This window comes from Pedobacter folensis, assembly GCF_056490665.1.
On the sequence record NZ_JBWJIF010000001.1, the window covers coordinates 1 to 57,671 of the forward strand.

Consider the following 57,671-nt stretch of genomic DNA (forward strand, 5'->3'; position numbering starts at 1 on the left):
CTACAACGGTAACCCGGCTACCTTAAATGAGGTGAAATTAAGTCAGGTTTCCACCACGAATCCAAATGTTACTCTAGATGTGACAACCGGAAAAGTTAATGTTGCACCAAATACGCCGGCAGGAACTTATACTTTGGTTTACCAGATCGAAGATAAACTGAACCCAGGTCAGACGAAAACGGCTACAGTAACCATCACAGTTGCTGCACCTGCTTTGGCTGCCACAAACGATAGCGGAAATGCAAATGGCTTCACTGGCGGAACTGCAGTTGAAAATGTATTGCTTAACGATACCTACAACGGTAATCCGGCTACCTTAAATGAGGTGAAATTAAGTCAGGTTTCGACCACCAATCCGAATGTTACTTTAGATGTGACAACCGGAAAGGTGAATGTTGCACCAAACACGCCGGCAGGAACTTATACTTTGGTTTACCAGATCGAAGATAAACTGAACCCAGGCCAGACGAAAACAGCTACGGTAACCATCACGGTTGGTACCAGTACCATTCTGGCCAAAGACGATACCGGAACAGCAAATGGTTTTACAGGTGGCACAGCTGTTGAAAATATCCTGGTTAACGATAAGTATAATGATGTTTCACCTGCAACAACCGCTACGGTTACCATCAATCAGATTTCAACTTCAAATCCAAAAATTAACATCGTTGCGGCAAGCGGAAAAGTAAATGTTGCAGCAGGAACGCTTCCTGGAGTTTATACCTTGACTTATCAGATTACCGATAAACTGGATGTGGCAAAAACTTCAACAGCAATCGTTACGGTAAACATCCCGAACTGGATAACTGATCTTCAGGTAAGCAAAACCGCCAATGTAACTGGTGTTGAAACCAATGGCGATATCAGTTATACGATCATCATCAAAAACAACGGACCAGCAACGGTATTAAGTGGTGAATCCATTGCATTGATAGAAAATCTTCCGGCAGGTTTAGAAAATATAACCTATAACACAACGGGAGGAACATACAGTTCGTCAGGCAATGCCTTTACCCTAACTGCAGATTTACTGGTAGGTGAACAGGTAAGTTTAACGGTTAACGGACATGTTGCAGCAGGATTTACCGGTGTAAATTTAGTCAATAGTGTTTCCCTAAATCCAACAGGTAAAACAACAGATCCTGAAAATGTAAACAACCAATCAACCGTTACCACACCGATCATGAAAGGCAAAGTAACATTGGTTAAAACAGCTGTGCTAAGTGCAGATGGTAACAGCATTACTTACACGTTCAACATCACCAATATGGGCGAGGTAGCCTTAAATCATGTGGTGTTAACTGATCAGAAATTAGCTTTAAATCAAACATTTCCAACAGCATTAGCCGTAGGAGCGAGTTTTACCTACAATCAGGTTTATATTCTTTCACAAAGTGATAAAGATGCCGGATCAGTAAGTAACAGCGCTTCGGTAAGTGCCAAAACACCAGCAGGAAATACGGTTACAGATATTTCCGGAACTGCAGCTGGAAACGATATTCCTACGGAAACACCAGTTTTGAATACATCTTCACTAACTTTTACGAAAGTAGCCAGTGCTGTAGGAACGAAAATTGGCGAATCGATCGATTATAACTTTACCATTACCAATACCGGAAGTGTTACGCTAAGTAATTTAAGCGTGAGCGATGCTGCGGTTGATGCAGGATCGATCAAACCAGCAAGCATTTCAACTTTGGCACCTGGCGCAAGTGTTAATGTTACGGCAAAACACACCTTAACACAAAACGACATTAATCAGGGATCGTTTACTAACCAGGCATCCATAAAATTAACCGATAATAAAGGAAATACAATTAATCAGTTATCCGACGATCCATCTACGCCGGCACCAAATGATGCTACAGTAACCAAATTAACGCCGTCGCCAGCTTTCACCTTAACCAAAGCTGCCACAAACGTTGCAACCAAGGCTGGTGATGTAATCAATTACAGCATTATATTCAAAAATACAGGAAATGTAACCTTAACCGATATTACATTAGTTGACGCCAATGCCGATGCGGGTAGTTTAATACCGGCGAATATCACTTCGGTATTGCCAGGCGCTACCGTTAATATTACAGCTAAACATACCGTAAAACAAAGTGATGTAAACGCTGCTGGTTTCAGTAATCAGGTAAGTGCAAACGTAAAAGACCCGAAAGGAAATACGATTGTAAAAGTATCCGACGATCCATCAACGCCTGCAGCAGATGATGCCACCTTTACCGCAATTGTGGCCAATCCATCGGTTAGGTTTACTAAAATATTTGCCAATAGTGCGGGTGTGGTTAAAGTAATTGAGTACAACATTCAGGTAACCAATACCGGAAATGTTACCTTAACCAATATTGTGGTAACTGATGAGGGCGCCGATCCGGGAAGTATTACGCCTGCTACCATCAGTAAATTAGAACCTGCAGAAACTGCATTGATTTTAGCACGACACACCTTAACGCAACCAGAAATTGATCATGGCAAGTTTGTAAATCAGGCGGGTTTGGTTGCCAACTATTCGGGCGCTAATAAACTGAGTAAACTTTCAGATGATCCGAGAACCCTGGCACCTGATGATCCTACGGTATTCCCGATCAAAGAAACACCAGGCCTTACTTTGGTTAAAACAGGTGTTTTAAGTGCTGATGGAAATTCGGTTACCTATACTTTTACGGCAAAAAATACCGGGAATGTGACGTTAAACAATTTCAGTTTGCTTGATCCAAAAATTTCATCAACGCTTACGTTCACACCTGCAAGTATCGCACCTGATCAAACGGCAGTGGCCACAGCCATTTATGCCATTACGCAGGCAGAGAAAAATGCAAGTTCGGTAAGAAACACAGCTACACTAACGGCCACCACACCAGCAGGAACTTCAGTTTCGGATATTTCGGGAACCGAGGAAGACAATGATTATCCTACTATTTTAGAATTGCCAAAAATCGTAAGTTCAAAAACCGTTACCGATGCCAATAATAACGGAAAGGCCGAGGCAAATGAGGTTTTAACTTATCGCATTATCGTTAAAAACAACGGAAATACAGCCAGAACAGGTGTGAAGATTACCGATGCCATTCCGGCTAATACGACTTATGTAAGCGCCAGTGCAGATAATGGCGGATCGTTAACCGGCAATATATTAAACTGGAATAATTTGACTATTCCTGCCAACGGACAGGTGCAGGTAAGCTTTAAGGTAACGGTTAATGCTATCATTCCTTCGGGTGTGTTAAGCGTGAACAACACGGCTACCGTAACCGATCCTGGAAATGCCTCAACACCATTAAGCCCAACGGTATCCATCCCTACAGAAGGAATGCTGGAAGGTAGTAAATCGGTTGCTGACAATAAAGGCAATAAAGATGGCAAAGCACAGGCCAATGAAATTTTGACTTATTCGCTTCAGGTAAGAAATACAGGCGGATCGGCATTAAATGGCGTAACCATAACGGATGAACTTCCTGCAGGCTTAACCTATATTCCGAACTCGGTTTCAGGTTACGGTACGGTTATGGGCAACACTTTGAAATGGACGATTAATATGCAGGCCAATTCGAGTACTGTATTAACTTTTGATGCGAAAGTTGCACCAGATGTAAATAGCTACAATACCATAAAAAATCTGGCCATCATGACGAGTCCAGCAGGAACAAGCATTAAACCGGAAGCACTTGTAGCTGTAGATAAATCGGCTGATTTAATGGTGACAAAGGAATTGCTAACCAAAGGCGATATCAAAACAGGTGCGGATGTAACCTATAAAATTACGGTAACCAATAAAGGGCCAAACAGGGCAACAGGCGTTACGGTTACCGATAAGCTTGCCACCATTATCGATGCGCCTAAAGAAATTACGGTTACCATTGGTACAACAACTTATACCACCACCAGCAGAGATTTAGTATGGTTAGTTGGCAGTTTAGATTTAAATCAGAGTGCCACATTAACCTTTAAAGCAAGAACCTTAGCTGCGGGTGTATTAAATAATTCGGCAACAGTAAAAGCAGATCAGCCAGATCCGGTATTGAACAATAACATGGTTCAGGCAGATGCAGCCATTATCACAGGCGATGATTTATTGATCCCGAACCTGTTTACACCTAATGGCGATGGTATAAATGATACTTTCGAGATTAACGGCCTGGCCCAATTTGCTGAAAACGAAATCACCATTGTTAACCGCTGGGGTAACGAAGTATTCCGCGCTAAAGCTTACCAGAATAACTGGACGGGCGAAGGCTTGAATGAGGGAACTTATTATTACCTGCTACGTGTTAAAAAAGCGGGCAATAATGAGTGGAAAGTATTTAAAGGTTATATCACCCTGATCAGGGCATTTAAAAACTAATTGGGGAGGAAGATACGATGAAGAAACTAATAGGATTAATAGCAGGTTTGCTTTTGTGGCTTTCGCAGCCGGTATCTGCGCAGCAGGATGCCCAGTATAGCCAGTATATGTTCAACGGGATTTATATCAATCCCGCCTACGCCGGATATAAAGAGGTGCTGAATGTGCATAGCTTTTACCGTAGCCAGTGGACAGGGATTACCGGAGCACCAAGAAGCATGTCGCTGGCCGTAGATGCCATTGCAAACAGCGGTAACGTTGGTTTGGCCCTTCAGGTGGCAAGCGATAAACTGGGTGCACAGACCAACCTGAGTATTTACGGCAACTACGCCTACCGCATCAGAATGAATGATGATGGTAGCTCGAGATTGGCGCTGGGCTTGGGTGTGGGCATGGTACAGCTGGGTATAGACGGCTCCATGCTGAACCCAAACAATCCGGAGCCTAACCAGCCAGTAGGCGTGCAGAGTACCATTGTGCCCGATGCAAGGGCAGGGGTTTACTTTGCCAACGACAGGTTTTATGCAGGTTTCTCAGCCGATAACCTGATTGCCACTTACATCGATATCGACCGTTATGCTTTTATCCCACAGCCAAAACCGCATTATTACCTGACCGCGGGCGCATTGTTTCCGCTTTCAGAAGATTTTCAGGTTAAACCTTCCTTCCTCTTAAAAGATGATCGGGGGGGACCAACGAGTTTAGATGTGAATGCATTTTTGATGATCAAAGATTTTATCTGGGTAGGCGGTTCGTACCGGACGGGAGTAAAGCTGTATGATAAAAACTATTTGCAACGTGATCTTACACCCAGGAACTCTGCCGTAGCAGCGATACAAATTTTTCCGTCAGAAAAACTCAGGATCGGTTATGGTTACGATTTTTCAATCGGCCCATTACAAGGCTATAGCGGCAGAACACACGAGATTTCATTGTCCTATTCGTTCATTAAGCAAAACATCAGATTGGCAACCCCACGGGTGTTTTAAACAAAACTGTAAACTTGTGTATAATAATATTTACACATTTAAACGAAAAATTAACTACAATTGCGTACAAAAAAATAACTTTTTATTAACTTGCAGAATATTCTTAAAATAATGAAAACAAAAAATGCCGTAAGTACTTTTACTGTGCTCATCGCTGATGATCATGAGATCATCCGTCGTGGATTAAAAGGTTTAATATCAGACTTTTGGCCTGGTGTTGAAATCATTCATGCATCTACCTTAGAGCAGGCGCTTGTCGAAACAGAAAAATCGCCAAGTTTAATCATCATCGATGTAAACTTGCCGGGAGGTAATAACCTGAAGGTAATCGATCAGATTAAACTGGTTCAGCCAAACGCAAAAATTTTGGTATTTTCATCTTTGAATGAGAATATTTATGCCGTTCCATATTTAAAATCTGGCGCATCTGGTTACTTAACTAAAAATGCAGAAGAATCGGAAATTGTAACCGCCATTACTACAATTTTAGCTGGCAGTCGCTATTCGAGCAGAAATGTGAAGGAAAATATGTTCAACAGTATATTGGGTAACGATGCGGATAATCCTTTTACCAAACTTTCGGGCAGGGAATTAGAAGTAGCAGAATTACTAACAAAGGGGATAGGTGTATTAGAAATTTCTAATCAGCTGAATCTTCAAATGGGTACAGTAAGTACTTATAAACTGAGACTTTTCCAAAAGCTGAAAATAAAAAGCATTATAGAACTGGCTGAAAAGATGAGTATCTATGAAAGATAAAAAGAGTATTTACTCTTTTTATCTTTTCTAAGCCTTTTTGTTTTTATCTACAGTACCTGGCCCGCCCGTTCCTGATTCGTTAGGTGTGGAGCCTGCCTGTCCAAATTTATCTGAAGAACCCTTTCCGTTTTGATCGAAGGAGGCCTTTTCCTTTGCGCTTCCTTTACTTTTACTCCCTTTTTCCGCTGCGTGTTGATTGTCTTTAGTTTTCATAAGATACCTAATTGATTACCATCTCAACATTTTAAAACAATCAAAGTTTTATTTAATTCTTTTGTGTTAACGTTTAGATTCCAGAGAAAATGATTTTGGCTAATCGAAATGAATAGCGCATTCAAGAGTTGTTACCTGACCTAAGTATAAGCCTTAAACGAATATAGCTAAAAGTTGTATTTATTTAGTTGATCAGGATCAATATATGTGGCACACAGGCTCTGGTAAAAACATGCAAATTTATGCTTTAAGCAGTCGTTTTTTTTGATAAAAATCAAATTGATGTTTTTGTGTATAATTAATTATACGTATTTTAGGTTTGCGGTAAAAATATTGATACTTAATAATATATCTTTGTATACTTTGATGAACAGAATGAACGGCTTAAATTAATTGCTCATAAAATTTTCAATTTTTAAAACCACAGGTTTTAAGATTACGTAAATATTTCTTGAAATAAAAACAGCTTTTTTAGAACGATATCATTCTTAATGATACAGGTACCTATCATCCCAGCGTATGAATAAAAATTTACACTCTCTATCCCGCTATTCGCATATATTTTTTGGTGAGAAAATTAATTTAACAAAACAATTTGGTAGCTCTTTTGCTCGCTGGGTGGTTTTTTTATTCGCTATTGTTATTTTCAACTTTGGAGCGGCGTTTGGGCAGACTTATAAAACCCATTACATTGCACCAGCACCCTGGCAATATTGGAGTCAGGCAAACGAGTTAATTGTGACCACCAATACAGCTGGAACTACGGTTAACGTAAAAAAGAGCGATGGAACATTGGTTACCACGCTTACACCAACACCAGCAGCACCGGCAGTTTATCGTTTTGTGGGGAATCCTAATACAATCTCGGCTAACGCTATAAATACGATACTTAATGATCGCGGGATCATTGTAGAGGGTAATAATCCAATTACGGTTAACATCCGCAATGTGGCTTCTGATGCCTATACGGATGCAAATATAAAGGGAAATTCGGCATTATTCAGTTTTGGCGATGCCGCTATAGGAACTTCTTTTAGGGTAGGTTATTACAGGGATGGATTGAGTAATGTGGTGTACAGTGTAATGGCGCTTGAAAACAACACCACTATTAAGTTAAATGGAACGGCAATAACAACTTTAAATACGGGCCAAAGTTATATTTTTCAAACCGCAATTGGCGGTTTGGTCGAAAGTTCGGCACCAGTTGTGATGAATTCGGGGTCTAATTTAGATTCTCCTGCAGGTTGTGGCGATGGGGTGTTTAATCCTGTTCCTCCTGTTACTTCCCTAGGTAGTGAATACCTGATTATCAGAAGTGCGGGTAACTCTACTGCTGAGCAAACCACCATTGTGGCTACGCAGGCCAATACAACACTTACAATTACCAATTACAATACTAATGGTTCGCTGGCTTCAACCAATTCTTATACATTGGTGGCTGCAGGTAGTTTCGTTACCATACCAAATGGGGTAGTAGGTAGTCAATATAGTTCATCGAGGGTATTATCTACAAAAAATGTTGTGGCCTATTCAGGTACTGCAACCAGTTGTGAAGTAGATATGCTTACCCTGGCACCGGTGGCTACCTGTGGTGGAAGTTTGGTCGCCAAAACATATAAATTCAGGAACAGTTCCGGGGGAGATTTAACCTATTTTGGTTACATCACCACGAAAAGTGCAACCGATAAAGTTTTGTTAACCACTACGGGGAGCAGTACAACCAACTATACCAATACCGATATAGAAACGATTGCTGGTGTGGGGGTAAGGAGACAGTTGGGAAGTACAGGGAACTATATTATCGATTTTACGAATGCCAATATCAATTCACCCGCTACACTAACCTTTACCAGCGGTACGCGGATGAATATTGCCATGGTGCAAACGGGTGGTGGTTATTCCATGTCTAATTTTATTACACCATTACCAGAACAAGCCTTAAAACCGATATTATCGCAAACGGCCTGCAGCAGTGCTACCTTAAGCGCAGATCCAACTGGTGTTGCCCCTTTTCAGTGGTATTTTAATGGTGTGGCTATACCAGGAGCGACTGGTATGACCTATGCGCCAACTGAATCGGGAACTTATACCATTACTTCTAAATTAGATTGCGGTATCAGTGCGCAATCATTGCCTATTACCGTAGCCTTATGTAATGTAGACCGTGCGATCACCAAAACGGTAGATAATGCGACCCCTGCTGTAAACGGATCGGTAAAATTCACATTAACAGCTAGTAATATTGGTGTAGGTACGGCTTTGGGCGTTTCGGTTACTGATCTGTTAAAATCTGGTTATACCTACGTAAGCCATACGGCATCTACCGGAACATCTTATGTAAATACTACAGGCGTTTGGAACATCGGTTCGCTGGGGCCTAATGCATCAGCTACGCTGGTTATTACAGCCAAGGTAAATGCTTCCGGCGATTATAGCAACTCGGCAACCATTACAGGTACTCAATCAGACCCAAATACAGCCAATGATGCCGTTACGATAAGTACTACGCCCATTACGGCAATATCATTAACTTCACCATCATCGCCTCCATCAGATGCGCAAACAGTATGTATTGGTACCGCCATTACTAACATTACTTATTCAATTGGAGGAACGGCAACAGGAGCCAATGTTGTAGGTCTGCCAGCGGGTATTACCCAAAATTATAATTCAAGCACAAAAATACTAACCATATCCGGCACACCAACTACGGCCACAAGCGGCGCTCAAAGTTATACGGTAACCACAACTGGAGGAAGCCCGAATGTATCGGCTTCGGGAACCATACGGGTAAACGGTATAGTGGGTACTCCGGTATTTGCTGCCGGAAGCACATCTACCAGGTGCCAGGGAGCGGGTACGCAAACCTATACGGCCACGGCTGCGAACACCACCGGAATAACCTACAGCATCAACACAACCGGTTCGGAAGCTGTTATTAATGCTACTACCGGCGAGGTTACTTTTTCACCGCTATTTAATGGAACTGCAATTGTTACCGCTTCTGCAGCAGGGTGTACACCTAAAACGGCTACCCATACCATTACCGTTACCTCTACAGGAACAATCACGGGTGCATCGCCTGTTTGTAGTGGCAGCAACGGCACTTTAACCTTGGCTAATACAACTGCTACACCGGTTAGATGGGAGTTTTCTACTGATAATGGTACCACCTGGAGTACTTATCTGCCTAATACAACTTCTACAACTTTAAACTATACCAACCTTAATGTAACCACATCTTTTAGGGCCATAGTAAGTGGAGGAGGTTGTACTAATGCACCGTCAACACCAGTAACCATAAGTGTAACCACAAGGCCCAGCATTTCAAATCAAAATTATAACCTGTGTGTATCGGGTTCTTTCAATTTTGCACCAGTTGAAGCACCAGCAGGTACAACTTATACCTGGTCTGCTCCTGTTATTAGCGGTGGCACGGTAACAGGTGCAACTACCGGAACAAATGCTTCCTCGGTTGCACAAACCTTAACCAATACCGGCACAACCACAGCTAACGTTGTTTATACGGTTACACCAACTAATGCGGGTTGTAGTGGTAGTACATTTACCATTACCACAGTAATTGGACCGAATATTTCAGCATCAGCTGGTAACCCGGCAACGCTTTGTAGCAACGGAACTTTCTCTGTTAGTCCAACATCGAGCAACGCAAATGTAAAATATACCTGGACAGCCAGTTTAATCAGCGGTAGCAACGTTACCGGATTTAGCGATGCGACTACAGCTGTTAGCGCGCCAATTAGCCAAACTTTGGTGAATAACTCAGCTGCCAGTGCAACTGTAAGGTATACGGTAACTCCGGTTTTAGACAACTGCAGCGGCAACACCTTTACATTTGATGTTACCGTACAGAGTGCGGTTACCCCTGGCACTATTGCCGCGAACCAAACCATTTGTGCCAATACCACACCAGCACCCATCAGCTCTACAGCTAACGGTACAGGAGCAGGCACCATAACTTACACCTGGGAAAATTCTACCAATGGCACTACCTGGAATGTAATTTCAGGCGCAACATCGGCTACGTATGCGCCGGGAGCTTTAACCCAAACTACCCAATACCGCAGAACAACAGTATCTACCCTAAACGGAACGGTATGCCAATCGGCAACCACAAGTCCGGTTGTAATTACTGTAGGTACGGCAAGTACAATTACCACACAGCCAGTTAACCAAAATGTTAGGGCTTTATCTAATGTTACTTTAAATGTAGCCACTACTGGTGGCAGTGGTACCAGCCAATATCAATGGCAGCTTAGTACCAACAACGGAACTAGTTTTACCAATATTAGCAATGGTGGTCTATACAGTGGAGCAACCACCAATACCCTCACCATTACCGGAGTTAACAGTACCATGGAAGGTTACAAATACCGGGTGCTGGTGACGCAAACCGATAATGCTTGTGCAAGTGTTATTTCTAATGTAGTCAATCTTACGATAGATTCGGATCGCGATGGTGTACCGGATAGCATTGATCAGGATGATGATAATGATGGCATTCCGGATACTGTTGAAGGAATCAGTGATTTTGATAACGACGGAATTCCCAATTACCTGGATGTAGATTCTGATAACGATGGTATTGTAGATGCAATTGAATCGAACGGAAACCCAAATAACGATCCGGATAATGATGGTCGCTTTGGTATTGGTGCTTTTGTGGATACAGATGGCGACGGATTGGCCAATGCCGTTGATCCCAATAACGGGGGAACACCTTTGGTTATTCAGGATAAAGACAAAGATGGCAAGCCAAACTACCTGGATCTCGATGCCGATGGCGATGGAATACCAGATACTTATGAAGCGGCTTTTTATATTATAGATAGCGAAAACGATGGTATTATTGGTACGGGACCAATCGTTGATGCCGATAAAGATGGTCTTTCAGATTTGAACGACCCGGATTTTGTAACGATTAGTACATTGTTTAACCAGGACAGGGATTTTGATGGCCTTTCAAACTACCTGGATATCGATGCCGACAATGATGGCATTATTGATATTGTTGAAGGTTTACCAACCACTTTATATGTAGCGCCTAAAGGCCTGGATACGGATGGCGATGGGATAGATGATGCCTATGATGTAAATAATGGCGGAGCTATTTCTGGTTATTCTAATGCCGATGGAGGTAGTGCGCCAGATTATGTTGATACGGATGCTGAAAACGATGGATTTAGAGACTGGCTTGAAAATACAGTAACCAGTCCATTAGAAGTCGACGTTAAAAATAATCAGACAGGTGCATCCACTCCGGATGGAATTATGGATTTGCTGCCTGATGCTGATGGTGATGGATTAGCTGATATTTATGATAACGATAATGGCAATACCAGTCCGATAGGTTATGCAACCAACGGCGGGCAAACGCCGCTTTCGATGCCAGATGTTCAGGTGCCTGGAGGAGAAAGAGATTGGAGAAGCTCATCAGATTATGATAAAGATGGCGTGCCGGATGGGATTGATCTGGATGACGATAACGATGGTATTTTAGATACCGTAGATGGCATGACAGACACTGGAGGAAGGGATGGTTTACCAAATTACCATGACCTGGACTCTGATGGTGACGGTGTGCCGGATGTAATAGAAGCGGGTGGTTCTGATCCTGATAACAATGGTTTACCAGGCATTGGTTTAATCGGACCTGCTAATGTAGATGCCAATGGTGTTCCATTAGCTGCTAACGGAGGTTATACGCCGCCAGATAAAGATGGTGATGGTGTGCCTAATTTCCTTGATCTTGATTCGGATAATGACGGTATTAACGATGTAATAGAAAATGGCGGACCAGATGTAGATGGCGATGGAAAAGTGGGTACAGGTTTAACCAACGATTTTGATAATGATGGTATTGTTGATATTGCCGATGACTACAATAACATTACGGGTACTTTAACTGGCGATCCTTCAGGTACTCCAGTAACAGTTAAAGATAATGATGGAGACGGTATTCCAAATTACCTCGATCTTGATTCGGATGGTGATGGTATTAAAGATTCGGTTGAAGGCGTAACCGATACGGATGGCGATGGCATTCCGAATTTCTTAGACCTTGATTCAGATGGAGATGGTATTCCCGATAATATCGAAGCACAAAGCACTGCTGGTTATCTTCCGCCTTCTGGTGTTGATGCCAATAACGATGGCTTAGATGATGCTTATGGAGCAGGTATTGTACCTGTAAATACAGATGGTGCAGATCAGGCAGATTACCTCGACTTAGATTCGGATAATGATGGCGATAGTGATACCGTTGAAGCATATGATACCGATAATAATGGTATTGCTAATGTAGTGGCATTGGGTACCGATGCAGATAAAGATGGCCTGGATGATGCTTTTGATAATAATGATGCGGCCAATAATCCAACAAATGGCCAGAACCCTAATTCATTCCCTAATTTAGATACTCCGGCAACTGCAGAACGCGATTGGAGAGAAGATTACAATATTGCGCCAATTGCAACAGTGACGGCTTCAATTTCAGTTGTTGAGGATACACCGAAGACCATAAGCGGAATCAGCTTTTCAGATGCCGATGCAGGCAACCTGAACGTTGTCGTTACATTGAGCGTTCCATCAGGCCAGGGTACGATAAGCGCCACCAGCGAAGCGGGCATAGCCATTGCCGGAACAGGTACCAATGCAATCACAATTACCGGAAGCATAAGCGCTATCAATACTTTTATTGCAGCCAATAAAGTAACCTATGCACCTTTAGCAAACGCAAATGGCAATGTTACCTTAACTGTAAATATTAACGATCAGGGCAATACAGGAGGGCCGGCTTTAACCGATACCAAAACGGTAACATTAAGTATTCAGCCGGTTAACGATATTCCTTCAGTAGCCAATGTGGCTAAAAATGGAACAGAAGATACCAATGTGGTTTTCACAGGTGCTGATTTTACTAATCAGTTTACCGATGTAGATGGTACATTGGCCAAAATACAGGTATTGAGTTTACCTCCGGCCGCACAGGGAGTCCTTAAATTAAATGGTGTTGATGTAACAATCGGACAAGAAATTACAACCGCAAATTTAGCTAATCTTGTTTTCGTGCCTGCACCTAACTTTAATGGTAATGTATCGTTTAGTTACAATGGCAGCGATGGACTTGCTTATGCAAATGCGCCGGCAAATGTGAACATTACTATTGCTGCGGTTAATGATAATCCGGTAATCGCTGCAGTATCCAAAGCAGGTGCGGAAGATGTAACATTAAACTTTACAGCAAGCGATTTTACAGGCAACTTCACTGATGCAGATGGCGATGCACTAAATAAAATTCAGGTGGTAACCTTACCTCCAGCCAGCCAGGGGGTATTAAAACTGAACGGAACTAATATTGTTGCCGGACAAGAAATAGCGGCGGCAGATTTGGCCAACATAACGTTTGTTCCTGCGCCAAACTTTAACGGTACAGTTACCTTTAAATGGAACGGTAGCGATGGCACAGCATACGCAACTGTACAAAATGATGTCAACATTATTATTGCACCAGTTAACGATTTGCCAACCATAGGCAATATTAACTTAACGACCGTAGAAGATGTTAACCTGCCATTTACCTTGGGGAATTTTACCAGCAATTTTAATGATGTAGAAGGTGATGCCTTATCAAAAATTCAGTTGTCAAACCTTCCTCCAATTGCACAAGGTACCATATTGCTCAATGGCTCGGCAGTATCGGCAGGTCAGGAGATACTGGCTTCTGAAATTCCCAATTTAGTTTTTGTTCCAGGCTTAAACTTTAATGGAAATGTTAGCTTTAACTGGGCCGGAAACGACGGCACATCATACTCCGCAATTGCAGCGGTTAATATATTGGTAACTCCAGTAAATGATGCACCGGTTGTTGATGATTTTGGTAAATCAGGAGATGAAGATACCGTTATTCCTTTTATAATAACCGATTTTACCACCCGTTTCACCGATGTGGAGAATAGTGCATTAAGCAAAATTCAGGTTGTAAGTCTTCCAGCCAACGGTACACTTAAATTAAATGGTTTAAATATTACTGCAGGGCAGGAAATTAATAATGCTGACTTAGATAAAATCACGTTCGTACCTAATGCCAATTTTAATGGCTCAACAAGCTTTAGCTGGAACGGATCTGATGGAACAGTTTACGCCAATGTGGCTAAAAATGTTAACATAACGATCAATCCAATAAACGATGCACCTTCATTTACAAAAGGCGCAGACCAGCTAATCAATGCGAATGCAGGAGCACAAACCATCAACAATTGGGCTACAGCTGTTGTGGCTGGTCCGGCCGATGAGCTTGCAAGCCAAATGCTAAACTTTGTAGTCACCAATAACAGCAACACTTCGTTTACGGTACAGCCTGCTATAGATGCTTCAGGAAACTTAACTTATACACCTTCAGGAAACTTTGCGGGCAAGGTTACTGTAACGGTGGTGTTAAATGATAACGGAGGTACCGCAAATGGTGGTGTAGACCAAAGCGCAGCACAAACTTTTATCATTTCAATTAAACCTGTAGGGCTAACCGATAACGCAAATACCTTAGTAAACACACCGGTTACTACCGATGTTAAAGCCAATGATGGTGCAACTGCCACCAACACTACGGTATTAGCAGGAAATGGTGCACATGGTACAACTTCAATAGATGCAAGCGGAAAAGTAACCTATACACCAAATGCAGGTTATACCGGAACGGATAGTTATACTTATACCTTAACAACAGCCGATGGGGTAGTGAGCGATCCGGTTACGGTTAATGTGAGCATTTATCCAACTGTGGTATTGTCAGGACCTGCATCCGTTAACGAAAATGCAGGTGCGGTTAATTATACCGTTACCCTAACCGGAACAGCAGGAACAACCCTGGCATCGCCGGTAACGGTGCAAACCGGAATCACGCCGAATACCACAAATGCTGCGGATTATGACTTTAGCAGCTCTACCGTTACTTTCCCAGCAGGATCGGTTGTTGGCGCAGCAAGTGGTACCATCACTTTCCCTGTTACGATAATTGATGATAATATACTGGAAAATACAGAAGATTACAGTGTTTCTATCGGATCGCTTACTGGTCCGGCATCTTTAGGCAATGCTAGTGTAAGCACCTCAATTGTGGATAACGATAATGCATCTGTTGCCATTAACAATATTTCTGTTGCAGAAGATATAACGGGTGGTTTAGCTACCTTCACAGTAACCTTAACAGGAGCCGTACAAAACAGTTTCACCGTTAATTTTGCTACTGCCGATGGTACTGCGGTTCAACCGGGCGATTATACCGCAACTACCGGAACCGTTACATTCCCGGCAGGGTCGGTAAATGGCGCTACCCAAACTTTTACCGTTCCGGTAATTAACGATAACATTACCGAAACCAGTGAAACCTTTACAGCTACACTTTCGGGAATAACCGGGCCGGCTACTATTGCTACAGCAACCGGAACAGCTACCATTACTGATAACGATGCCGCTACGGTAAGTATTTCGGCAACACCCGTTAGTTATGACGAAGCTGCCGGAACCGCTACATTTACGGTAACCTTAAACAATGCCATCCAAAATGCATTTACGGTTGATTATGCGACTGTAGATGGTACAGCCACAGCTGGGACAGATTATACCGCTAAAAACGGAACCATTACATTTGCGGCCGGATCAGCTGCAGGCGCAACCCAAACCTTTACTGTTGCCATTACGAACGATAATCTGGTTGAGCTAGGTGAAACTTTCGCTGCAACATTAAGCAATGTAACAGGCGGTTTGGTCACTATTGCTACCGGAACAGCTAATGCAACCATTACTGATAATGATAGTTCGGTTGCAAGCATTACTGCCGGAACTACAGGGAATGAGAATGGCCCTGTAAACGGAACCTTTACGGTAAACTTAAGTAATCCATCTTCTACAGATACGGAGATTACCTATACTTTGGGTGGGACAGCAACAGAAGGTGCAGATTACGATAACATTGTAACCAAAAAGATTATTATTCCTGCAGGCCAGACCAGCGGCACAATTACCATACCTGTTAAAACAGATTTGGCAGCAGAAGGAACAGAAACAGTTATTGCCACTCTTCTGGCTTCAAATAGTGCGCTGGTAAGTATCACCACTACACCAGCAGATAAAACGGCAAGCATTAACATCCTGGATAACAACACGGCAACGGTTAGTATTTCGACTAGTCCAACCAGTATCGATGAGGCTGCCGGAACGGCTACATTTACGGTAACGCTTAACAGTGCCGTTCAGGGCGCATTTGATGTTACCTATGCCACCACAAATGGAACAGCCATTGCCGGACTTGATTATACCGCTACCAGCGGAACCTTAAACTTCCCGGCAAATTCTGCTGCGGGTGCTACCTTAACATTTACCGTTCCAATAAATAACGATAATCTGGTTGAACCAGGCGAAACCTTCAATGGAACCTTAACCGGTGTAACAGGTGGACTGGTAACCATCGGTACTGCAATTGCGCCGGTAACCATTACAGATAACGATACTTCCGTTGCGACTATTGCAGCAGGTGTAAACGGTAACGAAACCGGGCCAATAAAAGGAACCTTTGTGGTCACCTTAAGCAATCCGGCATCAACCGATACACAATTAACCTATACTTTAGGCGGAACAGCAACCGAAGGAAGCGATTACTCAACAGTGGTCACCAAAACCATTACCATTCCTGCTGGTCAAACTACAGGAACCATTACGCTTGATGTTCAGCCTGATGCGGTTACCGAAAGTACAGAAACGATAACGGCTACTTTAGCCACTTCGAACAATGCCGTAACCGTAAATACGACACCGGCCAGTATCAATATTATTGATGCCAATACGGCGAGTATCAGTATTTCTACTACGCCTACCATCAATGAAACTGCGGGAACGGCAACTTTTACTGTTACCCTGAACAATGCGGTTCAAAACCCGTTCAGTGTAAATTACAGCACAGCTGACGGTACTGCATTGGCAGGATTAGATTATACCGCTACCAGCGGAACATTAAACTTCCCGGCAAATGCTGCTGCAGGAAGTACATTAACTTTTACGGTTCCGATAAACAACGATGTTATTGCTGAAGCATCCGAAACCTTTACCGCTACCTTAAGCGGAGTTACAGGAGGAGTGGTAATTATCAGCAATGCTACCGCCACGGCAACCATCGTTGATAACGATGCGGCAACGGTATCCATCACTGCAGGAACATCAGGAAACGAAAACGGACCTGTAAACGGAACCTTTACGGTAAGCTTAACTAATCCATCTTCAACGGATACCGAAATTACCTATACTTTAGGTGGTACTGCAACAGAGGGAAGTGATTACTCAACAATAACCAAAACCATTATTATCCCGGCAGGGCAAACTACCGGAACGATCACAATTCCGGTTCAAACCGATTTACTGGTTGAAGGAACAGAAACGGTGGTGGCCACCCTGGTATCTACAACCAGTGCATTGGTAAACGTTTCACCAATTCCTGCTGATAAAACGGCAACAATTAATATTACCAATAATACAACTGCAAGCATAACCGTAGCGGCAACCAATGATGGTGCTGAACCAGGTACGCCAGGTTTGTTCACCTTCACCTTAAGTAATGCTGCCACCACCGATACACAGGTTACTTTTGCAGTAAGCGGAACAGCAAGTAGTGGAACAGATTATACTTCGCTGGGTACAACAGTAATCATCCCGGCTGGACAAACCAGCAAAACCGTACAGGTATTGGTGCAGGACGATGCTTTTGTGGAGCCAGGAGAAACCGTTATTTTAACCATGACGGCCGCAACCAGCAATCCGGCCATTACGGCAAGTACCATTCCTGCAACGGTAAATATTGCAGATAACGATCAGGCAACGGTAGCAATCAACAATGTATCGTTAGTGGAAAATGCCGGTAATGCCACCTTTACGGTAACCTTAACCGGTAATGTTCAGGATGCATTTACTGTAAATTATTCAACGGCCAACGGAACGGCAATTGCGGGCTCCGATTATACGGCAACAACGGGTAGTGTAACTTTCCCTGCGGGTTCTGTTTCAGGTGCGACGCAAACTTTCAATATTCCGGTGATTAATGATGCCATTACCGAAAGTGCCGAAAACTTCACCGTAACCTTAAATAGTATTAGTGCCGGATCGGCAGTAATGATTCCTGCGGCAGGAGCAACAGGAACAGCCAGTATTACCGACGATGATGCAGCAAGTGTAGCCATTAACAGTGTTTCTGCTTTAGAAAACGTTGGCAGCATGGCCTTCACGGTAACATTGACCGGAAATATACAGGATGCACTTTCAGTTAATTATACCACTGCTGACAATTCAGCAATTGCAGGGTCTGATTATACCGCTCAAACAGGTGTAGTTACTTTCCCTGCGGGTTCTGTTTCAGGTGCTACGCAAACTATTCTTATTCCGGTAACAAACGATAACATCACTGAAAGTATTGAAACCTTCAAAGTAACCTTAAGTGGTGCCACTGCTCCGCTTAGCATTACGCAGGCCGAAGGAATTGGAACCATTAATGACAATGATGTGGCGACAGTGAGTATCTCTGCCACGCCAGCCAGTATCGATGAAGCAGCAGGAACAGCGACCTATACCGTAACTTTAAGTAATGCCGTTCAGGCAGGTTTTAGTGTCGATTATGGTACTTCGAACGGTACGGCTATTTCGGGTAGCGATTATACTGCTGCAACCGGTACCTTAAACTTCCCTGCGGGATCGTTGGCAGGTGCTACTTTAACCTTTACTGTTCCGATTACGAACGATAATATAGTTGAGCCGAACGAAACCATTAATGCTACCATTAGTAATGTGACAGGTGGTTTGGTAACCATTGCAACCAGTACGGCTACAGTTACCATTACCGATAATGATACTTCGGTAGCCACCATTAGCGCAGCTACCAATGGAAATGAAAACGGACCGGTAAACGGAACCTATACCGTAACCTTAAGTAATCCATCGGCAACCGATACCCAGCTGACCTATAGCTTAAGCGGATCAGCCAGCGAAGGAGCAGATTACAGTAATATGGTGACCAAAACCATCACTATTCCTGCAGGTCAAACTACGGGTACGATCACCATTCCGGTATTAACCGATGCCTTGGTGGAGGGTACCGAAACTGTAGTGGCCACATTAACTGCCAGTAATAATACCGCTGTTACGGTAAGCAATACCCCGGCAAGCATTAATATTGCTGATAATACAACGGCTACAGTAACCGTTGCGGCGAGTGCTGATGGTGCCGAGCCAGGCACACCTGGTCAGTTTACCTTTACCTTAAGTAATGTGTCTGCAACGGATACGCAGATTACCTATTCGGTGAGTGGAACAGCGAGTAGCGGGGCCGATTATACTTCGATTGGTACTACGGTAACCATTCCGGCCGGACAAACAACGGCAACCGTATCAGTTCCTGTATTGGATGATAATATTGCAGAAGGTAGCGAAACGGTAATCTTAACCATGACTGCTGCCACAAGTAATGCTGCTATTACAGCAAGTATAACACCAGCTACTGTTAATATTACTGATAATGATAGCTCAGTTGCAACCATTACAGCAGGCATCGCAGGAAATGAAAACGGACCAGTGAACGGTACCTTTACGGTAACCTTAAGCAATCCATCTTCAACCGATACACAGCTCACCTATACTTTAAACGGAACAGCAACCGAAGGCAGTGATTATACTGCAATCGTAACGAAAACCATTACCATTCCTGCGGGTTCAACTACCGGAACGATTACCATTCCGGTGTTAAGCGATGCAATAGTGGAAGGAACGGAAACTGTGGTTGCGGCATTAGCTACATCCGGAAATCCGTTGGTAACCATAAATAATACAGCTGCAAGCATTAATATTAACGACAATAATGCCGCTACATTAAGTATTTCTGCTACACCAGCCAGTATAAACGAAGCTGATGGAACAGCAATATTCACAGTTACTTTAAGTGCAGCTGTTCAGAACGCATTTACAGTTGATTATGCAACCAACAATGGCACTGCAATAGCCGGAGTAGGCTTAGACTATACTGCCACAAGCGGAACATTAACTTTCCCTGCCGGATCTCCTGCCGGGGCAACTTTAACCTTTAGCGTTCCGGTTAATAACGATAACCTTCTTGAACCAAATGAAACGTTCAACGCGACAATCAGTAATGTAACAGGTGGTTTGGTAAGCATTGCAACCAATACTGCTACGGTAACCATGACCGATAATGATACTTCGATAGCAACCATTACTGCAGGTTTAAACGGAGATGAAACTGGTCCGGTAAACGGAACATTCACTGTAACCTTAAGTAATCCAGCTTCAACTGATACACAGCTGACCTATAATTTAGGTGGATCAGCAACTGAAGGAAGCGATTATTCGGCCATTGTAACCAAAACCATTACCATTCCAGCAGGTCAGACTACAGGAACGATCACCATCCCGGTGTTAGCAGATGCTGTGAGCGAAAGTATTGAAACCGTTATCGGAACTTTAGCCAGCTCAAGCAATCCATCGGTAAACATCAGCGCAACAGCTGCATCAATCAATATCCTTGATGCCAATACTGCGAGTGTAAGTATTTCGACTACACCTACGGTAAATGAAGCCGATGGAACAGTAACCTTTACTGTAACTTTAAACAATGCGGTTCAAAATGCATTTACTGTAGATTATACAACAACCAACGGGACTGCAATTGCTGGGGCAGATTATACCACGCAGACCGGAACTTTAAGCTTCCCGGCAAATGCTGCGGCTGGAGATAAGTTAACTTTTATCGTTCCGATCAATAACGATAATATTGCCGAGTCAGCTGAAACTTTTAGCGCAACATTAAGCAATATTACAGGTGGTGTGGTATTAATCAGCAATGCCACCGCAACAGCAACTATTGTTGATAATGATGTTTCAGAAGCCACGATTACTGCGGGAATACCTGGCGATGAGAATGGACCTGTAAACGGAACCTTTACGGTAACCTTAAGCAATCCATCATCGGCAGATACACAGCTTACCTATACTATAGCTGGAACTGCAACTGAGGGAAGTGATTTCAGCACCATAACCAAAACCATTATTATCCCTGCGGGAGAAACCACAGGAACCATTACGATTCCGGTATTAACCGATGCCATAGTAGAAGGAACAGAAACCGTAACAGCTACGTTAACCACCTCTGGAAATCCATTGGTAACGATCAGCAATAGCCCTGCAACTATAAATATAGCCGACAACACTACAGCCACAGTAACGGTATCGGCAACCAATGATGGAGCAGAGCCAACTACACCAGGTTTATTTACGTTTACCTTAAGTAATGTCTCAACTACAGATACACAGATTACCTATAGTGTGGGTGGAAGCGCAATAAGCGGATTAGATTATACTGCAATAGGATCTACAGTTACTATCCCTGCCGGACAAACCACGGCAACGGTAAGTGTACCGGTATTGAACGATAACATTGCAGAAGGTACGGAAACCGTTATTTTGACGATGGCACCTGCGACCAGCAACGCTTCAGTTACGGCCAGCACAACTCCTGCAACCGTTAATATTACGGATAATGATACTTCAGTAGCCACCATTACTGCAGGTACACCAGGTAATGAAAATGGACCTTCAGATGGTACATTTACGGTTACGTTAAGTAATCCATCTGCGCAGCCAACTACTTTAACTTACATTTTAAGTGGAACAGCTACTGAAGGCAGCGATTACAGTACCGTTGTAACGAAAACCATTACCATCCCGGCCGGACAAACTACGGGTGCCATTACCATTCCGGTATTAAGCGATAATATTGTCGAGGATACAGAAACCGTAATTGCAACTTTAACCAACTCGGGCAATCCGCTGGTAACTGTAAGCAATACGCCTGCAAGCATTAACATTAGCGATAATACCACAGCAACCGTAACCGTAGCTGCGACAACGAATGGGGCAGAACCTGCAACACCAGGTTTATTTACCTTTACCTTAAGCAATGTAGCGACCACTGATACACAGATTAGCTATACGGTAACCGGAACGGCTACAAGCACTAGCGATTATACCGGTATCGGAACTACGGTAACCATCCCTGCCGGACAAACCACCGCAACGGTAAGTGTACCGGTATTGGATGATAATATTGCAGAAGGTATAGAAACCGTTATTTTAACCATGACCGCTGCAACCAATAATGCTTCGGTTACGGCAAGTACAATACCGGCTACTGTTAACATTACAGATAATGATACGGCCATAGCCAGCATTGCTGCAGGAACAGATGGTGCTGAAAACGGCCCTGTAAATGGAACATTTGTGGTTACCTTAAGCAACCCTTCTTCGCAGCCAACCACCATTACCTATACTATTGGCGGAACAGCAACAGAGGGTAGCGATTACAGTCCGATTGTAACTCAGAGCATCACGATCCCAGCCGGACAAACTACAGGTACCATTACCATTCCGGTATTAAGCGATAATATTGTAGAAGGACCAGAAACCGTGGTGGTTACCTTAACCAATTCGGGTAATCCATTGGTAACCGTAAGCAATACACCTGCAAGCATCAGTATTGCTGATCAAACTACCGCTACCGTAACAGTAACCGCTACTGCAAATGGGGCAGAGCCAGCTACTGCAGGCCAGTTTACATTCACCTTAAGCAACGTTTCTACAACGGATACGCAGATTACCTATTCGGTAGGTGGAACCGCTACAAGTGGAAGCGATTATACAGCTATCGGTACAACGGTAACTATTCCGGCCGGACAAACTACTGCTACGGTGAGCGTACCGGTATTGAACGACGACCTGGTAGAAGGAAACGAAACGGTGCTATTAACCATGTCTGCTACGACAAATAATAGTGCTATTACAGCAAGTACCACACCAGCAACGGTTAACATTACAGATAACGATACCGCAATTGCCACCATTACCGCCGGAACAAGTGGTAATGAGAACGGCCCGGTAAACGGCACATTTACGGTAACTTTAAATCATCCATCAGCAACTGATACACAGCTTAGTTATACCGTAGGAGGAACTGCAACAGAAGGTGGTGATTATAGCCCAATTGTGAAAACCATCACCATTCCTGCTGGTCAAACTACCGGAACCATTACTATTCCGGTATTGACAGATGCGGTTGTAGAAGGCGCAGAAACAGTTGTTGTAACTTTGGGTACTTCAAACAACCCATTGGTTAGCGTAAATAATAACCCTGCCACTATTAATATTCTGGATAACAACACGGCTAGTGTAAGCATTTCTACCACACCAACGATAAATGAGGCAGCTGGAACGGCAACATTCACCGTTACTTTAAGTACAGCAGTACAAAACTCATTCAGTGTTGATTATAAAACGGTAGATGGAACTGCTACAGCCGGTTTAGATTATACCGCAACAACAGGTACATTGATGTTCCCTGCAAATTCGCCGGCAGGTGCAACATTAACGTTCACCGTTCCGGTTAATGATGATAATCTGGTTGAGCCATCAGAAACTCTGAGCGCTGTACTAAGCAATATTCAAGGTGGATTGGTAACCATCGGGACATCAACAGCATCGGTTACCATTACCGATAACGATACCGCTGTGGCCAGCATTGCTCCAGGTACCAATGGTAGCGAAACGGGTCCGGTTAGCGGAACATTTATCGTAACCATAAGTAATCCATCGGCTACCGATACGCAGATTACCTATACTTTGGGCGGATCTGCAACAGAGGGCATCGATTACACGACCATCGTAACCAAAACGATTACGATCCCTGCAGGTCAGACTAGCGGAACAATCAGTATTCCTGTAATTGTTGATGCCGTGGCAGAAAGCACCGAAACGGTTATTGCGACTTTGGGTACTTCGAACAACCCTGCCATTACGGTAAATACTGTGCCTTCGAGTATCAATATTCTCGATGCCAATACAGCCAACGTAAGTATCTCGATCAACGCGGCCAGCATTGGCGAAGCAGTTGGTACAGTAACTTTATCGGTTACCTTAAATATTGCGGTTCAAAATAGCTTTACTGTTGATTATAAAACAGCGAATGGCACGGCCTTATCGGGATTAGATTATACTGCAACCAGTGGAACCATAACCTTCCCGCCAAATTCGCCGGCAGGTACAGTATTCGATGTCGTTATTCCGATAATTGATGATCACCTGATCGAAAATTCAGAAGCATTTACTGTTGGATTAAGTAATGTGGTAGGGGCAGACGTTGCCATTGGCGCAAGTCCGGCGACTGTAAATATTGCTGATAATGATAGTGCTGTAGCCACCATCACTGCTGGTACCAATGCCAACGAAAATGGTTTGGTAAACGGGCTGTTTAACGTTACGCTAAGCAATCCGTCAGCCACACCAACAACCTTAACTTTCAGCTTAACCGGATCAGCAACAGAAAGTGCCGATTATGGTGCCATTACGAAAACAATCATCATTCCTGCAGGTGAAACCACCGGAAGCATTTCTATTCCGGTAATGAAAGATGTATTGGCGGAAGGTACTGAAACGGTAATTGCAACCTTAACAGCTTCGAGCAATCCGGTAATTACAGTGAATAACACACCTGCAACAATAAATATCATTGATGAAGATGTGGCCAAAGTAAGCATATCTGCTACACCAGTAATTAACGAAAATGCAGGTACGGCAACCTTCACCGTAACCTTAAATACGGCCGTGCAGAATAGCTTTAGCGTAAATTATGCTACAGCCAACGGTACTGCGATATCAGGTGCCGATTATACGGCTACCAGCGGAACTTTAACTTTCCCTGCAAATTCAGTAGCGGGTGCAACCTTAACGTTTACGGTTCCGGTTAATGATGATAATCTGGTTGAACCATCAGAAAACTTAAGTGCCACACTCAGCAATGTTACAGGTGGCGTAGTTACCCTCGGTACATCATCAGCAACTGTAACCATTACGGATAATGATACTTCGGTCGCAAGCATCATTGCAGGTACAAACGGAAACGAGAACGGACCTGTAAACGGATCATATACCGTAACCTTAAGTAACCCATCATCTACCGATACACAGATTACTTTCACTGTTGGCGGAACTGCTACAGAAGGCAATGATTATACTGCGATTACCAGAACAATTACCATCCCAGCAGGTCAAACTGCAGGAACAATAACGGTTCCTGTGGTCACTGATTTAGTTGTAGAAGGAAATGAAACCGTGATCATTACCTTAACGAGTACCAATAATCCTTTGGTAAGCGTAAGCAATACACCTGCAACCATTAATATTCTGGATAACAACTCGGTAGCGGCTAGTATATCGCTGTTCCAAAGTAATGTAGATGAAGCGTCGGGCACTGCAACCTTTACCGTAACCTTAAGCGGGGCAGTACAGAATGCATTTAGCGTTGATTATAATACTTCGAACGGAACGGCCATCGCTGGTTTAGATTATGTGGCAACCAGCGGAACATTAACGTTCCCTGCAGGTTCGGCAGCAGGTTCGAGCTTAACCTTTACCGTACCGGTTATTGATGATAATCTGGTAGAACCAAGTGAAACTTTCAATGGAATAATCAGTAACGTAACGGGTGGATTGGTTACTATTGCAGACGGTTCGGCTACAGTAACCATTACCGATAATGATTCGTCAGTAGCAAGCATTACGCCAGGTACTACAGGAAATGAGAACGGACCAGTAAACGGAACATTTACCATTACCTTAAGCAAACCGGCATCTACTGATACACAGATTACTTATACTTTAAGTGGAACGGCAACTGAAGGAAGTGATTACGCTACGGTAACCAAAACCATCACCATTCCTGCTGGTCAAACTACTGGAACGATTATCATTCCGGTGTTGGCTGATGCAATTGTTGAAGGAACTGAAACGGTTCTGGCAACACTAACGGCCTCTGGAAATCCATTGGTAACCGTAAGCAACACCTCAGCAACGATTAACATCTTAGATAATACAGATGCGGTAGTAACGGTAGCTGCAACAGCAGATGGTGCCGAGCCTGCTACGCCGGGTCAGTTTACCTTTACGCTAAGCCGTGTATCAGCAACGGATACCAAAATTACCTATTCGCTAAGTGGAACGGCAATCAGCGGAACCGATTATACTGCTATTGGTAATACGGTGACCATTCCTGCCGGACAAACGACGGCGACTGTATCGGTACCAGTATTAAATGATAATATTGTGGAAGGAACCGAAACGGTGGTATTAACCATGAATGCTACCACCAACAACGGTTCGATCCTTGCAAGCACAACGCCTGCAACCGTGAATATTACCGATAGTGGTTCTTCAATTGCTTCTATAACAGCCGGTACAAATGGTAACGAAAATGGTCCGGTTAACGGAACATTCACCGTTACCTTGAATAATCCTTCAGCTACCGATACCCAGATTACCTATACCTTAACAGGAACGGCTACCGAAGGCAGTGATTATGCTACAATTGTAACCAAAACCATTACCATCCCTGCAGGTCAAACCAGCGGAACGATTACCATTCCGGTATTAAGCGATGCATTGGCAGAAGGTACGGAGAACGTGATTGCTACATTACTAACTTCTGGTAACCCTTTAATTACTGTAAGTAATGTTCCAGCAAGCATTAATATTATTGATAACAATGCTGCAACAGTGAGCATCTCAACTGATCCATCTATCAATGAATCAGCAGGTACAGCTACATTTACAGTAACACTAAATGCTGCTGTTCAAAATGCGTTTACGGTAGGCTACACCACAAGCGATGGAAATGCAACTGCCGGTTTCGATTATACAACAACCAGCGGAACCTTAACTTTCCCTGCGGGTGCTGCGGCGGGCACAAGCCTGACATTTACCGTTCCAGTTAACGACGACAATATTGTTGAACCGAACGAAACGTTTAGCGGTACAATTAATAATGTATCAGGCGGAGTGGTAAACATTGGTACAAATACAGCAACCGCTACCATTATCGATAACGATACTGCAGTGGCTACCATAACGGCAGGTATTGACGGTAACGAAAATGGCCCTGCAAATGGAACGTTTATAGTAACATTGAGCAAACCATCAGCTACCGATATTCAGCTTACCTATACTTTAGGTGGTACAGCAACCGAGGCTAGTGATTATACTGCGATTACCAAAACGATTACCATTCCTGCTGGTCAAACCACCGGAACCATTAATATTCCGGTATTAACCGATGCCGTTGTAGAAGGTACTGAAAATGTTATTGCTACTTTAACGGCTTCAGGAAATCCACAGGTAACCGTTAGCAATGTTGCGGCAACCATTAACATTGCCGATAACAATAATGCAACGGTAAGTATTTCTACAAGTCCAACAGTTAACGAAGCAGCAAGTACAGCTACCTTTACCGTAACCTTAAATGCAGCTGTTCAAAATTCATTTACAGTTGATTATGCTACTGGTAATGGAACGGCACAGGCAGGATTAGACTACACCAGCACAAACGGAACATTAACCTTCCCTGCAGGTGCTGCGGCAGGTGCTACCTTAACGTTTACCGTTCTGGTTAACGATGATGATATTGTTGAAACGAACGAAACATTTAGCGCAAGCATTAGCAATATAACTGGTGGATTGGTAACTATTGCGACAAATACGGCAAGCACAACCATTATCGATAACGATGCTTCTGTCGCGACAATTACAGCCGGAATAAACGGTAACGAAACTGGTCCTGTAAACGGAACCTTTACCATAACGTTAAGCAAAGCATCTGCTACAGATACACAGCTTACTTATACCTTAGGTGGTACAGCAACAGAAGGTGGTGACTATAGTCCGGTTGTAACTAAAACTGTAACGATTCCTGCTGGTCAGACGACTGCAACCATTACGATTCCGGTATTGGGCGATGCGCTTGTGGAAGGAGCAGAAACCGTAATTGCTACCTTAACCGGTTCGGGTAACCCGGCGGTAACGGTAAACAATGTTCCGGCAACAATTAATATTCTCGACGGATCAAATACAACAGTTACTGTAAGCGCAACTGCCGATGGAGCTGAACCTTCAACACCTGGTCAGTTTACCTTTACTTTAAGTAATGTATCAACAACCGATACTCAGATTACTTATACCGTAACGGGTACGGCAACAAGTGGTGCAGATTATACTTCTATTGGTACAACAGTAACCATACCTGCCGGACAAAAAACAGTAACCGTTGCTGTTCCGGTTCTTGATGATAATCTTAACGAAGGAAACGAAACGGTCATCTTAACGATGAATGCAATAACCAATAATGCATTAATCACCGCTAGTACCATACCTGCTACCGTTAACATTAGAGATAACCGTGCACCTGTTGCAACCGCACCAGTCATCACGACTCCTGAAGACAGCCCGGTTAACGGAACAATTACCGCTACTGATGCTGATGGCGATCCACTTACTTTCACGGTAAGCACGCCTCCTGCACACGGAACGGTAGTGGTAAATGCGGATGGTACCTACACTTATACGCCAGCCACAAACTATAACGGTACGGATACATTCACGGTAACCGTTAGTGATGGCAAAGGTGGTACCACTACAGTAACGGTATCGGTAACCGTAAATCCGGTTAATGATGTACCTGTTGCAACTGCACCGGCCATCATCACCAATAAGAATACGCCATTTAACGGTACCATTACAGCTAGTGATGTAGATGGCGATCCGTTAAGCTTCACCGTCACTACGCCTCCGGCACACGGTACTGTCGTGGTAAATCCAGATGGAACATATACTTACACACCAGCCAATAATTACAGTGGTACCGATGTATTTACCGTAACGATAAGCGATGGCAAAGGTGGAACCATTACCGTAACAATCAACGTAACGGTTAACCCAACCAATGTTGCACCAGTTGCAACTGCACCAACGGTTATCACCAACGAAGATGCTTCAGTTAATGGAACGATTACCGCTACAGATGCCGATGGCGATCCACTTACTTTCACGGTAAGCACGCCTCCGGCACATGGAACGGTAGTGGTAAATCCTGATGGTACATACACTTATACGCCAGCCACAAACTATAACGGTACGGATACATTCACGGTAACCGTTAGTGATGGCAAAGGTGGTACCACTACAGTAACGGTATCGGTAACCGTAAATCCGGTTAATGATGCACCTGTTGCAACTGCACCGGCCATCATCACCAATAAAAATACGCCATTTAACGGTACCATTACAGCTAGTGATGTAGATGGCGATCCGTTAAGCTTCACCGTCACTACGCCTCCGGCACACGGTACTGTCGTGGTAAATCCAGATGGAACATATACTTACACACCAGCCAATAATTACAGTGGTACCGATGTATTTACCGTAACGATAAGCGATGGCAAAGGTGGAACCATTACCGTAACAATCAACGTAACGGTTAACCCAACCAATGTTGCACCAGTTGCAACTGCACCAACGGTTATCACCAACGAAGATGCTTCAGTTAATGGAACGATAACCGCTACTGATGCCGATGGCGATCCACTTACTTTCACGGTAAGCACGCCTCCTGCGCATGGAACAGTAGTGGTAAATCCTGATGGTACATATACTTATACACCTGCCACAAACTATAACGGTACGGATTCGTTCACGGTAACCGTTAGTGATGGCAAAGGCGGTACCACTACGGTAACGGTATCGGTAACTGTAAATCCGGTTAATGATGCACCTGTTGCAACTGCAGCAACCATTACTACACCGCAAAATACAGCAAGCAACGGAACAATAACCGCAAGCGACGTAGATGGCGATCCACTTACTTTCACGGTAAGCACGCCTCCTGCACATGGTACAGTAGTGGTAAATACCGATGGTACTTATACTTATACACCAACTCCGGGTTATGTCGGTAATGATACTTTCACCATAACGGTAAGTGATGGCAAAGGTGGTACCACAACCGTAACTGTTCCGGTAACAGTAACGTTGGTACCAGCTCCGGCAATGAGTTTAACCAAAGCAGCTACCAATACGGTGAGCAAAGTTGGCGATGTAATTAATTACAACATTGTGGTAACCAACACGGGTAATGTAACCTTAACCAATGTGGCGGTTTCAGATGCTGGTGCCGATGCGGGATCAATTATTCCGCTTAGTATTGCCAGCCTGGCGCCAGGTGTAAGTGTTACGGTAACTGCAAGGCACACCCTTACCTTAACCGAGGTGAATGCAGGTTCATTTAGCAATCAGGCTTCAGCAACTGCACAAACGCCTGGTGGTGGTACTATAAACAAACCACGGTCTGATGATCCGGGTACGCTGGCTGCAGATGATGCTACAGTTACCGTAATTGCTCCGGCTTCTACCATTACCCTGGTTAAAACAGGAACGTTAAGTGCCGATGGAAATAGTATCACTTATAATTTCAGTGTTAAAAACACCGGAAATGTAACCTTACACATTATTACGCTGGTCGATGCTAAACTTGGACTGAACAGGGTAATCCCAGGTACGCTTGCTCCGGGTGCTACTGTAACCGACAGTTATGTTTATCAGTTAACACAAGCAGATAAAGATGCCGCAAGCGTAACCAATAGTGCAACCATCACTGGTCAAACACCGGCAAATGTTTCGGTTACCGATATCTCGGGTACAGCCGAAAATAACAATACGCCAACTGTAACACAGATTCCGGTTATGGGCGCTATCGCTTTGGTTAAAACAGCGGCATTTAGTGGTAATCAGGTAACCTATACCTTTACCATCAAGAACACCGGAACCAATACTTTAAATACCATAACCTTAACCGATGCAAAACTTGGCTTAAGCAATAAGGTAATTGCAGTATCTGGTGGTTTAGCCCCTGGAACCGCTATAACCAATGTGGAAGTATACACTTTAACACAGGCGGATAAAGACCTGGGAACAGTAACCAATACGGCTACGGTAAATGCCAAAACGCTTGGTGGTGTGAATGTATCCGATGCTTCGGGAACTTCCGAAAATAACAATACCGCAACCGTTATCACATTCCCTAAATCGCCGAAAGCGGTTGATGATGTGGGCGGTACGGTAGCAAATAAATCGGTTACCATTAATGTATTGGCAAATGACGATCCTGGAAATTCTACACTTGATAAATTAACGGTAGAAATTGTAGGTCAGCCTCAGCATGGTAAAGTAACGGTGAACGCTGATGGTACCATTACCTATACCCCTGATCCAGGTTACACCGGTGATGATACTTTTACCTACAGAGTGAAAGATGCCTTTGGCTATTACACCAATGTGGCAGCAGTGACTTTAACGGCTAACTTCGCCGGCCTTACCATACCTAACCTGTTTACGCCAAATGGTGATGGTATAAATGATACCTTCGAAATCCTGGGCATCAACCAGTATCAGGTTAATGAACTGCAGATTGTTAACCGTTGGGGTAATGAGGTATTCCGTGCCAAAGGCTATCAGAATAACTGGACAGGAGAGGGCTTGAATGAAGGCACTTATTACTACTTACTGCGTGTTAAAAAAGCAGGAAGCGATCAGTACGAAGTGTTTAAAGGTTATATTACATTAATCAGAGCGTTTAAAAAATAAGATATGAGGCTTTGTATAGTCTGGTTTTAAAATCAGACTATACTTTAAGATATTAAGAAGATGAAGAAATTAATATGGTTAATAGCAGGTTTGTTTTTGTTGCTTTCGCGGCCGGTATCTGCGCAGCAGGATGCCCAGTATAGCCAGTACATGTTCAACGGGATTTATATCAATCCTGCCTACGCCGGATATAAAGAGGTGCTGAATGTGCATAGCTTTTACCGTAGCCAGTGGACGGGTATTACCGGAGCACCAAGAAGCATGTCGCTGGCCGTAGATGCCATTGCAAACAGCGGTAACGTTGGTTTGGCGCTTCAGGTGGCAAGCGATAAACTGGGTGCACAGACCAACCTGAGCATTTATGGCAACTATGCCTACCGCATCAGGATGAATGATGATGGTAGTTCGAGATTAGCGCTGGGCTTGGGTGTGGGCATGGTACAGTTGGGTATAGACGGATCACTGCTGAACCCGAACAATCCGGAACCAAATCAGCCAGTAGGCATGCAGAGTACAATAGTGCCCGATGCAAGGGCAGGGGTTTACTTTGCCAACGATAGGTTTTATGCAGGTTTCTCAGCCGATAACCTGATTGCCACTTACATCGATATCGACCGATATGCTTTTATCCCACAGCCAAAACCACATTATTACCTGACCGCGGGCGCATTGTTTCCACTTTCAGAAGATTTTCAGGTTAAGCCATCGTTCCTGTTAAAAGACGACCGCGGAGGACCAACAAGTTTAGATGTGAATGCATTTTTGATGATCAAAGATTTTATTTGGGTAGGCGGTTCGTACCGGACGGGCGTAAAGCTGTATGATAAAAGCTATTTGCAGCGTGATCTTACGCCCAGGAATTCTGCCGTAGCAGCGATACAGATTTTTCCATCAGAAAAACTCCGGATCGGTTATGGTTACGATTTCTCAATCGGCCCGTTACAAGGTTACAGCAGCGGAACACATGAGATTTCCATCGCTTATTCTTTTATCAGACAAAACATCAGATTGGCAACCCCAAGGGTATTTTAAACTAACTATATTCAGTATTTTTGACCAACTATCCCAACAACATAATGAAGAAAATTTTAATAGGTACCTGCCTTTCTGCATATTGTTTATTCGCATTCAGTTTTTCGGCAAATGCACAGTATGCATTAAAGGATGCCGATAAACAGTATGAGCTGTTTAACTTCAGCAAGGCAATAGATTTATACGAACAAGCCTATAAAAAGAAACAAACCTTACATGCTGCAGAGCGTTTAGCAAATGCTTATGCACTTGTTTATAACTACAAGCAGGCCGAAAGCTGGTATGCTATTGCAGCTAAAATGCCAGGCAGTAGTCCGGAGAATATTTTGGGTTATGCCAAAGCTTTACAGGGCAATTCGAAATACAGTGAAGCAAAAGCCCAATACCTGAATTACATTGATAAAAAGAAAGGTGTATCAGAAAAGCAGCAGGCTGTTTGGCTTGCCTCTTGCGATTCGGCTTTGAAATGGATCAGAAACCCGAAGAAAATCGAACTGATCAATCAACAAGCTTTAAATAGTATACAGTCTGATTGGGGTGCTGTTAATTACCAGGGTGGAGTTGTATTCACTTCCGACAGATCAAACAGCAAGTTAAACACGCCCGAAAGCAAACCGTTTTTAAGATTCGACGGCTCAAAAGAACCCGATAAAAAAGTATATGGCTGGACGGGTAACGGATACCTGAAATTATACATCAAACCGTCGGCAAACGATAGTCTTCAGTTGTTTCCTATAAAAACAGGTACCAGGTATCACGTCGGTTCGGCAAGCTTTACAGCGGATGGAAAAACCATGTATTTTACGCTCACCCGCATTACCGATGAACTGGAACGCTTAAAAAAACAACCAACAACCGTTAACGTAGAAATTTTTAGCAGTACAAAAGGTGCAGATGGTATTTGGGGCGAACCCGTTTCATTTGCTTATAATAATGTAAACAGTTATTCTGTTGGCGATCCTTTTATCACTACGGATGGAGATAGCCTTTATTTCGTATCGAACATGCCAGGGGGACAGGGCGGTACTGATATTTATGTTTGCCTAAAAACAGATGCTGGTGCATGGGGCAAGCCCATTAACCTGAAAGAAGTAAATACCGAAGGCAACGAACGCAGTCCGGTTTTTGATGAAAAGGATAACTTTTATTTTTCCAGCGATGGTAGAGTTGGAATGGGCGGATTAGACGTTTACCAGGCTTTAAGAGAAAAGGGTAATATTGGCCAGATCGAAAATATGGGTTATCCTTTCAATTCTCCCCAGGATGATTTTGGCTTTAGTTTAAACGAAAAAGGTGGTATCGTTTACCTTTCTTCCAATCGTGAAGGTGGTTTAGGTAGCGATGATATTTATGCTATTGATCAGAAAATGATCCTGGCTTTTAAATTAGAAGGCAGGGTATTTGATAAAAACAGCAACCAGCCAATTGCAGGTGCATTGGTAACCTTGGCAAAAGTAAACGGTGCTGTATTAAAAACTGAAACGGATGAGAATGGCGGGTATCGATTTAATTTAGCCAAAGAATCTGAATACAATGTTACGGGAGAGAAAACAAACTACAGGTCTGATGTAGAAAACCTGGCAACGATTGGCTTAACAACTTCAAGCGTACTGACGCAAAACCTGTATTTAGAAGCTGTTGTAATTAACAAAGCAATTAAGCTGGAAAATATCTATTACGATTTCGATAAATGGAACATCCGCCCGGATGCTGCAGTAGAGCTGGATAAACTGGTTAAAATTATGACTGATAACCCAACCATCTGGATCGAATTAGGTTCACATACCGATAGCAGGGGCAAGGATGCTTACAACCTAAGCCTATCACAAAAAAGGGCTGAATCGGCTGTAGCATATATCATTTCGAGGGGCATCGATAAAAACCGCATTACCGCACAGGGATACGGCGAAACACAGTTGTTAAACAAATGCAGCAACGGAGTAGAATGTAGCGAAGAAGCACACCAGTTAAACAGAAGAACAGAATTCAAAATCGTAAAACAATAAGCACAATTAAGATTTACAATATATTTTAATTTTTTAGTAGATGCCTCTGATGAAAATCGGGGGCATTTTTTATTCCCAGTGTTGGCGACCAACAAGCCTTTCTTCATCATATAAGAAATATAAGCGCATATAAGCTTATATTTTCTTCCATGCCTTATATGGTTAATTGGCCTAAAATTTTATCCATTAATTGATACATATCGACTTGTCTAACTATAATAGAAGATCCTATAAATAATAAAGTCATTAACCAGATATCAGATCAGTTCCGTGTCTCCGTGGCAGAAAAAAGCTTAATTATAACCGTTATTTTTTGGCTAAAATTGTTAGTATTTTGTTTAAAACTAATTCAGTTTAATTTTTTATAAAACTAAAAATATTAGTATTTTTGATCTCAATCATCCCTATAATACGAGAATGGATAAAGAAAGGCAGATTATTCATATGGATCAGGATGCATTTTTTGTGTCGGTAGAAATCAGAAAAAATCCTAAGTTGTCGGGCAAACCCGTAATTATCGGTGGCGGTGGCGACAGGGGTGTGGTCGCTTCCTGCAGCTACGAGGCACGCCAGTACGGCATCCATTCTGCAATGCCCGGCAGGACGGCAAAATTGCTGTGCCCTCAGGCTATATTTTTAAAAGGCGATATGGAAGAATATTCCAAAGCTTCACACGAGATTACCGAGGTTATTGCCGATAAAGTTCCCCTTTTCGAAAAAGCCAGTATCGACGAACATTATATCGATATGACGGGTATGGACCGCTTTTTTGGCTGTATGAAATTTGCATCAGAACTGAGGCAGACCATTATCAGGGAAATGGGTTTGCCAATTTCCTTTGGTTTATCGATCAATAAAACCGTCGCCAAAATAGCCACGAACGAATCTAAGCCAAGTGGTGAGATGCAGGTTACCTTCCCCCAGTTGCGGCCCTTTCTCGATCCTTTGGCTATCCACAAAATTCCGGGTATTGGTCATGCTACCTATAAAAAACTGAGCGAAATGGGTGTTCGCGAAATCCTTACGCTTACGCAGATCCCGCAACAGCTCATGTTCAAAATACTGGGGCAGCATGGCCTGAGTTTATGGCAAAAAGCAAATGGGATCGATCTTTCGCCCGTGGTGCCTTACCGCGAAAGAAAATCAATCGGTACACAGGCCACTTTCGAAAGTGATACCATGGATATGGCCAAACTAAAAGCCATTATCACAGGGATGGTTACCGGCTTAACCTTCCAGCTGCGTAACCAGAAAAAACTAACCGCTTGTATTACCGTAACTGTACGTTATACCAATTTCGAAACCGTTACCCAGCAGGAACGCATTCCTTATACCTCGCTCGATTCATTTCTGATCAGTAAGGCACACAGCCTCTTCGAGAAAGTATATGCCAAACGGATGCTGCTTCGGCTGGTAGGCGTAAAACTTTCGCATTTGGTAAGCGGTTATGAGCAAATTGGCTTATATAATGTCGCAGAGGAAGAGTATAGTCTTTACCAGGCCATGGATAAAGTACGCAATCATTATGGTGCCGAAGCGGTGGTAAAAGCCTGTATTGTTACACAACCGCCCCGCGATGAAACAGGAAAAGTAATCAAGTACAATCCCCGCAAAAAGAAAATACTGATCAAAAATCAGGATAAAGAAACAGAAGAACAACCAGAAGTAAAGAAACGCTCAAAAATCAGAAGTTTTATGAGTGAAAAAGGAACAATAGGGACTAAATCTTATGATTAGCGATGTTTTTAAATGTGCATTCTTCTTATAGCCTGAAATATGGTACACTGAACATCGAGCAGTTGATTGCCACTGCCCGGAATTTGGGTATCCATCAAATGGTACTCACCGATATCAATAATTCAACCGGTGCGGTAGAGTTTATCCGCGAGTGTTATAAACAGGGCATTGCCAAAGAGGCCGACGAGATCCATAAAGGCAATATTCCCTATCAGATCAAACCGGTAGCAGGGATCGAGTTTCGGGTCGATCATAAATTGTTGTATGTAGGCATTGCTAAGAATAAAGAGGGAATGCGCGAGCTGAATGAGTTTTTAAGCCACCATAACATCAACCATATTCCCTTGCCGCAAATTCCGCCTGAAATGGAAAATGTGTATATCATTTATCCCTTTCAAAAATCGTTTAACACTGTACTAAAAGCTAATGAATTTATAGGCATCCGTGCCAAACAGCTCAACCTTTTATATAAACATCCACTTTTAAAACAAAAGGAAAAACTGCTGGTTTGGCATCCTGTTACCATAAGTGATAAGATCACCTACCGTTTGCACCAATACCTTAGGGCAATTGAACTCAATACACTTTTAAGTAAGGTACCCGATGAACAGAAATGTGATCCAGATGAATTCCTGATTCCGGAAGTGGAATTAACCCAGCAATTTGAACAGTACCCTTTCATTGTTCAGAATACCCAGCGTTTGTTGAACAGTTGCGATTTAAGTGTTTATTTTGAGGATGGCCCTGCACCTGTTTCTAAAAACAAGTTCTTTTATACCGGGGATTTTGAAGGAGATAAAAAAATGCTTCGGGAGCTGGCCGAAGGAGGACTCAGGTACCGTTATGGCGAAAATAATACAGAAGCCATTAAGCGTTTGGAAAAAGAACTGCGCATCATCGAACTTAAAAATTTCTGTGCCTATTTCCTCATCACCTATGATATTGTACGGTATGCGATGACCGAATGCGGTTTCTACCATGTTGGCCGTGGCTCGGGTGCCAACAGTATTGTAGCCTATTGTTTGCGCATTACCGATGTAGATCCGATTGATCTCGACCTGTATTTCGAACGTTTCCTGCACGAAAAACGGACCAGCCCGCCAGATTTTGATATCGATTTCTCCTGGGATGAAAGGGAGGTGATACAACGGTATATCTTTGAACGCTATCCTAAATGGCACGTTGCTTTTTTGGGTACCATGAGTACTTTTAAAGACCGGGCAATTATTAGGGAAATCGGTAAGGTTTTGGGTTTGCCCAAAGGGGAAATAGATAGTTTTACCGATCCCACCAAAGAACGCGAAAACTTACTCAATGCCACTTACCAAAAGTTATTGGCGGTGTATCAATACATGAAGGGGATGCCCAACCAGCGCTCTATCCATGCCGGGGGGATATTAATTTCCGAAGAGCCGATTACCTATTATACCGCATTGGATATGCCGCCAAAAGGTTTTCCAACCGTGCAATGGGATATGTACGAAGCCGAAGCCATTGGTTACGAAAAATTCGATATTTTAAGTCAGCGGGGTATCGGGCACATCCGCGAAGCTGTGCAGCTCATTAAGAAAAATAAAGGTAAGGAGATCGATATCCACGATTTTAAGACTTTTAAACAAGATCAGAAATTGAATGGCATTCTTAAAGAGGGGCAGCCCATCGGTTGTTTTTATATCGAATCGCCAGCCATGCGGCAATTGCTCAAAAAACTGAAATGTGATAATTACCTTACCCTGGTGGCTGCCAGTTCTATTATCCGTCCGGGGGTGGCCAGCTCAGGCATGATGAAAGCCTATATCGAACGCTATCATGCACCCGAAAAAGTAGTTTACCTCTGCGAAGTGATGAAACAGCGGCTTAGCGAAACTTATGGGGTAATGGTTTACCAGGAAGATGTAATCAAAGTATGCCATTATTTTGCAGGCCTTGATCTGGCCGATGCCGATGTCCTCCGTAAAGCCATGAGTGGAAAATACCGTTCGAAACTGGCTTTTGATGAATTGGTAAATAAATTTTTTGCCTCAGCCAGAAAGGAAGGCCATTCAGAAGAACTCATTACCGAAGTTTGGCGACAGATATCCTCTTTTGCCGGCTACAGCTTTTCTAAAGCCCATTCTGCTTCTTTTGCGGTAGAAAGTTATCAGAGTTTATACCTCAAAACCTATTACCCCATGGAATTTATGGTCGCCGTACTGAATAACTATGGTGGCTTTTACAGTCGATGGGTTTATGTGCATGAGTTACAAAAAACCGGGGCACGCGTGCATTTGCCTTGTGTGAACCACAGTGATGACGTAGTGAATATAAAAGGCGAAGATGCTTACCTGGGTTTTATTGCTGTTCAGGGTTTAGAAGAAAAAAACATCAAAATTATTCCTGCAGAACGTCATGCAAATGGTTTGTATATCGATCTCGAAGATTTTGTAAAACGGACCTGTATCTCATTAGAACAGGCTATTATTTTAATTCGGCTGGGTGCTTTACGATTTACCGGAAAAGATCGGAAAACCCTGCTTTGGGATGTACACAACTACCTTGGCTTTAAGCAGAAGAAAGTGAACCATGCCGAACTTTTTAAGCTGAGTTATAAAACTTACCAGCTGCCGGAACTGGCTGATTCGGAACTGGAAAATGCTTATACAGAGTTAGAGTTATTGGGTTATCCGCTTAATTACGATATGTTCGATTTTTTGAAAACGCCTTACCGTGGCGATACCATGGCCGCTGATATGCATAAACATTTGGGTAAAACGGTAAGGATGGTAGGGAACTATGTCTGCGAAAAAACGGTACACACTATTAAAAATACCAAAATGTGGTTCGGTACTTTTTTAGATGTCAACGGCGATTTTTTCGATACCACCCATTTTCCCAATACCACACCCATGTATCCTTTTAAAGGAAAGGGCTGTTACCTGATTTTGGGCAAGGTGGTTGAAGATTTTGGTTTTCAAAGTATAGAGGTTTTAAAATTTGCCAAATTGGATATTCAAATGAACCCGGTAGCAATTGATTAAAATAAATTGATATGGATTTAAAATTGAAAAAAGACAGGTATTCAATAGTTGTTCACCCTCACCAAGAAGCTATTAATGATGTTAAAGTTTTGAAAGATATACTCTGGTTTAAAATTGGCTGGTATAACAGTAGAAATTCTGAGGCGCACATCACGATTATGATGTTTTGGGCAGACCAATATGAGTTGGAATGTTGCAAAAAGCGCATTGAGAAAATTTGTCGCTCACAAAGGCCGAAAGAAGTAATTTTTGATTCTTTAAGTGTATCAAAATTTAGCCATGCTGTTGTTTTACTTCCCAATGATTCATCCAAACCATACTTAAATGATCTTTTGAAAATCTTTCGAAAGGGACTTAAAACTAATTATGCTGTAAATGGGGCTAACGCGCATATATCAATAGGACGTGAACTGAGCTCGGCTCAAATTGATCAGGCAGCGCATTTGTATGGCAACATCAACTTAGAATTTAACTGTGATACAATTGCCATTCGTAAATTTGATAAAGTTAAACAACAATTTGTGGTAATTAATGAGTTTAAATTGTTGGGTAGCCCTTTAAATCATCATCAATATTCTTTGTTATAACTAGTTTATTTTGGTCATGAGCCGATTAATCTTGTTAATCTGCTCATGATTTGGCTTGTTTTTGAGCCGATTAATGCTTTTTTATAAGATCGTCATTCCCAACTTGATTGGGAATCTAAAGTTTATTGCATTAAGATTAGCTTCGCTGAGCACTGCGTGGTTCCCGCCTGCGCGGGAATGACGATCAATTATAGTTTGCGCTTGTTTCTAACGAGTATATCAGTAGCCTAGCGATTTAATCGTTTACTTGTTAAAACATAATTTTTATATTTAAACCATGATCCACTTTAAAGCAGAGATAGAACGTTTCGAAACCATGGGCGAAAAAACCGGCTGGAGTTATGTGTTTATTCCGTCAGCTTTGGCTAATGAAATTAAGCCCGATTGTAAAAGGAGTTTCAGGGTAAAAGGAAAGATAGATCAGCTGGAGATTAATGGAATGGCAACCATCCCAATGGGAGAGGGCGATTTTATTATTGCCCTGAAAGGCGAAGTCCGTAAACAATTAAGAAAAGAAGCTGGAGCAAGCGTCGAACTTTATTTAGAAGAAGATAAAGATTTTAAGATTGAAATGCCTGAGGATCTGGAAATCTGCTTGTCAGAAGAGGAACATTTAATCCGAAACTTTCTAAAACAGCCTAAATCGCATCAAAACTATTACATCAACTGGATCAACCAGGCTAAAACCGAGCCCACACGCACCAAACGGATCGTAATGACGGTTAAAGCAATGGATAAAGGACAGGATTTTGGCGCAATGATCAGAGAATCGCAAGGTAAGGCTTAGTTTAAGTCTGTAGTCCTCAGTCCTTAGTCATGAGTCTGGGAGATTGGTTAATAGCAAAATAGCCAGTCATACAGGCCGATGAGATTTGTTAATCAGCAATATGGAATCAAATTATAACGATGGACTATTAACTATATGCCATGGACTAAAGACTCTAGACTCCCGACTTCGGACTCCCAACTTCGGACTTCGGACTCCCAATTTCAGCCTTCCGACTATAATTTCTAAACCAGCTCCACACCTTCATTTGTATTACACCTAAAAAAGCTTCCCTGAAAATTCGGGTGCTCATTTTTGATGTGCCTTCGGTACGGTCGGTGAAGATGATTGGAACTTCGACCACTTTGAAGCCAAATTTAATGGCAGTAAATTTCATTTCGATCTGAAAGGCATAACCAACAAATTTGATTTTATTTAATGGAATGGTTTCCAGCACAATTTTGCGGTAACATTTAAAGCCGGCAGTCGCATCCTGAATGTTGATCCGGGTAATCATGCGCACATACATTGAAGCAAAATACGACATTAAAACCCTGCCCATTGGCCAGTTTACCACATTTACGCCCTTAACATACCTGGAACCAATGGCTACATCTGCGCCATTTACACAAGCTTCGCGTAAGCGCGATAAGTCATCAGGATTGTGCGAGAAATCGGCATCCATTTCGAAAATGTAGGCATAATCGTGTTGTAAGGCCCAGTTAAAGCCGTAAATATAAGCCGTACCCAAACCTTGTTTACCCGCACGTTCTTCAATAAATAAATGCCCTTCGTATTCGTCTTGTAGTGATTTTACAATTTCAGCAGTTCCATCCGGAGAACCATCATCAATAATTAAAACATGAAAAGGCTGTGTTAAAGAAAAAACCTTTCTAATGATTTTTTCGATGTTTTCCTTCTCGTTGTAGGTGGGAATGATGACTAAACTATCTGACACGTTTGTTGTGGTTTTTAATAATGTAAGCTTCTTGTGTTTATATGATGTGCTACAATTGCTTTTAAACTGCGAAAGTAAATATTTAATGTGAAACCTTTATGAATTTTCATTAATAACCCGCGATTCAGCTCTTATTTTATTCGTAATTTTTAGGGTATGGTCAGTATGAGCGTAGTCTAAGACTTTAGCCCAGGATTTCCCGCTGATTTTGCAGATCAGCGCAGAATAGCTTTCAAGATACAGGACCACTGTTCCTAAACCCGATCGGCGTGTAAAGCCCGCAGACCCGAAGTATGAGGGCGAGGACTTGGAACAAAGAGCGGGGCGGCAGGCTTCCAAGAACCACTGCCCGTTCCTTTTCAAATCTTGTTGAATACGCTCGCTTTTTTTATATCTTTTTTACCCTTACCTCACCTCCTGCATTAACTTTTTAACCAGCTGCGAAAAGAGAATCAGTGCCAAACCTGCAATTAGTGAATATAAAGCCAATGTTTTATAACCTTCGGTATAGGCCATTAATTTAGCCGATAACGATGCATCATCAATACTCGACATTTCTGCACCGAGTTTTCCGGCAGCCAATTGGCCAAAGGCACTTGATAAAAACCAAAGCCCCATCATCATTCCGAACATTTTCTTTGGCGAAAGTTTAGTAATGATCGACATGCCTATTGGTCCCAAACAAAGTTCGCCTAACGTTAATAATAAATAGGCTAAGGTAAATACATTTAACGAGCTAATGCCCTGTACATTGGCGAAGAACCTGGTGGCGTAAAAAACATAAAAACTTAAGGCCAATAAAAGGAAGCCGATCCCGAATTTTACCACGGTATTGGGTTCAATTTTGCGTTTGTATAAGCCCAGCCATAAAATACCCACAATCGGACTAAAAACAATCACAAAAAACGAGTTAGCGCTGTTGTTCACCACATTCGGATCGATATTGAAAAAGAGGATTTTATGGTCCAGATTGTCCTTCGCAAATAACGATAGTGAACCACCACTCTGCTCGGATATGGCCATGAAAATGAAATAACAGAAGATAAAAACGAAAGCTGCCAATAGTTTATATTGTGCTTTTTGATCTTTTATCTTAAACGTTTCATACAGGAAATAAACCAAAGCAATAATGCCTATGGTGTACATGAAATAATCGGTAAAGGCTGTGTTTCTTACCATGATATAAATCAGTGGGATACACAAAATAGAACCTACATAAACAGCTATTTCCAAAAATTGCTGTTTAGATTTTTTAAGGTGCAGTAAAGGCGAATTCCCAATCGGGCCTAAATGTTTTTTGGTGAAAATGAATGTACCTAAACCAAACATCATTACCAGCGCTGCAGAGAGGAAACACAAATGCCAGTTGTAATATTTACCGAGATAAATACACATGGCACCACCCAACAAGCCGCCAACATTGATACCGGCATAAAAAAGTCCATAACCGGCATCTCTGCGATTATCTTTCTCATGGTATAATTCGCCCACCATTGATGAAACATTGGGTTTGAAAAAACCTGTTCCAATAATAGATAAGGTAATTCCTACATAAAATAAATCATGAGGGGAGAAGGCCAGGATTAAGTTCCCGATAATCATTAAAGCCCCGCCCCAAAAGAGCGATTTTCTGAACCCTAAAATTTTATCGGCAAAAATACCACCTATAAAAGTAAAGGCATAAACAAAGGCTTGTATCGCACCATACTGCAGGTTCGATTTTTGATCGCTCAAACCCAGTTGTTCGACCATAAAGAAGGCCAGTACCCCACGCATGCCGTAAAAACAGAAACGTTCCCACATTTCTACCAACGATAAATGCCAGAGTTGTTTCGGGTATTTACCTTCAAAATTCTGAATATCTTCTATTGAAACTGTTTTTTCCATTAAATAGGTTTAAAAATTAAAAGCCCGACGGAGATCGGGCTTTAGGTTAAAGGATGTTATAAGTTTAGTCAAGAATATCCTGATGCATCATTTTTTGTAATTTCTTGGTAATTGCAAATAAAATCAAAGATGCAATTCCGGCCATCACCACAAACATCATGAAAAACTCGTATAACGAATTAATCTGGATGCCTACGATCGACTGATATTCGAAAGGAATTTTTAAGTCTTTTAATTTGGCCAGTTCTGCCGCGGTTGGCGTCACCGTTTTAGATAAAATGGGCTGTAAGTTAATGCCAGCTCCGGCAGCTTGTTTAATTTCGGCTACACCCGGAGGGTATAAACCACTTAAAATACCAGCAAACTTATTGGCTGCTGCGTTGGCTAAAAACCAAACAGCCATTAATAGTGAACCGAATTTTAAGGGTGCCAGTTTGTTTACCAAAGATAAACCGATTGGAGATAAACAAAGTTCTCCGCAGGTATGTAAAGCATACATACCAATTAACCACATCATGCTCACTTTAATGGATGAAGACACGTCTTTTACCCCAAAAGCAATCCACAGGTAACCAAGGGCCAGTAACAATAAACCAATAGCCATTTTAGTTGGCGATGAAGGTTCTTTTTTACCTAGCTTAATCCATAACCAGGCAAATAAAGGAGCAAAGGCTACTACAAATATCGAGTTTAAGGAGGCAAAGATACTTGCCGGTACTTTTAAGAAACCTAAATCCCGCTGGGTTTGCTCTTCTGCAAAGAAAGTTAAAGAGGCACCTGCCTGTTCGAAGGCACTCCAGAAAAATATAACGAAAAAGGCAACGATGAAAATTACACCAATCCGCTGTTTTTCAATTTTACTTAATGATTTATCAGAGAAAATAACAAAGGCAATAAATAATACCGATGCGATTAATAAGTAAGTTAAAAAGCTGAATACTTTTGCATCGATGTAAAATAATCCGATCATTAAAGCCGAAAATGCAGCTAAGCCAAAACCAATTACGGCAGGGTTTAATGTACTTTTTGGTGCACCAGCCGGGATTGTTCCCAATTCTTTTCCATCAGGTGCAATTACATATTTCTTCTGATACATGATTTGCACCAAAACACCTAATAACATCGCTATACCGCCAGCTAAGAATGCCCATTTAAAATCCAAAGGATTTCCGGTATCGCCTAAAAAGCCACACACAATAGGACCTAAAGCACCACCCACGTTTATACCCATGTAAAAAATAGTATAAGCAGCGTCACTTCTTTTATCGCCTTTCGGATACAACTGTCCAACCAATGAGGAAATATTTGGTTTGAAAAAACCGTTTCCGGCAATCATAAAGCCAAGTCCGGTAAAAAACAAAAAGGTGGATAGTTGTTCATTACTTTGGTATAACATGGCACAGAAAAACAGGATAAATTCTCCCAGCGCCATCATTAATCCGCCTGTTATAATCGATTTTTTATTTCCCCAGAAACGATCGGCTACATAGCCGCCGATTAGTGGTGTTAAATAAACCAATCCGGTGTAACTACCATAAAGGTTAGAAGCGAATGCTTTATCAAATAATAAGGCCTTTGTCATAAATAAAACAAGGATTGCCCTCATTCCATAGTAGTTGAAACGCTCCCACATTTCTGTGGCAAATAACACGTATAACCCCTTTGGATGACCTTTAGATTGATTTGGTGTTGATGTCATATTCAGTATTTAAGTTTGTTTGTTTTTTTGTTAATGCAGTAAAAAATTATTTGATGCCGTATTCTTTCATAATATTGTTTAGCCATTTTAATAAAGCAAAACCGATTATGGCCGAACCCATCAATAAGGAGAAGTTTACCCAAAAGAAATTGGATTTATCTTCATAAGTATCCCATAAGGTTGCCAGTACGCCCGAAAGTTTATTGCCTATTGAGGTAGATACGAACCATCCGCCCATCATTAAAGAAGTTATCCTTACCGGACTTAATTTTGATACCAGCGATAAGCCCATCGGACTTAGAAATAATTCGCCAATGGTAATTACGCCATAAGTTCCCATTAGCCAAAGAACAGATACTTTTTCTGCTCCGTTTTTCCCAATATACACTGCGGTAACCATCACCAATACCGATATAGCCGAGATGAATATCCCGAATATAATTTTAGTCGCGGTACTCGGCTCTTTACCGCGGCGCCTTAACCATGTAAAAAAGGATACAATTAACGGGGTTAACAGAATTACCCATGCCGGATTGATCGACTGGCTTAAGTTTGTTGCCCATAATTCTACTGTGCCACCTTCCTGAGGCAATTCGGCGGCTGGTACATTTTTGAAATAGGTTGGGTAGTTGTATTCTTTCTGCACCACACCATCAACTTTCTGGAGGCGGAATGCATTGTCGTATAAGGCTACACTATCTTTTTTATAGGTGATATTTTGTGATAAGCTAAACTTAGAAAAAGTGTTTTTTGCGGTGGTATTGGTTAGGCTTCTATCGGTATACCGATCGGCCCAGGTGGTTAGCGCTGTGCCGTTTTGTTTAAAAACCGCCCAGAACAAAATTACAACTACAAATATGGTAAGTAATGCGGCAATAGGCCTTTTTTCTTCTTTACTGGCTTTAAAAAATAAGGTGCTGTAAAAGTAAATCACAGGGAAACAGGCAAATATAAAGGCATCTGTACTGGTAGATCCTACCAGCGGGTGGCCGATTAATTTAGTTGGCACTATCCAGCCAATCACACCAGCAACTACCGAAGGTAAAAGTATCAGTAAGCAGATTTTTAGAAATGACATGTCGCCATCCACAATACCCTTTTTAACATCGAAAGCCCGGTAATGTTTAAGGCCGATAATAAATACGGCTACACCAATAAACATACCTACGCCTGCTGCAAAGAAGGCATATTCCCAACCCAGCATAATATATAAGGCAGCGCCAAAAAAGTTGCAGATAAAGGCCCCAACATTAATACCCATGTAAAAAATATTGTAACCATCGTCTTTTTTTGCCACGTACTCTGGCGTAGAGTAAATATTGCCCAATAGGGTAGAAATATTGGGTTTAAAAAAGCCATTACCAAAAATAACCAGGGTCATGGCCAAATAAAGCATCGGTAAACTATGAACCCCCATTAAGCAGTATCCCACACCCATCATGATGCCGCCTATAATGATAGACTTGGCGTAACCCAGGTACCGGTCGGCAATTAAGCCGCCTAAAAAAGGGGTTAAAAATACTAAAGCTATAAATGTTCCGTATAAATCGGCAGATTCTGCCTCCGTCATGGCAAAACCTGTTTTTACATCTTTTAAATAAAGCGTAAAAATGCCTATCATTAAATAATAACCAAAACGTTCCCACATTTCAGATAAAAAAAGAAATTTTAAGCCTTTGGGATGTTTAGTTTGGTTTGTTGTGGGCATTTATTGAAGATTTTTAAAGCGCAATATAGCGAGTGGAGGCCATTCTCACAAATTTTTGCACCTGGAGTAAGGTAAATGATTTGTTAAGGTTTGTTAAGAATTAAAACTTTCTGATGGGTTTAACATTTTTTTTGGGGTCGGCATAGAGCTCGTCACTCGAATTCGGATCGTTGTTAAGTGTGATATCTTCCTGCAGCTTTAGCCTTCCACCTATGATTTTAAAACCATAAAAAGTGCCGTCTGATCCGTAATATTCAAATTTTCCCTTTATTTCAGGATCGAATGAAGCAAGGTGGTCGAACACAATCATTCCTGCTTTCAGATCGGTTTTTAAGGTCATGGCGTTTGATTTGGCATATTCGAATATGATCCTGTTTTTTCCTTTTAACTCTTTTCCATCGAAAACCGGAGCACCGAATGTAAGATTGTCCTTTTCGAAAGAAAGGATATCGATTACCTTTTTAGTGGTGGCCTGCGTATTTCCTTTCCAGCCTAAAAGCACATAATAAGGCAGGCGGTTCCCACTGGTTACCGGAACAATTTCATAATATCTGGCACCAAACCATTTCTGATTATTGGTAATGCTATTGGGATCGGCTAAATTTTCGGTCTGATCGATTAAGGGATAAAGTTTCAATGGCCCGCTTTTGGTGTTCATCTGGATGGCCCCATAATAGCGGTATGAACCGTTTTCGAGCAGAACATACCAGCTCAAAATCCTAAAAGCCTGATCGGATGATTTAATTACGGAAACGTTTTTAAGCGAATCGAATGAGTAAGAAAAAGAATTAGGCGTTTTTAAAGCCTCAACCAATGTTTTTACGAAACTACCGTTCACTTCGAGTTTTTGCGCATCGCTTTGCGCAGCAATAACCCTTGCCGATATTTTAATCAGTGTATCCTGGAAAACGTTTAATTGGTTTGGTGCCTGTTGCGCTTTTAAACTAAAACTAAGCGTTCCAAAAATTAAAAGGATATAAAATCTGATAAGTTTCATATGATCAAATGCCGAAAAATCCTGCAAAACCCAAAATTACAATTTCCCGATAACTAATGCGCTTGCGCCACCGCCTCCGTTACAAATTCCGGCAACACCGATTTTTCCGTCGTTTTGTGCCAGTACCGAAAGTAAGGTAACCACAATCCGGGCACCAGATGCACCAAGCGGGTGACCCAATGAAACCGCGCCGCCATTAACATTAACCTGATTGTCGTTTAATGCTAAAAGTTGATTGTTCGCGATAGAAACCACAGCAAAAGCTTCGTTGATCTCGAAAAAATCTACATCATTGATATTTACATTGGCTTTGTGTAAAGCCAGTGGAATTGCTTTTGAAGGGGCAGTTGTAAACCATTCGGGCGCCTGTTGTGCATCAGCATAGCCTAAAATTTTAGCCAGAGGTGTTAAACCGAGTTCTTTTGCCTTATCGGCGCTCATTAAAACTAATGCCGCTGCGCCATCATTTAAGGTAGATGCATTTGCAGCAGTTACGGTTCCATCTTTTTTGAAAACAGGTTTTAGTGAAGGTATTTTATCAAATTTAACGGCTGTTGGCTCATCATCGGTGTCAACCAAAGTAATGTCGCCTTTACGGTCTTTAACTTCAATGGCCACAATTTCATTGGCAAATTTACCAGAAGTTTGTGCCGCTTGCGCTCTTTTGTAAGAGCTTATGGCGAAATTGTCTTGTGCCTCGCGGCTGATATTACATTCGGTAGCACAAAGCTCTGCCGCTGAACCCATGTGGTAATCGTTATACACATCCCACAGACCGTCTTTTACTAAACCATCTGTAATCTGTCCATGCCCCAGGCGATAGCCGTTTCTGGCTTTGTCGAGGTAATAGGGAACATTACTCATGCTTTCCATTCCGCCGGCAACTATAATTTCGTTGTCGCCATTTGCAATACTTTGTGCCGCAAGCATAATTGCTTTAGTGCCCGAAGCGCATACTTTATTTATGGTAGTGGCAGGTAAATCTGGTAAACCGGCAAATTTAGCGGCTTGTGTTGCGGGTGCTTGTCCTAAGTTTGCAGATAAAACATTACCCATGTATACTTCCTGGATCTGTTCTGGTTTTAATCCGGCTTTTTCAATGGCTGCTTTAATGGCAAAACCACCAAGCTGGGTAGCAGAAAATTGAGCTAATGAGCCTCCAAAACTGCCAATAGGCGTTCGCACAGCTGATACAATTACAACTTCTTTCATGTAAACTAAATTTTATGAATTTTTTGGTTAGGCCGCTAAGTTAGTCAAACCTCGCAGGTTTCCAAAACCTGCGAGGTTTAAAAATAACGTTTAGAAAATGATTTTAGCCTATTTGAAAATAATTGGTTTTTAATAGCTTTTTTGGAAAGGTGCTTGAGTAGTGCTTGGGGTAGCTCAGTCCTGCTGTTCGCTATAGCCCTCATACTTCGGGGCTGTCGCTGCCATCAGGTTTAAATTACTTGAGGCGGTGGTGCTTGGGGATCAGTTAATTTAAAGCTGTGGGTTTTGCGTTAGGGATTGTAAGGGTTCAGTACCGATTTTTCATCGGTACCGGAGCGCAGCGCAGCCCTGCAAAGCCCGACCCTTTCCCGAATTCTCGGGATTGGGGAACGCCCAAAGCATTTAACAATTGGTAGTTAACAATTTGCAGCTCTATTCTTCCTTAGCTTTGCCTTTTTTTCTGGATTTTATCGCCTGCGTGAGCAGAAACTCGATCTGCCCGTTCGTACTTCTAAACTCGTCAGCAGCCCAGGTTTCTACTTCTTTTAATAAAGCAGGACTAATTCTTAATACAAAAGCTTTTTTATCTTTCTCCGCCATTCTTATTGTATTGCTTGTATATTATACCTCGTTTTTAAATTTAGAAGGAACATTTCGAGTTCCTCTATTTTATTGGAGCTGAACAAAAGTTTTTTGCCGTTTTTAAACTCCAGCTGCAAGCCCCTGTTTTTATCGTTTAAAAGGTAAGCTTTGTCTTTAAATTTAAACCAAAGGCGGTTTTTTACGCCATAACCACCATATTCGGAAAATGCATCGTACTTTCTGATATAAGCTTTTTCGATACTTACCCAGCGGAAACGACTTGGTGTAAAGTGAAAGGGGGGATATCGGAAAGATACACCTTCAGCCGTTATTTTTAAGGTGAGTTTACTCTGCTGCACTAAAAAAATGATTAAAAACGGAGATAGGATCGCTAAAACCGGAGCGAAGTACATCGCTTTAAGCTCAGCATAACTCAGGCCCTTATTCTGAAAAATAAGCAGGGCTGCTGTTGGGAATATAGTTACTGCTATTACCAGGTATAGCCACCAGATCTTTAAACCATGTTTTTCCTCAAACTCCATTGCACTTAATTATATAAGGTTCCGGTATTTACCACAGGCTGTACATGGCGATCGCCACAAAGCACGACCAGTAAATTACTCACCATGGCGGCTTTGCGTTCTTCATCCAGCTCAACAATTCCTTTTTGTGATAATTTCTCTAAGGCCATTTCTACCATGCCTACAGCACCTTCTACTATTAATTTACGGGCTGCAATAACCGCTGTAGCCTGCTGACGCTGTAACATGGCGCTGGCAATTTCTGGTGCATAAGCCAAATGCGAAATCCTGGCTTCTAAAACTTCGATACCTGCTCTCGATAATCGTTCGTTCAGTTCGTTTTCTAACAGTTCACTCACTTTATCCGCACCATCTTTTAAAGTGATGCTGGTTTCTTCGCCCTCAGCATGATCATAAGGGAAAATGTTGGCCAGGTGCCTTACAGCGGCTTCACTTTGTATGTTTACGTATTGCATGTAATTTTCAACAGAAAACACAGCCTTAGCTGTTTCATTTACTTTCCAAACCACCACAGCGGCAATTTCGATCGGGTTGCCCAGTTTATCGTTAACTTTTAACTGCTGTCCGTTTAAATTGTTGGCTTTTAATGATAAACGTCTTTTAGCGGTTAGGGGATTTACCCAGAAAAATCCATCAGCTTTTACCGTACCGATATACTTTCCGAACAGCGTAAGTACCATCGATTGATTGGGGTTGATGATTAAAAAGCCCGGGAAGATTAAAAATATATCTATGGCCAGTAAAATCCCTCCCCAGAGAAAGATTTCTGAAACAAAGCAAAAAATGGAAGCGCCCAGCAATGCGATGCATAGTGCGAATGTTAGATAGCCTGATGGCGGATTGATAATTTTTTCCTGATACATAATTGATATTAATTTGATATCATAAAGTAAAATATAAAATCTGGTAATTGCAAACAAAAGCCGTAAAATGTATATTAGATAAAAATGCTATTTTTGACAATACAATAATTACATCGTTTTGGCCAAAATCAAGAGAAATTCCCACAAAATCCTTTACCGGAAGTATTCATCAAACCTGAAATATGTGATGATGATATTTACCGTTTTCATTATTACGCTATTTCTACCCAAACAACCCCGGTTTAGATATGAGTTTGAAAAAAATGCAGTATGGAAAAATAAGGACCTGATTTCGCCCTTCAGTTTTGCTATTTTAAAAACCAACCCGCAGGTTAGTGCCGATAAAAAGAATGCCTTAAAAGATATTTTACCGGTTTACCAATTGGATAGGGGCATTACCGCAAATGCTTTGGAGGAGTTTGCCAACGAATTTGATGTGAAATGGAAATCGAAGCAACTGAACGAAAAAGACAGGGATGCCTATAAAAGTGCTTCTTACAAACTGCTCCAGAATATTTACCAGAAAGGCATTATTGGTTTAAATGTAAAACATCAGGCAGGAGGGAAGAACTACGACTTTTCTTTGCTTGAAAACAATGAGGCCCAGGAGAAAAATACACAGGATGTTTTTACTGCAGAGTCGGCCTTGAATTTTTTTAAAGATCATTTTAAAGCCCCCAACCAGGTGATGGGCGATCTGGTTGCCAACCTGGCCATTGATCATATTACCCCGAACATTGTATTTGATGAGCGACTGACGCAAACAATACAGGATAATACGATTAACAATATTTCTACTACCAAGGGCATGGTGCAAAAGGGAGAACTGATTGTAGCGAAGAACGATGTTATTGATGAAGAAATTTATCAGAAACTCGAATCTTACAAAGCAACCTACGATGCACAAACCAAAACAATTGGCAGCAGGGCATTGGTTTATCTGGGACAGGTGGTATTGGTTGGCTTTATACTCGCCATTTTAATGTCGTTCCTTTTTCTTTTCCGGAAGGATATTTTTGCCGATAACCGTCAGCTTTCTTTAATCCTGATTGTGACCACGGGCATGTTACTTGCCTTAACCTGGGCTATTAAGATGGAGATCCCAAGTTTGTACTACATTCCGTTCTGTGTGGTACCTATTATCATCAGGATTCTGTTTGATACGCGTTTGGCACTTTACCTCCATATGCTGGTGATTTTAATTGCCGGTTTCTTTGTAGCCAATAGTTTCGAATTTGTGTTTTATCAGGTTACGGCGGGCATGGTTGCTATATTTAGTATCAAAAATTTTGTGAAGCGTGAAAGATTCCTGGTTTCGGCCTTATTTATTCTTCTGGCTTATTTGGTTTCTTTTATCGGTATAGCCCTGCTCCGCGAAGGATCTTTCCGCGAAATAGAATGGATGAATTTTATTCCTTTTGTTTTTAGCGTACTCTTATCGCTCTTAGCTTACCCTTTAATTTATCTGTTCGAACGTATTTTTGGTATCACATCAGACGTGGCCCTGATTGAGCTGACCAATACCAATAATAAACTGTTAAGAGAACTTGCTTTTAAAGCGCCTGGAACATTTCAGCACTCTTTACAGGTGGCTAACCTTGCCGAAGCTGCAATATTTAAAATTGGAGGTAATTCTGTGCTGGTAAGGGCAGGTGCCTTATATCATGATATTGGTAAAGTTGATAACCCGCAATATTTTATTGAAAATCAAAATACAGCTGTTAGTCCGCACGATAAATTGCCTTATGAGCAAAGTGCGCAGATTATTATTCAGCATGTGCACAAAGGAATTGAGATTTTAAGAAAGAACCAGATTCCTGAAGCGATTATTGATTTTATCAGAACCCACCATGGTAATACCCGGGTTGATTATTTTTATCAGTCATTTTTGAAAAATACACCTGAAAAATTTGTCGACGAAAACATTTTCCGTTACCCCGGACCCATACCTTTTAGCAAAGAAACTGGTGTGTTAATGCTCGCCGATTCGGTCGAAGCGGCCTCAAGAAGTCTGAAAAATCCCGATGCGCAGAACATAAATGACATCGTTGAACGGATAATTAACTACAAATTGGAGCAAAATCAGTTAGATGACTGCGATTTGACGTTAAAAGATATTGAGACTATCAAATTGATATTCAAGACGATGCTTATGAGTATCTATCATGTGCGTATAGATTATCAACAAATTTTGTAATTTTTTTTTGTTGGATAACTTGTTTTACTATATTTGCAGACCTCAAAACAACGCCGGTAGGGCGGAAAACAGAGGATAAGGAGAGGTGCCTGAGTGGCCGAAAGGAACAGTTTGCTAAACTGTCGTACTGGTAACGGTACCGCGGGTTCGAATCCCGCCCTCTCCGCAGAAAATAAAAATTTGCAAATAAAAATGGAATTATCAATTTAAAACCGTTTCTTTGCAATCCCTTCGAAAAAGGGAAATAAAAAAAGAAGATACCAAGTTCGGGATGTAGCGTAGCCCGGTATCGCGCCTGCTTTGGGAGCAGGAGGTCGTAGGTTCGAATCCTGCCATCCCGACAAAAAGTTGATCCACTTTTAAAACAGGATTAAAAGATCGATACCAAGTTCGGGATGTAGCGTAGCCCGGTATCGCGCCTGCTTTGGGAGCAGGAGGTCGTAGGTTCGAATCCTGCCATCCCGACTACAAAAATCGGATGCAAAATCTGACGAAAACCCTCTAATCAGTTGATTTAGAGGGTTTTTTGCTTTTATTTCATATCAGTGAAGTGTGTAAATAGCCGATATATTTAGCACCTATTTCAGCACCTAAATCTTATCTCTATCATTGTAAAATTCCAAGTCGCATTTTTTTTTTAATTACTAAAAACTATTTTGCATCATGTAGCTATCACCTGTGTTTTACTGTTTTCCAGGTGCTAGAATAGGTGCACAGCTTAGGAGGAAATTTTATGAAATCCCAGCACACTTTTGCCCTCTCATTCTATTTAAAGAGGGAAAGCGAGGTAAATGGCAAAGCTCCAATTTACGCGAAAATTACAGTCGATGGTAGGTACATAAGGCTGTCACTAAAGAGGTCTGTTGAACCCAAATTCTGGGATCAGAAAAAACAGAGGTTTTTGGGGAATACGAACGAAATTATTTTACTGAGGGAAAAGCTCAGAAAGGTGACAAATGAGATTAATGGTGCTTATGATGAGCTAAGGTACCAGAAGAAAGCGATCACAGCTCAAGCGATCAAATCGAAGGTCGAGGGTGATGAAGAAAGAAAAAGCCTTTTGTATTTGATCAAGTATCATTATGAACATCAGGGCTCACTTCTAGCTCCCGGAACAATTAAGAACTATTACTCGACCGAACGGTTTCTGAAAGAATTCCTTACCCGAAAAAAGTTGACCGATATCCAGCTTGTAGATGTGGATTTTCGGTTTATTACTGAATTTGCAGTTTATTTGAGAAAAAAAGAACCAGACAGATTCCAGCGTCCCTGCACCAATAACACTGTCATGAAGCATATGGAAAGACTTCAGAAGCTTACGGGGATCGCCTTGAAATTCGGCTGGATAACTACAGATCCATTCATTAACTATAAGCGGCATATGATCAAGAAAGATCGGGAATGCCTCAATATGGACGAAATTTCGGTATTATGGGAACTGGAAGTGTATGATAGAGCGATAATGGTTGTGAAAGATATGTTTCTGTTTAGTTGTTACACTGGTCTTTCTTACAATGAAATCAGTAGACTCACGAGTGATTTTATCATAAAGGAGAGTGACGGAAGTATCTGGATTGAAATGGTTAGGCAAAAAACATTGAATACAAGTGAATTAAAATTTCATGTGCCAATCCTTCCCGAGGCGTTGGGGCTTATTGAAAAGTATGAACATTCAGCCGACTCGCTATATAAGGGAACTATTTTTCCATGTCCGACCAATCAGTACATGAATCGCTGCCTGAAACAGATTTCCAGGTCGGCTGGGATTAGTAAAAACTTGACCTTTCATATGGCACGGCATACCTTTGCAACGACAATAACCTTGGAAAATGGCGTGTCGATCGAAAGTGTGGCACACATGCTCGGGCACAGCAGTACCAGGACAACCCAGATTTATTCAAAGGTTAAGAAAAAGAAAGTTGCCAATGAAATGAACTTGGTAAAACTAAGGTTAAATCCCATTATCAGAAAGGTAGTTTAAAATTGCCCAATCACTTATCAATTTTTTATTTTATTAAATACTAGGGTAATGACGTTAATTTACCTCATTTCCCCTAGCTATTTTAAGAACTTCATTTTTATACAACAGAAAATTACCATGGCAACATTAGAATTTATTACCAAGGAAGATCTTGAACAATTCAAGCAGGAACTTTTTGCAGAGCTACGAAGACCAACCTTCAGGGCTCCAAATAGCAAGGAAAAGCAAAAGCCTTTTATCAAGAGTTATGAGGTTAGACAATTGTTAGGGATTTCAGCCGGAACGTTGCACCAACTTCGAGTAAACGGTGAAATAAAGTTCACCAGGATTGGCGGCTCAATGTATTACAAATACGATGATATTGAAGCGATGATGAACGGCAAGGTTTAGGAGTGATTGCACACTGACCAGAAAAGAAAACTCAGCCTATCACAGCCAGGCTGTGTGACATATAATAAATCTATCTAACGGCCTTAATCTTTTAAATGCCGTTAGATAGGTAACTAATAGATCGGTGGATTGTGATTCTTTCTATCACATCGTTAGCTCTTCCTCATGCGCCGGAATCAATGGATCTGCGATCCTGTCAAATTTACCAGAAAGATATTTCTGTTACTAAAATTTGCCCTTATGCTCAGCGAGGATATTTTCTTTCCAGCAGGATTTGGATCCGAAGTTTATATTTGTTCAGAGAGAAAGGAACTAGATGCGCATCATCCGGTAATCAAATTGGTGGCCAGTTTGGCCGGAAATAGAGGGGTCACTTTCACGGTTCTTCGTCACTTTTGGTGAAAATCTATAGAATGACTAGCGGTACGTGAATTGGGTAGCACCAAGTCGTCGGAGAGAATAAGATTCCTGTCTAGGAAATAATTATTTTTATGTGGTTTCACCAAAAGTGACCAAGAACCACTTGGAGCGAAAGATGTGGTCACTTTTGGGATATTCCCCATCTTGCCTATCAAATATATTTTCAACTACGCTCTAGTATAACATTTACACAAAAAAGCTAACCGTTAATTTCGTTGTAAATATCTGGCGGATTGCATTTCAATATACAAGGTTCGTAGTCTTAAAAAAGCCGTCCTTAATTCACTATAGTCTTTTTTGTCTTTCTGGTAAAAGTCAACGCTAAAGCTGTTATGAGTACTACCTTTACGCTTAACACCATTCAGACTTCCTTCTGCCTTTATAGCTTGTTTATCAAATACGACAGAAAAATATCCCATTCCATATTTGTTCGGCTTCTCTGAAATTAAAGCGATGCCTGTAATTTCGGATGGATCAAAATGTTGCCTAGACACAGATATGTTTTTCTCGCCGTATGTCATTTCCTTTGTTGTCTCAAAAAGGACAGTGTAAGCAGTATCTATACTTAATTTGACAGATTTGATTTTAGTTTTAAAGTCATCACTTGACGTGTAAGTTTCTAAATCCAGAGATTTTTGTAATTTCTTATTGATAAAAGCAATGGTTTCTTCTTTTGTCTGGGCATTAACGGCCAAAGTACCAATTACAAATAATAGTAGGAGCAATAATTTTTTCATGATTCAAATTTACTATTCACTCTATATATCACAATACCCAAAACTGGGTAAATTAGTGAGAATTCATAATTGCTAGAACTGACTCAACAAACTTTTCACATGATGCTCCAGTACATTAGTATCGAATGATTTTTCAATAAATGCATCGCAGCAAGCTTGGTCTTGAGATGTTAGATGTACCTCATCTACGACCGCTGAGACTAAAATGATTTTAAAATGCGATATTGACCCATCTGGTTTTATTTTTCGAGCAAGATCTCGAGCATCAACATTTCCAAACTTTATGTCAAGAATCAGAAGATCAGGACTATATTCAGAGACTTTATCGAAAAGTGATCAGCCGAATACAGATTTCTGACCTCATAATTAGCGTCGATCAGAACCAACGAAATCACATCGGCATTAACTAATGAATCGTCAACAACTAGTATTCTCTTCCTGCCTGTGTATTTCAGTGAAA

General features: G+C 41.9%; 24 protein-coding genes, 3 tRNA genes and 1 pseudogene. 16 read left to right on the forward strand and 12 right to left on the reverse strand.

Going from position 1 to position 57,671, the window contains the following annotated elements:
- From AC04QZ_RS00005 to AC04QZ_RS00015, 3 genes are all read left to right on the forward strand, one after another.
- On the forward strand, positions 1-4,351 hold a 4,351-nt coding region (locus AC04QZ_RS00005; protein ID WP_478356016.1), incomplete at its 5' end, for a DUF7507 domain-containing protein.
- Between the two features lie 17 nt (positions 4,352-4,368).
- Positions 4,369-5,340 (forward strand): PorP/SprF family type IX secretion system membrane protein, encoded by a 972-nt coding sequence (locus tag AC04QZ_RS00010; RefSeq protein WP_478356018.1) that lies wholly within the window; start codon positions 4,369-4,371, stop codon positions 5,338-5,340.
- 111 nt (positions 5,341-5,451) lie between these two features.
- Positions 5,452-6,099 carry a response regulator gene (locus tag AC04QZ_RS00015; protein ID WP_057934807.1) on the forward strand — a complete coding sequence of 216 codons (648 nt, stop codon included), beginning with the start codon at positions 5,452-5,454 and terminating at the stop codon, positions 6,097-6,099.
- 27 nt (positions 6,100-6,126) lie between these two features.
- Here the strand turns inward: AC04QZ_RS00015 and AC04QZ_RS00020 are convergent, their stop codons facing one another.
- Complete coding sequence (locus AC04QZ_RS00020) at positions 6,127-6,312, reverse strand: hypothetical protein (protein WP_478356020.1); 186 nt, start codon at positions 6,310-6,312, stop codon at positions 6,127-6,129.
- 519 nt (positions 6,313-6,831) lie between these two features.
- Here AC04QZ_RS00020 and AC04QZ_RS00025 point away from each other — a divergent pair.
- The 7 genes from AC04QZ_RS00025 to AC04QZ_RS00055 all read left to right on the forward strand — a co-directional run bounded on the left by AC04QZ_RS00025 (position 6,832) and on the right by AC04QZ_RS00055 (position 41,059).
- Positions 6,832-31,893: a Calx-beta domain-containing protein gene (locus AC04QZ_RS00025; RefSeq protein ID WP_478356022.1), complete on the forward strand. Its 25,062-nt coding sequence runs from the start codon at positions 6,832-6,834 to the stop codon at positions 31,891-31,893.
- 60 nt (positions 31,894-31,953) lie between these two features.
- Positions 31,954-32,925 carry a PorP/SprF family type IX secretion system membrane protein gene (locus tag AC04QZ_RS00030; protein WP_086545771.1) on the forward strand — a complete coding sequence of 324 codons (972 nt, stop codon included), beginning with the start codon at positions 31,954-31,956 and terminating at the stop codon, positions 32,923-32,925.
- 44 nt (positions 32,926-32,969) lie between these two features.
- The gene (locus AC04QZ_RS00035) at positions 32,970-34,931 is read left to right on the forward strand and encodes an OmpA family protein (protein WP_478356023.1); all 1,962 of its coding nucleotides are present in this window, start codon (positions 32,970-32,972) and stop codon (positions 34,929-34,931) included.
- Between the two features lie 417 nt (positions 34,932-35,348).
- The gene (dinB, locus tag AC04QZ_RS00040; RefSeq protein ID WP_478356025.1) at positions 35,349-36,668 is read left to right on the forward strand and encodes a DNA polymerase IV; all 1,320 of its coding nucleotides are present in this window, start codon (positions 35,349-35,351) and stop codon (positions 36,666-36,668) included.
- A gap of 2 nt (positions 36,669-36,670) precedes the next feature.
- Positions 36,671-39,685 (forward strand): DNA polymerase III subunit alpha, encoded by a 3,015-nt coding sequence (locus AC04QZ_RS00045; RefSeq protein ID WP_478356027.1) that lies wholly within the window; start codon positions 36,671-36,673, stop codon positions 39,683-39,685.
- 11 nt (positions 39,686-39,696) lie between these two features.
- On the forward strand, positions 39,697-40,272 hold the full coding sequence (locus AC04QZ_RS00050) for a 2'-5' RNA ligase family protein (protein WP_086545775.1): 576 nt from the start codon (positions 39,697-39,699) through the stop codon (positions 40,270-40,272).
- A gap of 277 nt (positions 40,273-40,549) precedes the next feature.
- On the forward strand, positions 40,550-41,059 hold the full coding sequence (locus tag AC04QZ_RS00055) for a YdeI/OmpD-associated family protein (protein WP_478356029.1): 510 nt from the start codon (positions 40,550-40,552) through the stop codon (positions 41,057-41,059).
- A 154-nt stretch (positions 41,060-41,213) separates the two neighbouring features.
- On the opposite strand, the gene AC04QZ_RS00060 is transcribed toward AC04QZ_RS00055, so the two are convergent.
- From AC04QZ_RS00060 to AC04QZ_RS00100, 9 genes are all read right to left on the reverse strand, one after another.
- The gene (locus tag AC04QZ_RS00060; RefSeq protein WP_478356031.1) at positions 41,214-41,996 is read right to left on the reverse strand and encodes a polyprenol monophosphomannose synthase; all 783 of its coding nucleotides are present in this window, start codon (positions 41,994-41,996) and stop codon (positions 41,214-41,216) included.
- A gap of 405 nt (positions 41,997-42,401) precedes the next feature.
- Positions 42,402-43,883 (reverse strand): peptide MFS transporter, encoded by a 1,482-nt coding sequence (locus AC04QZ_RS00065; RefSeq protein WP_478356033.1) that lies wholly within the window; start codon positions 43,881-43,883, stop codon positions 42,402-42,404.
- 64 nt (positions 43,884-43,947) lie between these two features.
- Positions 43,948-45,582, reverse strand: coding sequence for a peptide MFS transporter (locus tag AC04QZ_RS00070; RefSeq protein ID WP_086545779.1), 1,635 nt, complete (start codon positions 45,580-45,582; stop codon positions 43,948-43,950).
- Between the two features lie 46 nt (positions 45,583-45,628).
- Positions 45,629-47,290 carry a peptide MFS transporter gene (locus AC04QZ_RS00075; RefSeq protein ID WP_478356034.1) on the reverse strand — a complete coding sequence of 554 codons (1,662 nt, stop codon included), beginning with the start codon at positions 47,288-47,290 and terminating at the stop codon, positions 45,629-45,631.
- Positions 47,291-47,390: 100 nt separating this feature from the next.
- Positions 47,391-48,287, reverse strand: a complete 897-nt coding sequence (locus AC04QZ_RS00080) for a hypothetical protein (RefSeq protein WP_478356035.1) — start codon at positions 48,285-48,287, stop codon at positions 47,391-47,393.
- Positions 48,288-48,323: 36 nt separating this feature from the next.
- Complete coding sequence (locus AC04QZ_RS00085) at positions 48,324-49,499, reverse strand: acetyl-CoA C-acyltransferase (protein WP_478356036.1); 1,176 nt, start codon at positions 49,497-49,499, stop codon at positions 48,324-48,326.
- Between the two features lie 432 nt (positions 49,500-49,931).
- Entirely contained in the window at positions 49,932-50,099 is a 168-nt protein-coding gene (locus AC04QZ_RS00090; RefSeq protein ID WP_086545783.1) for a type II toxin-antitoxin system antitoxin, read from the reverse strand.
- A gap of 2 nt (positions 50,100-50,101) precedes the next feature.
- Complete coding sequence (locus AC04QZ_RS00095; RefSeq protein WP_478356037.1) at positions 50,102-50,623, reverse strand: hypothetical protein; 522 nt, start codon at positions 50,621-50,623, stop codon at positions 50,102-50,104.
- 5 nt (positions 50,624-50,628) lie between these two features.
- Entirely contained in the window at positions 50,629-51,486 is an 858-nt protein-coding gene (locus AC04QZ_RS00100) for an SPFH domain-containing protein (RefSeq protein WP_029276438.1), read from the reverse strand.
- Between the two features lie 190 nt (positions 51,487-51,676).
- Here AC04QZ_RS00100 and AC04QZ_RS00105 point away from each other — a divergent pair, with 190 nt between their 5' ends.
- The 6 genes from AC04QZ_RS00105 to AC04QZ_RS00130 all read left to right on the forward strand — a co-directional run bounded on the left by AC04QZ_RS00105 (position 51,677) and on the right by AC04QZ_RS00130 (position 56,054).
- Positions 51,677-53,683: an HDIG domain-containing metalloprotein gene (locus AC04QZ_RS00105; protein ID WP_086545785.1), complete on the forward strand. Its 2,007-nt coding sequence runs from the start codon at positions 51,677-51,679 to the stop codon at positions 53,681-53,683.
- A 79-nt stretch (positions 53,684-53,762) separates the two neighbouring features.
- Positions 53,763-53,849: transfer RNA gene (locus AC04QZ_RS00110), tRNA-Ser, on the forward strand.
- A 101-nt stretch (positions 53,850-53,950) separates the two neighbouring features.
- Positions 53,951-54,024: transfer RNA gene (locus AC04QZ_RS00115), tRNA-Pro, on the forward strand.
- A 50-nt stretch (positions 54,025-54,074) separates the two neighbouring features.
- Positions 54,075-54,148, forward strand: a tRNA-Pro gene (locus AC04QZ_RS00120).
- Positions 54,149-54,416: 268 nt separating this feature from the next.
- Positions 54,417-55,664, forward strand: a complete 1,248-nt coding sequence (locus AC04QZ_RS00125) for a site-specific integrase (protein ID WP_478356038.1) — start codon at positions 54,417-54,419, stop codon at positions 55,662-55,664.
- Between the two features lie 117 nt (positions 55,665-55,781).
- Entirely contained in the window at positions 55,782-56,054 is a 273-nt protein-coding gene (locus AC04QZ_RS00130) for a helix-turn-helix domain-containing protein (protein ID WP_478356039.1), read from the forward strand.
- Positions 56,055-56,680: 626 nt separating this feature from the next.
- Here AC04QZ_RS00130 and AC04QZ_RS00135 read toward each other — a convergent pair.
- Entirely contained in the window at positions 56,681-57,211 is a 531-nt protein-coding gene (locus tag AC04QZ_RS00135; protein WP_478356040.1) for a hypothetical protein, read from the reverse strand.
- A 72-nt stretch (positions 57,212-57,283) separates the two neighbouring features.
- A pseudogene (locus AC04QZ_RS00140) lies at positions 57,284-57,529 on the reverse strand (hypothetical protein); the annotation flags it as partial.
- Positions 57,530-57,671 lie beyond the last annotated feature (142 nt).

What these genes read in the sequence shown, in the direction of transcription:
- AC04QZ_RS00010 (WP_478356018.1), top strand. Translation starts at nt 4,369, where the DNA reads ATGAAGAAACTAATAGGATTAATAGCAGGTTTGCTTTTGTGGCTTTCG.
- AC04QZ_RS00015 (WP_057934807.1), top strand. Translation starts at nt 5,452, where the DNA reads ATGAAAACAAAAAATGCCGTAAGTACTTTTACTGTGCTCATCGCTGAT.
- AC04QZ_RS00020 (WP_478356020.1), bottom strand. Translation starts at nt 6,312, where the DNA reads ATGAAAACTAAAGACAATCAACACGCAGCGGAAAAAGGGAGTAAAAGT.
- AC04QZ_RS00025 (WP_478356022.1), top strand. Translation starts at nt 6,832, where the DNA reads ATGAATAAAAATTTACACTCTCTATCCCGCTATTCGCATATATTTTTT.
- AC04QZ_RS00030 (WP_086545771.1), top strand. Translation starts at nt 31,954, where the DNA reads ATGAAGAAATTAATATGGTTAATAGCAGGTTTGTTTTTGTTGCTTTCG.
- AC04QZ_RS00035 (WP_478356023.1), top strand. Translation starts at nt 32,970, where the DNA reads ATGAAGAAAATTTTAATAGGTACCTGCCTTTCTGCATATTGTTTATTC.
- dinB (WP_478356025.1), top strand. Translation starts at nt 35,349, where the DNA reads ATGGATAAAGAAAGGCAGATTATTCATATGGATCAGGATGCATTTTTT.
- AC04QZ_RS00045 (WP_478356027.1), top strand. Translation starts at nt 36,671, where the DNA reads ATGTTTTTAAATGTGCATTCTTCTTATAGCCTGAAATATGGTACACTG.
- AC04QZ_RS00050 (WP_086545775.1), top strand. Translation starts at nt 39,697, where the DNA reads ATGGATTTAAAATTGAAAAAAGACAGGTATTCAATAGTTGTTCACCCT.
- AC04QZ_RS00055 (WP_478356029.1), top strand. Translation starts at nt 40,550, where the DNA reads ATGATCCACTTTAAAGCAGAGATAGAACGTTTCGAAACCATGGGCGAA.
- AC04QZ_RS00065 (WP_478356033.1), bottom strand. Translation starts at nt 43,883, where the DNA reads ATGGAAAAAACAGTTTCAATAGAAGATATTCAGAATTTTGAAGGTAAA.
- AC04QZ_RS00070 (WP_086545779.1), bottom strand. Translation starts at nt 45,582, where the DNA reads ATGACATCAACACCAAATCAATCTAAAGGTCATCCAAAGGGGTTATAC.
- AC04QZ_RS00075 (WP_478356034.1), bottom strand. Translation starts at nt 47,290, where the DNA reads ATGCCCACAACAAACCAAACTAAACATCCCAAAGGCTTAAAATTTCTT.
- AC04QZ_RS00080 (WP_478356035.1), bottom strand. Translation starts at nt 48,287, where the DNA reads ATGAAACTTATCAGATTTTATATCCTTTTAATTTTTGGAACGCTTAGT.
- AC04QZ_RS00085 (WP_478356036.1), bottom strand. Translation starts at nt 49,499, where the DNA reads ATGAAAGAAGTTGTAATTGTATCAGCTGTGCGAACGCCTATTGGCAGT.
- AC04QZ_RS00090 (WP_086545783.1), bottom strand. Translation starts at nt 50,099, where the DNA reads ATGGCGGAGAAAGATAAAAAAGCTTTTGTATTAAGAATTAGTCCTGCT.
- AC04QZ_RS00095 (WP_478356037.1), bottom strand. Translation starts at nt 50,623, where the DNA reads ATGGAGTTTGAGGAAAAACATGGTTTAAAGATCTGGTGGCTATACCTG.
- AC04QZ_RS00100 (WP_029276438.1), bottom strand. Translation starts at nt 51,486, where the DNA reads ATGTATCAGGAAAAAATTATCAATCCGCCATCAGGCTATCTAACATTC.
- AC04QZ_RS00105 (WP_086545785.1), top strand. Translation starts at nt 51,677, where the DNA reads ATGATATTTACCGTTTTCATTATTACGCTATTTCTACCCAAACAACCC.
- AC04QZ_RS00125 (WP_478356038.1), top strand. Translation starts at nt 54,417, where the DNA reads ATGAAATCCCAGCACACTTTTGCCCTCTCATTCTATTTAAAGAGGGAA.
- AC04QZ_RS00130 (WP_478356039.1), top strand. Translation starts at nt 55,782, where the DNA reads ATGGCAACATTAGAATTTATTACCAAGGAAGATCTTGAACAATTCAAG.
- AC04QZ_RS00135 (WP_478356040.1), bottom strand. Translation starts at nt 57,211, where the DNA reads ATGAAAAAATTATTGCTCCTACTATTATTTGTAATTGGTACTTTGGCC.